The 55,694-nt window shown below is 72.3% G+C and carries 56 protein-coding genes and 1 tRNA gene (2 of these 57 running past the window's edge); 29 read left to right on the forward strand and 28 right to left on the reverse strand.

What is annotated here, in order from left to right; translation table 11 throughout:
• The 10 genes from ACIG47_RS19320 to ACIG47_RS19365 all read right to left on the reverse strand — a co-directional run.
• Nucleotides 1–810, reverse strand: the 5' portion of a protein-coding gene (locus ACIG47_RS19320; protein WP_397432689.1) for an MSMEG_0565 family glycosyltransferase. It extends 369 nt beyond the left edge of the window; only the first 810 of its 1,179 coding nucleotides appear in the window; its start codon is at nucleotides 808–810; the stop codon falls past the left edge of the window.
• A 21-nt stretch (nucleotides 811–831) separates the two neighbouring features.
• Entirely contained in the window at nucleotides 832–1,716 is an 885-nt protein-coding gene (locus ACIG47_RS19325; protein WP_397432691.1) for a carbon-nitrogen hydrolase family protein, read from the reverse strand.
• A gap of 22 nt (nucleotides 1,717–1,738) precedes the next feature.
• Nucleotides 1,739–3,040 carry an MSMEG_0569 family flavin-dependent oxidoreductase gene (locus ACIG47_RS19330; protein WP_397432693.1) on the reverse strand — a complete coding sequence of 434 codons (1,302 nt, stop codon included), beginning with the start codon at nucleotides 3,038–3,040 and terminating at the stop codon, nucleotides 1,739–1,741.
• Nucleotides 3,037–3,339: an MSMEG_0570 family nitrogen starvation response protein gene (locus tag ACIG47_RS19335; protein ID WP_397432694.1), complete on the reverse strand. Its 303-nt coding sequence runs from the start codon at nucleotides 3,337–3,339 to the stop codon at nucleotides 3,037–3,039. The genes ACIG47_RS19330 and ACIG47_RS19335 overlap by 4 nt, the downstream gene beginning before the upstream one ends.
• Entirely contained in the window at nucleotides 3,332–4,234 is a 903-nt protein-coding gene (locus tag ACIG47_RS19340) for a carbon-nitrogen hydrolase family protein (protein ID WP_397432696.1), read from the reverse strand. The genes ACIG47_RS19335 and ACIG47_RS19340 overlap by 8 nt, the downstream gene beginning before the upstream one ends.
• A 22-nt stretch (nucleotides 4,235–4,256) precedes the next feature.
• Nucleotides 4,257–4,778: an MSMEG_0572/Sll0783 family nitrogen starvation response protein gene (locus ACIG47_RS19345; protein ID WP_182616432.1), complete on the reverse strand. Its 522-nt coding sequence runs from the start codon at nucleotides 4,776–4,778 to the stop codon at nucleotides 4,257–4,259.
• Between the two features lie 71 nt (nucleotides 4,779–4,849).
• Complete coding sequence (locus tag ACIG47_RS19350) at nucleotides 4,850–6,268, reverse strand: MSMEG_0567/sll0787 family protein (RefSeq protein WP_397432698.1); 1,419 nt, start codon at nucleotides 6,266–6,268, stop codon at nucleotides 4,850–4,852.
• A 1-nt stretch (nucleotide 6,269) separates the two neighbouring features.
• The gene (locus tag ACIG47_RS19355; protein ID WP_397432699.1) at nucleotides 6,270–7,337 is read right to left on the reverse strand and encodes an MSMEG_0568 family radical SAM protein; all 1,068 of its coding nucleotides are present in this window, start codon (nucleotides 7,335–7,337) and stop codon (nucleotides 6,270–6,272) included.
• A gap of 83 nt (nucleotides 7,338–7,420) precedes the next feature.
• Complete coding sequence (locus tag ACIG47_RS19360) at nucleotides 7,421–7,663, reverse strand: FtsX-like permease family protein (protein WP_397432701.1); 243 nt, start codon at nucleotides 7,661–7,663, stop codon at nucleotides 7,421–7,423.
• Nucleotides 7,664–7,930: 267 nt separating this feature from the next.
• Nucleotides 7,931–8,542, reverse strand: a complete 612-nt coding sequence (locus tag ACIG47_RS19365; protein WP_397432703.1) for a TetR family transcriptional regulator — start codon at nucleotides 8,540–8,542, stop codon at nucleotides 7,931–7,933.
• Nucleotides 8,543–8,629: 87 nt separating this feature from the next.
• Between ACIG47_RS19365 and ACIG47_RS19370 the strand changes: the two genes are divergently transcribed.
• The 4 genes from ACIG47_RS19370 (at nucleotide 8,630) to ACIG47_RS19385 (ending at nucleotide 13,463) form a co-directional block, all read left to right on the forward strand.
• On the forward strand, nucleotides 8,630–9,463 hold the full coding sequence (locus tag ACIG47_RS19370) for an SDR family NAD(P)-dependent oxidoreductase (protein ID WP_397432705.1): 834 nt from the start codon (nucleotides 8,630–8,632) through the stop codon (nucleotides 9,461–9,463).
• 834 nt (nucleotides 9,464–10,297) lie between these two features.
• Nucleotides 10,298–10,573, forward strand: a complete 276-nt coding sequence (locus tag ACIG47_RS19375; protein WP_397432707.1) for a hypothetical protein — start codon at nucleotides 10,298–10,300, stop codon at nucleotides 10,571–10,573.
• Nucleotides 10,574–10,860: 287 nt separating this feature from the next.
• Entirely contained in the window at nucleotides 10,861–12,582 is a 1,722-nt protein-coding gene (locus tag ACIG47_RS19380; protein WP_397432710.1) for a hypothetical protein, read from the forward strand.
• A gap of 155 nt (nucleotides 12,583–12,737) precedes the next feature.
• Complete coding sequence (locus tag ACIG47_RS19385) at nucleotides 12,738–13,463, forward strand: tetratricopeptide repeat protein (protein ID WP_397432711.1); 726 nt, start codon at nucleotides 12,738–12,740, stop codon at nucleotides 13,461–13,463.
• A gap of 207 nt (nucleotides 13,464–13,670) precedes the next feature.
• On the opposite strand, the gene ACIG47_RS19390 is transcribed toward ACIG47_RS19385, so the two are convergent.
• On the reverse strand, nucleotides 13,671–14,003 hold the full coding sequence (locus tag ACIG47_RS19390; protein WP_397432713.1) for a hypothetical protein: 333 nt from the start codon (nucleotides 14,001–14,003) through the stop codon (nucleotides 13,671–13,673).
• Between the two features lie 583 nt (nucleotides 14,004–14,586).
• Between ACIG47_RS19390 and ACIG47_RS19395 the strand changes: the two genes are divergently transcribed.
• The 3 genes from ACIG47_RS19395 to ACIG47_RS19405 all read left to right on the forward strand — a co-directional run bounded on the left by ACIG47_RS19395 (nucleotide 14,587) and on the right by ACIG47_RS19405 (nucleotide 16,686).
• Entirely contained in the window at nucleotides 14,587–14,850 is a 264-nt protein-coding gene (locus ACIG47_RS19395) for a hypothetical protein (RefSeq protein WP_397432714.1), read from the forward strand.
• Entirely contained in the window at nucleotides 14,847–15,617 is a 771-nt protein-coding gene (locus ACIG47_RS19400) for a hypothetical protein (protein WP_397432715.1), read from the forward strand. Before ACIG47_RS19395 ends, ACIG47_RS19400 begins: the two co-directional genes overlap by 4 nt.
• A 70-nt stretch (nucleotides 15,618–15,687) precedes the next feature.
• Complete coding sequence (locus ACIG47_RS19405; RefSeq protein WP_397432717.1) at nucleotides 15,688–16,686, forward strand: hypothetical protein; 999 nt, start codon at nucleotides 15,688–15,690, stop codon at nucleotides 16,684–16,686.
• 52 nt (nucleotides 16,687–16,738) lie between these two features.
• Here ACIG47_RS19405 and ACIG47_RS19410 read toward each other — a convergent pair whose 3' ends face one another.
• On the reverse strand, nucleotides 16,739–17,485 hold the full coding sequence (locus ACIG47_RS19410; protein WP_397432719.1) for a hypothetical protein: 747 nt from the start codon (nucleotides 17,483–17,485) through the stop codon (nucleotides 16,739–16,741).
• Nucleotides 17,486–17,698: 213 nt separating this feature from the next.
• Between ACIG47_RS19410 and ACIG47_RS19415 the strand changes: the two genes are divergently transcribed.
• The 7 genes from ACIG47_RS19415 (at nucleotide 17,699) to ACIG47_RS19445 (ending at nucleotide 24,440) form a co-directional block, all read left to right on the forward strand.
• Entirely contained in the window at nucleotides 17,699–18,136 is a 438-nt protein-coding gene (locus ACIG47_RS19415) for a single-stranded DNA-binding protein (protein ID WP_397432720.1), read from the forward strand.
• On the forward strand, nucleotides 18,133–19,194 hold the full coding sequence (locus ACIG47_RS19420) for a hypothetical protein (protein ID WP_397432722.1): 1,062 nt from the start codon (nucleotides 18,133–18,135) through the stop codon (nucleotides 19,192–19,194). The genes ACIG47_RS19415 and ACIG47_RS19420 overlap by 4 nt, the downstream gene beginning before the upstream one ends.
• Nucleotides 19,191–20,159 (forward strand): hypothetical protein, encoded by a 969-nt coding sequence (locus ACIG47_RS19425; protein WP_397432724.1) that lies wholly within the window; start codon nucleotides 19,191–19,193, stop codon nucleotides 20,157–20,159. The genes ACIG47_RS19420 and ACIG47_RS19425 overlap by 4 nt, the downstream gene beginning before the upstream one ends.
• A gap of 87 nt (nucleotides 20,160–20,246) precedes the next feature.
• Entirely contained in the window at nucleotides 20,247–21,242 is a 996-nt protein-coding gene (locus ACIG47_RS19430; protein WP_397432725.1) for a hypothetical protein, read from the forward strand.
• Between the two features lie 96 nt (nucleotides 21,243–21,338).
• Nucleotides 21,339–21,842, forward strand: coding sequence for a hypothetical protein (locus ACIG47_RS19435; RefSeq protein WP_397432727.1), 504 nt, complete (start codon nucleotides 21,339–21,341; stop codon nucleotides 21,840–21,842).
• 116 nt (nucleotides 21,843–21,958) lie between these two features.
• Nucleotides 21,959–22,996, forward strand: coding sequence for a hypothetical protein (locus ACIG47_RS19440; RefSeq protein ID WP_397432728.1), 1,038 nt, complete (start codon nucleotides 21,959–21,961; stop codon nucleotides 22,994–22,996).
• Between the two features lie 385 nt (nucleotides 22,997–23,381).
• A complete protein-coding gene (locus ACIG47_RS19445; protein WP_397432729.1) occupies nucleotides 23,382–24,440 on the forward strand; it encodes a hypothetical protein in 1,059 nt (352 codons plus the stop codon).
• A 371-nt stretch (nucleotides 24,441–24,811) separates the two neighbouring features.
• On the opposite strand, the gene xerC is transcribed toward ACIG47_RS19445, so the two are convergent.
• The 3 genes from xerC to ACIG47_RS19460 form a co-directional block, all read right to left on the reverse strand.
• Complete coding sequence (xerC, locus tag ACIG47_RS19450; protein WP_397432730.1) at nucleotides 24,812–26,038, reverse strand: tyrosine recombinase XerC; 1,227 nt, start codon at nucleotides 26,036–26,038, stop codon at nucleotides 24,812–24,814.
• Nucleotides 26,039–26,044: 6 nt separating this feature from the next.
• The gene (locus ACIG47_RS19455; protein ID WP_397432732.1) at nucleotides 26,045–26,323 is read right to left on the reverse strand and encodes a helix-turn-helix transcriptional regulator; all 279 of its coding nucleotides are present in this window, start codon (nucleotides 26,321–26,323) and stop codon (nucleotides 26,045–26,047) included.
• A 183-nt stretch (nucleotides 26,324–26,506) separates the two neighbouring features.
• A tRNA-Pro gene (locus ACIG47_RS19460) sits at nucleotides 26,507–26,580 on the reverse strand.
• 257 nt (nucleotides 26,581–26,837) lie between these two features.
• Between ACIG47_RS19460 and ACIG47_RS19465 the strand changes: the two genes are divergently transcribed.
• Nucleotides 26,838–27,944, forward strand: a complete 1,107-nt coding sequence (locus tag ACIG47_RS19465) for an SDR family NAD(P)-dependent oxidoreductase (protein WP_397432734.1) — start codon at nucleotides 26,838–26,840, stop codon at nucleotides 27,942–27,944.
• A gap of 128 nt (nucleotides 27,945–28,072) precedes the next feature.
• Complete coding sequence (locus ACIG47_RS19470; protein WP_397432735.1) at nucleotides 28,073–29,017, forward strand: SDR family oxidoreductase; 945 nt, start codon at nucleotides 28,073–28,075, stop codon at nucleotides 29,015–29,017.
• Between the two features lie 8 nt (nucleotides 29,018–29,025).
• On the opposite strand, the gene ACIG47_RS19475 is transcribed toward ACIG47_RS19470, so the two are convergent.
• On the reverse strand, nucleotides 29,026–29,619 hold the full coding sequence (locus ACIG47_RS19475) for a helix-turn-helix domain-containing protein (RefSeq protein ID WP_397432736.1): 594 nt from the start codon (nucleotides 29,617–29,619) through the stop codon (nucleotides 29,026–29,028).
• A 218-nt stretch (nucleotides 29,620–29,837) separates the two neighbouring features.
• Between ACIG47_RS19475 and ACIG47_RS19480 the strand changes: the two genes are divergently transcribed.
• Together ACIG47_RS19480 and ACIG47_RS19485 are read left to right on the forward strand one after the other, a co-directional pair.
• Nucleotides 29,838–31,445 (forward strand): NCS1 family nucleobase:cation symporter-1, encoded by a 1,608-nt coding sequence (locus tag ACIG47_RS19480; protein WP_397432738.1) that lies wholly within the window; start codon nucleotides 29,838–29,840, stop codon nucleotides 31,443–31,445.
• Between the two features lie 2 nt (nucleotides 31,446–31,447).
• Nucleotides 31,448–32,173 (forward strand): aspartate/glutamate racemase family protein, encoded by a 726-nt coding sequence (locus ACIG47_RS19485; protein ID WP_397432739.1) that lies wholly within the window; start codon nucleotides 31,448–31,450, stop codon nucleotides 32,171–32,173.
• On the opposite strand, the gene ACIG47_RS19490 is transcribed toward ACIG47_RS19485, so the two are convergent.
• A complete protein-coding gene (locus ACIG47_RS19490) occupies nucleotides 32,170–32,586 on the reverse strand; it encodes a DUF952 domain-containing protein (protein ID WP_397432740.1) in 417 nt (138 codons plus the stop codon). The genes ACIG47_RS19485 and ACIG47_RS19490 overlap by 4 nt on opposite strands.
• A gap of 60 nt (nucleotides 32,587–32,646) precedes the next feature.
• Here ACIG47_RS19490 and ACIG47_RS19495 point away from each other — a divergent pair, with 60 nt between their 5' ends.
• The 4 genes from ACIG47_RS19495 to ACIG47_RS19510 all read left to right on the forward strand — a co-directional run bounded on the left by ACIG47_RS19495 (nucleotide 32,647) and on the right by ACIG47_RS19510 (nucleotide 36,368).
• A complete protein-coding gene (locus tag ACIG47_RS19495) occupies nucleotides 32,647–33,345 on the forward strand; it encodes a TetR/AcrR family transcriptional regulator (protein ID WP_397432741.1) in 699 nt (232 codons plus the stop codon).
• A 102-nt stretch (nucleotides 33,346–33,447) separates the two neighbouring features.
• Complete coding sequence (locus tag ACIG47_RS19500; protein WP_397432742.1) at nucleotides 33,448–34,419, forward strand: zinc-binding dehydrogenase; 972 nt, start codon at nucleotides 33,448–33,450, stop codon at nucleotides 34,417–34,419.
• A gap of 60 nt (nucleotides 34,420–34,479) precedes the next feature.
• On the forward strand, nucleotides 34,480–35,163 hold the full coding sequence (locus ACIG47_RS19505; protein WP_397432743.1) for a GntR family transcriptional regulator: 684 nt from the start codon (nucleotides 34,480–34,482) through the stop codon (nucleotides 35,161–35,163).
• Entirely contained in the window at nucleotides 35,160–36,368 is a 1,209-nt protein-coding gene (locus ACIG47_RS19510) for an MFS transporter (protein ID WP_397432744.1), read from the forward strand. The genes ACIG47_RS19505 and ACIG47_RS19510 overlap by 4 nt, the downstream gene beginning before the upstream one ends.
• A gap of 12 nt (nucleotides 36,369–36,380) precedes the next feature.
• Here the strand turns inward: ACIG47_RS19510 and ACIG47_RS19515 are convergent, their stop codons facing one another.
• Genes ACIG47_RS19515 through ACIG47_RS19525 form a run of 3 tightly spaced genes read right to left on the reverse strand, consistent with a single transcriptional unit; the run spans nucleotide 36,381 to nucleotide 39,447 of the window.
• A complete protein-coding gene (locus tag ACIG47_RS19515) occupies nucleotides 36,381–36,635 on the reverse strand; it encodes a hypothetical protein (protein ID WP_397432745.1) in 255 nt (84 codons plus the stop codon).
• Between the two features lie 46 nt (nucleotides 36,636–36,681).
• Entirely contained in the window at nucleotides 36,682–38,028 is a 1,347-nt protein-coding gene (locus ACIG47_RS19520) for a TRAP transporter large permease subunit (protein WP_397432746.1), read from the reverse strand.
• A gap of 54 nt (nucleotides 38,029–38,082) precedes the next feature.
• On the reverse strand, nucleotides 38,083–39,447 hold the full coding sequence (locus tag ACIG47_RS19525) for an NAD(P)-binding domain-containing protein (RefSeq protein ID WP_397432748.1): 1,365 nt from the start codon (nucleotides 39,445–39,447) through the stop codon (nucleotides 38,083–38,085).
• Nucleotides 39,448–39,593: 146 nt separating this feature from the next.
• Between ACIG47_RS19525 and ACIG47_RS19530 the strand changes: the two genes are divergently transcribed.
• On the forward strand, nucleotides 39,594–40,364 hold the full coding sequence (locus ACIG47_RS19530; protein WP_397432749.1) for an IclR family transcriptional regulator: 771 nt from the start codon (nucleotides 39,594–39,596) through the stop codon (nucleotides 40,362–40,364).
• Between the two features lie 33 nt (nucleotides 40,365–40,397).
• Here the strand turns inward: ACIG47_RS19530 and ACIG47_RS19535 are convergent, their stop codons facing one another.
• From ACIG47_RS19535 to ACIG47_RS19545, 3 genes are all read right to left on the reverse strand, one after another.
• Complete coding sequence (locus ACIG47_RS19535) at nucleotides 40,398–41,336, reverse strand: aldo/keto reductase (protein ID WP_397432750.1); 939 nt, start codon at nucleotides 41,334–41,336, stop codon at nucleotides 40,398–40,400.
• 116 nt (nucleotides 41,337–41,452) lie between these two features.
• On the reverse strand, nucleotides 41,453–43,633 hold the full coding sequence (locus ACIG47_RS19540) for an ArnT family glycosyltransferase (protein ID WP_397432752.1): 2,181 nt from the start codon (nucleotides 43,631–43,633) through the stop codon (nucleotides 41,453–41,455).
• Nucleotides 43,630–45,030, reverse strand: a complete 1,401-nt coding sequence (locus tag ACIG47_RS19545; RefSeq protein WP_397432753.1) for a glycosyltransferase — start codon at nucleotides 45,028–45,030, stop codon at nucleotides 43,630–43,632. The genes ACIG47_RS19540 and ACIG47_RS19545 overlap by 4 nt, the downstream gene beginning before the upstream one ends.
• A gap of 157 nt (nucleotides 45,031–45,187) precedes the next feature.
• Here ACIG47_RS19545 and ACIG47_RS19550 point away from each other — a divergent pair, with 157 nt between their 5' ends.
• Genes ACIG47_RS19550 through ACIG47_RS19560 form a run of 3 tightly spaced genes read left to right on the forward strand, consistent with a single transcriptional unit; the run spans nucleotide 45,188 to nucleotide 48,006 of the window.
• Nucleotides 45,188–45,958 carry a response regulator transcription factor gene (locus ACIG47_RS19550; protein WP_397432754.1) on the forward strand — a complete coding sequence of 257 codons (771 nt, stop codon included), beginning with the start codon at nucleotides 45,188–45,190 and terminating at the stop codon, nucleotides 45,956–45,958.
• A complete protein-coding gene (locus ACIG47_RS19555) occupies nucleotides 45,951–47,504 on the forward strand; it encodes a sensor histidine kinase (protein WP_397432755.1) in 1,554 nt (517 codons plus the stop codon). The genes ACIG47_RS19550 and ACIG47_RS19555 overlap by 8 nt, the downstream gene beginning before the upstream one ends.
• Nucleotides 47,505–47,553: 49 nt before the next feature.
• Nucleotides 47,554–48,006 carry a hypothetical protein gene (locus tag ACIG47_RS19560; RefSeq protein ID WP_397432756.1) on the forward strand — a complete coding sequence of 151 codons (453 nt, stop codon included), beginning with the start codon at nucleotides 47,554–47,556 and terminating at the stop codon, nucleotides 48,004–48,006.
• 5 nt (nucleotides 48,007–48,011) lie between these two features.
• Here the strand turns inward: ACIG47_RS19560 and ACIG47_RS19565 are convergent, their stop codons facing one another.
• Complete coding sequence (locus tag ACIG47_RS19565; RefSeq protein ID WP_397432758.1) at nucleotides 48,012–48,479, reverse strand: MarR family winged helix-turn-helix transcriptional regulator; 468 nt, start codon at nucleotides 48,477–48,479, stop codon at nucleotides 48,012–48,014.
• A gap of 89 nt (nucleotides 48,480–48,568) precedes the next feature.
• On the opposite strand from ACIG47_RS19565, the gene ACIG47_RS19570 reads away from it, so the two are divergent.
• Entirely contained in the window at nucleotides 48,569–49,498 is a 930-nt protein-coding gene (locus ACIG47_RS19570) for an SDR family NAD(P)-dependent oxidoreductase (protein ID WP_397432760.1), read from the forward strand.
• Nucleotides 49,499–49,502: 4 nt separating this feature from the next.
• Here the strand turns inward: ACIG47_RS19570 and ACIG47_RS19575 are convergent, their stop codons facing one another.
• Both ACIG47_RS19575 and ACIG47_RS19580 read right to left on the reverse strand, forming a co-directional pair.
• A complete protein-coding gene (locus ACIG47_RS19575; protein ID WP_397432761.1) occupies nucleotides 49,503–50,249 on the reverse strand; it encodes an SDR family NAD(P)-dependent oxidoreductase in 747 nt (248 codons plus the stop codon).
• Between the two features lie 92 nt (nucleotides 50,250–50,341).
• On the reverse strand, nucleotides 50,342–51,109 hold the full coding sequence (locus ACIG47_RS19580; RefSeq protein WP_397432762.1) for an SDR family oxidoreductase: 768 nt from the start codon (nucleotides 51,107–51,109) through the stop codon (nucleotides 50,342–50,344).
• Between the two features lie 88 nt (nucleotides 51,110–51,197).
• Here ACIG47_RS19580 and ACIG47_RS19585 point away from each other — a divergent pair, with 88 nt between their 5' ends.
• Complete coding sequence (locus tag ACIG47_RS19585) at nucleotides 51,198–51,749, forward strand: TetR/AcrR family transcriptional regulator (protein WP_397432764.1); 552 nt, start codon at nucleotides 51,198–51,200, stop codon at nucleotides 51,747–51,749.
• A gap of 123 nt (nucleotides 51,750–51,872) precedes the next feature.
• Here the strand turns inward: ACIG47_RS19585 and ACIG47_RS19590 are convergent, their stop codons facing one another.
• Nucleotides 51,873–52,547: a Pr6Pr family membrane protein gene (locus ACIG47_RS19590; protein WP_397432766.1), complete on the reverse strand. Its 675-nt coding sequence runs from the start codon at nucleotides 52,545–52,547 to the stop codon at nucleotides 51,873–51,875.
• A 37-nt stretch (nucleotides 52,548–52,584) separates the two neighbouring features.
• The gene (locus ACIG47_RS19595) at nucleotides 52,585–53,148 is read right to left on the reverse strand and encodes a dihydrofolate reductase family protein (RefSeq protein ID WP_397432767.1); all 564 of its coding nucleotides are present in this window, start codon (nucleotides 53,146–53,148) and stop codon (nucleotides 52,585–52,587) included.
• Nucleotides 53,149–53,373: 225 nt separating this feature from the next.
• Here ACIG47_RS19595 and ACIG47_RS19600 point away from each other — a divergent pair, with 225 nt between their 5' ends.
• Nucleotides 53,374–55,694 carry the 5' portion of a sugar-binding domain-containing protein gene (locus ACIG47_RS19600; RefSeq protein WP_397432768.1) on the forward strand. The gene runs 544 nt beyond the window's last position, so 2,321 of the gene's 2,865 nt are visible here — the first part of the coding sequence; its start codon is at nucleotides 53,374–53,376; the stop codon falls past the right edge of the window.

Here is a 55,694-nt window from a genome sequence, read left to right on the forward strand (position 1 = left end):
GACCTCGTCGTCGGCGAGGGTGCCGAGGACGACGGGTTCGATGCCGAGCTCGGCGCAGCGCTCGTCGAACCGGGCGCGGTAGGGGCGGTAGTCGAAGAGGGTCTCCCCGCCACCGAGCACGAGGCCGAGGTCGGGGTGGTCGTCGCGCAGGAGCGCGAAGGCTTCCAGCAGGTCGATGCTGCCCTTGCGGGGCTCGATGCCGCCAAGGGCGAGCACGTAGCGGCCGAGCTCGGCGCGCCACCGCTCGCGGGCCGAGGCCCCGTCGGGGCCGGCGGCGCGGGCGAACCGGGCGGCGTCGACGCCGTTGGGGATGACGGTGGGTTCGAGCCCGTAGCCGTCGCGCACCTCGTCGGCGACGGCGCGGGAGACGCACAGCCGGGCGTCGGGGCGCACGATCGCCTGCTGGTGGCACTCGACCAGGCGGGGCGTGGTGAAGTCGTCGAGGTGGTGCACGGTCCGCACGAGAGGGGGCGCGCCGGCCCCGGGTGCAGCAGGGGCGAACAGCGCGTTCGCGGAGATGCAGTCCTGGGCGTGGACGACGTCGTACCCCGTGGGGTCGAACGCGGCCGCCATGGCCTGGATGGAGCGTTCGATGCGGTCGCCGACGCTCTCGTCGTCGCGCGCCGCGAACGGCACGACCCGTACCTCGACGGACGGGTCGACGGGCCGGAAGAAGGCGTCGTCGCCGCCGCGGCCCAGCGTCCACACCGTCACCTGGTGCCCGCGGGCGGCGAGCGCCTCTGCGAGGGCGAGGGTGTGCACCACACCGCCGCGGGGCCGGGTCGAGTACGTGGTCTGGGCGATGCGCATCGTGCTCCGTTCGGGCGGGGTTCAGCGGGACGTGCGGTTCGGGTCCGGCTCCGGGGCGGGTCGGGCGGTGAGGGTGTAGGCGCTCTCGACGCGGTCGCGCAGGTGGTCCATGGTGCGGCGGGCGCGGGCGACGTCGGCCTCGACGTCGGCGGTGGCGACGGCGAGGCCGCCCTTGGCCCAGGTCTTGGCGATGATCTCGCCGGCGGGGTCGACGACCTTGGCCTGGCCGAGGAAGCGGAGCCCGCCGAGCACGCCGGTCTGGTTGGCGGAGACCAGGTAGAGCTGGTTCTCGGCGGCGCGGGCGCAGTCGTAGAGGTCGAACAGGTGGGCCTGGCGGTCGTTGCGCAGCCGGTCGGAGCGGTCGGTGACGCTGGCGGGCCAGGCGCTGAGGCACGCGATGACCTGGGCGCCGTCGAGCGCGAGCGAGCGGGCCGACTCGGGGAAGGTCTTGTCGAAGTCGATGAGCATGCCGATGCGGCCCACGGGGGTGTCGAAGGCGTCGAAGCCGGTACCGGGCCGGTAGGCCTCGGACTCGCCAAGCGGGAGGTGCACCTTGCGGTGCACGCCCAGCACGCCGTCGCCGTGCACGCAGACGGCGGTGTTGTAGCGCACCTCGGCGCCGTCGGCCCGGGCGCGCTCGGCGATGCCGAAGCACACCACCATGTCGCCGGCCATCTGCCGGACCGCGGCGACCTCGGGCCCGTCGAGGTCGACCGCGGGCGGCAGCGGCTCGTCGGTCGGGTGGTACATGTCGTGCAGGTAGCCGCCGATGGTGGCGTCGGGCAGCACGAGCAGGTCGACGCCGCGTTCGCGGGCCTGGTCGATGATGCCGGGGAGCTTGGCGAGGGTGCGGTCGATGTCGCGGCCGAAGTGCGCCGCGACCGCGCCCATGGTCGTCGTAGGCATGTGCGACAGCGTAGGTCGTCCGTCATCCCGCGGCGGGCAGGTCGAGGGCCTGCTCGGCGGGGCCGGCCCAGGTGCTGCCGGCGCGCCAGGCGGCGATCTCGGCGGCGACGTGCGCCGTGTCCTGCGCGATGCCCAGGAACCGGCCCGAACCCCAGGTGTGCAGCCACGGCAGGCCCACGAAGGACAGGCCGGGCACGGGGCTCAGGCCGCGGACGTGCCGGGGGTGCCCCTCGTGGTCGAGCACCTCGGGCGCGAGGTCGCCGAGCCACGACCAGTCCGCCCGGAAGCCCACGGACCACACGACGGCGGCGATCCCGGCGAGGTCGAGGCGCTCGGGTTCCACCTCGGGCCGCCACACGGGCGTGTACCGGGCCTCGACGGGAGCGTCGATCTGCTCGCTGCTGATCCAGCGGTCGATGTCGTCCTTGATGGACTCGGCGACGGCGTCCGCGTGGTCGAGGTCTCGTCCGAGGGTCGGCTCGAACCGTAGCGTGCCCTTCTCGACGGTGGTCGCCCGGCCGTACAGGCGCATGCCGCGTCGCGCGAAGGCGCGCAGATCGATGTCCCGCCCGCCGTCGCGGCCGGTGACGTAGTGGTTGGTCGACTCCCGCTTCGCCAGCCCGCGGGCGGCTACCGGCAAGTCGTACACGCCCATCTCCGCGAGCCACGTCATGCAGTCCCTGCCCCGGTAGGTCCGTGCGACCCGGGGTGCCCGGCCGACCGAGAGGTGGACCTGCCGGCCGGCGAGGAAGAGGTCCTCGGCGATCTGGGTGCCGGACTGTCCGGTGCCGACCACCAGCACCGGTCCCGGTGGGAGCTGGTCCGGGCTGCGGTACTCGTGGGAGTGGATCTGTGCGATGTGCTCGGGCAGGTCCTGGGCCCAGGTCGGCAGCACCGGCCGGTGGTATCCCCCGACGGCGGCGACGACGGCTCCGGCGGACACGAGGCCCGCCGTCGTCTGGACGACGAACCCGCCGCCGGGCCGGGGCGCGATCCGGGTGGCCGCCACGCCCTCGGCGACGGGGGCGTCGAAGGTGTCGGCGTACCCACGTACCCAGGAGTAGACCTCGTCGCGGCCCATGAAGCCGTTCGGATCGGGCCCGTCGTACGGGTACGCGGGCAGCCGGCAGTGCCAGTTGGGAGTGACCAGCGTGAACGCGTCCCACCGGCCGTCACGCCACTCGTGCGCGACGGTGTCACGCTCCAGGACCACGTGGTCGACGTCCTGTCCCACCAGGTGACGGCTCATCGAGAGGCCGGCCTGCCCGCCGCCGACGACGAGCACGTCGTGGTGGGCGCCGTCCCGCACGGTTGCGGGCCTCATGCGGCGCCTCCCGGCAGCGGCGGCTCCATCCGCAGCACCTCGACCTCGGCGGCGGCGTCGAATGCGGACGCCACCTGCCGGATCTCGGCCTCCTGCTGCACGGCGGACGCACATCCCATGCCGTAGCGGGCGCGCACCCGGTCGCTGGCCTTCTGGAGCGCCCGGCTGGAGCGCTCCACGAAGTCGGCCACGGGGTACCGGGTCCCGGCCTGCAGGTGGTCGTGCATCACGAGGCTCGGCGAGTAGCAGCTCGCCGTGGTCCCGTCGGGCCAGCGCACGTCGAACGTCATCTCAGGCATGGGTCGCCTCCGTCCAGCGGGTGGCCTCGGGCGCGTCCTTCGCAGTGATCGCGCCGTACACGTCCGGGCGGCGGTCGCGCAGGTGGAACATGCCGCCGCGCATGGCGCGGAACGTGCCCTCCACGTCGATCTCGGTGACCGCCAGCCCCGCGCCCAGCAGGGTCGTAGCCAGCACGTTCCCGCCCGGGTCGACCACCTTGGCGTTGCCGACGTAGCGCAGCGACCCGAACGTGCCGGACTGGTTGGACGCGATCCAGAACACCTGGTTGTCCAGCGCGCGGGCGGCGTCGAACAGGTTGAACCGGTACGTCCACCGGTCCTGCTGCAGGTCCTCGGCGGTGGCGGTGCGGGCCGCGGGCCACGCCGAGAGGCTGACCACGATCTCCGCGCCGTCCAGGGCCAGCGCCCGAGCGGCCTCCGGGAACGCCTTGTCGTAGCAGATCTGCAGCCCGATGCGGCCCACGGGCGTGTCGAACGCCCGGTAGGTGTCGCCCGCCGCGTACGACATGTTCTCCCCCAGCGGCTGGTGCACCTTGCGGTAGGAGCCGTACACGCGCTCCCCGTCGAGGCAGACCGCGGCGTTGTACCGGGTCTCGCCGTCGGCGTCGAGCTCGCAGAACCCGATGCAGACGACGGTCTGCCCCGCGAGCGCCTGGACGCGCCGGATCTCCGGCCCGTCCAGGCTGATCGCGGGCGGCAGCGAGCGGGCCGTGGTGCGCACGGTGTCGCCGTGGTTGCCGAGCGACGAGAGGTACCCGCCGATCGAGGCCTCGGGGAAGACGACGAGCTGGGCGCCCTGGGCGCGTGCCTCGCCGAGCAACTGCTCGATCAGGGCGTAGTTCTGCTCCAGGTCCCGTGTGAAGTTGGCCGACACGGCGGCCACGGTGATGCTCACTGCGCTGCTCCTCCGGTCGGTCTCAGAGGTTGTACGTCGAGTTGATGATGGCGCCCTTGCGCGCGTAGTGGATCACCGCGTCCTGGACGTCGAGCGGGTGCGCGGGGATCACGCCCTCGATGAGGTCCTCCTCGCGGGCGCCGTGCAGGGACAGGCCGAAGCGGCAGCAGAAGACGGTGCCGCCCTCGCCGATGAACGTCTTCAGGGCGTCGTTGATGTTCTGCTCGCCCGGGAAGGCGCTGTCGCCCGTGGTCGGGAAGCCGCGGGTGTCCAGGGCGTTGATCGCGCCGGGGCCGTAGAAGTAGATGGCCGACTCGAAGCCCTTCCGCAGCGCGCGGGTGGCCTGGAGGATCGCGACGAAGCTGACCGACGACTCGTGCGCGATGCCGTGCACGAGCGTGAAGTAGGCCTGGCCGGGCTCCGCCTGGTAGTCGGGGAAGATCTTGGTGGAGCCGTACAGGCTGCTGCCCTTGGGCAGCGACGGGTGCGGGATCTCCGCCAGCGAGGCGTCGATGTTGGCCTGGATCTGCTCGTCGTACGACATGGGTGCTCCTTCGGTCGGGACGGGTCCCGGGTGGTGGTGCGGATGGTGGGTGGTGCGGTACAGGGGTGCCGTCAGGCGCGGCCCAGGCCCGTGGCGGGGCCGGGGACGGCGTCGGTGGTCTCGCCGTCGGGCCAGCGCAGGCGGACGCCGGGCTCGGCGGTCAGCTCGCCGCACTCGGCGGTGGTGGCCAGCGGCGAGGTCATGCGCCCGGTGCCGGGCGGGTCGGTGGTGAGCATCGCGAAGCCGGGGAAGCAGGTGAGCCAGTCCCCCGCCGCGGCGCCGTCCGGCGCGGGCACGGCGGCGACGTCGATCGTGGCTCCCGTCCCGGAGGCCTCGGCGAGCATGGCGGTGGTGCCGACGACGCCGGCCATGCTCACGTCCTTGGCGGCGTGCGGGCGGGCCGCGCCCACGGTGCCGGCCAGGTGCCGCAGCTCGGCCCCGGTGCGCGACGACGTGGAGTCCCACTGCCGGCCCTCGAACCCCCGGCGCCAGCCGCCCGACAGGTCGGCGGTCAGCGACAGGGCGTGCCCGGGGCGTCCCCCGCCGCCCGGCACGGGGCGGTCGGTGCGGCCGAGCGCCGTCACCGACAGCGAGGCCGGGACGCCGAGCTGGGTGTGCCCGCCCAGCACCGGCACGCCCCAGGCCTGGGAGCCGCTGTGCAGGCCGTTGAGCACGCGGCGGGCGAAGGACGGCGTCGGCGCGCCGAGCGCGTCCACCAGGCCCGTGGGCCGCGCGCCCATGGCCGTGAGGTCGTTGACGTTGACCAGCACCGCGCACCACCCGGCCCACTCGGGGTCGCGCTCGATCATCGCGGGCAGGATCGCGTCGCACGCGGCGACGACGTCGGTGCCCGGCACGGGGGCACCGTCGTCGCCCACGAACCCGGCGCCGCCCAGCGCGGCGGGGCCGGTGTGCTCGCGCAGCGGCTCGACCAGGGCGGCGAGCGCGGACTTGGTGGCGGCGACGAGGTCCGCCGTGCGGGTGACGGGCCAGCGCATGAGCACGTGCGGATGGCCCTGCACCTCGGCGGTGCCCCAGGCCTGCCAGCCGAGCCGGTCGAACAGCGGGCGGTTGCGGACCTGGACGGTGGCCTCGAAGCGCAGCACGCCGAGCTCGGCCGCCCGGGCGCAGGCTGCCCGGACCAGGGCGGCGCCGATCCCGGCGGCCCCGCGTGCCCCGCGGGCGACGACCAGACGGCTGCCGGTCCACCAGCCGATGTCCCGGCCCGCGGCGTCCAGCGCCTCGACGGCGGGCGCGAGCCGCACCCCGCCGAGCACGCGGTCGGTGGCGTCCACCGCGACCAGCACCTCGGTGCGGTCGTCCTCGTCGGTGCGGTCCAGGTCGTGGCCGTCGAACAGGCCCTGCTCCGCGACGAACACGTCGCGGCGCAGTGCGCGGTACGCGGTCACGTGCCGCGGCTCGGCCGGGCGCACCGTCCAGGGCGCGGCCGACGGCAGAGCCGCACCGGTCAGGGTGGGGACGTCGAGCATGTCAGCCCCCGACCTGCGAGAGGGCACTGCACGCCCCACAGGCGGCGCAGCCGGCCTTCTGGTCGGCGCCGCGCATCCCGGCGGCGCCCAGCAGGGCACCGACGCGGCGCGTGATGTCGGCGACCAGGGCGCGGTGCGGCGCGGGCACGTGGTCGACGTCGGTGGCGAGCGTGCCGGCCAGGGGCCGGAACGGGACCACGAACGGGTAGACGCCCATCTCGATGAGCTCCCCGGCCGCCTCGACCATCTCGTCCGGGTCCTCGCCGAGGCCGACGAGCAGGTAGGTGGAGACCTGGTTACGGCCGAACACGCGCACGGCCTCGCGCCAGGCGGCGCGGTACTCGTCCAGCGAGACGGTCGCCTTGCCGGGCATCCAGCGGCGGCGCACGTCGTCGTCCATGGACTCGACGTGGATGCCGATGGACCGCGCGCCCGCCTCGTACAGGTCGGTGATCGCCCGCAGGTCGGCCGGCGGCTCGCACTGCACCTGGACCTGGAGCCCCGGCACCGCCTTCTTGACGGCGCGCACGCAGCGGGCCAGGTGCTTGGCGCCCCGGTCCCAGCCGTTGGAGGTGCCGGTGGTCATCACCATCTGCGAGACGCCGTCCAGCTCGTGGGCGGCGCGGGCCACCTCGGCGAGCATGGCCGGCGTCTTGACGGCGATGGTGGTGCCCGACCGCAGCGAGGACTCGATGGAGCAGAACCGGCACCGCTCGCTCTCGTCGTAGCGCACGCACGTCTGCACCACCGTGGTGGCCAGCACGTCCTTGCCGTGCAGCTTGGCGATCTTGTCGTAGGGGGTCCCGTCCGAGGTGACCAGGTCATAGAATCGCGGGCGGGTAACGGGTTCCACGTCCATCCCGAGGTCCGCGCCGTCCAGGGTCAGGCGACCCTGCATGACGACGTACGGGCTGTCGGGGTTGAGCGGGATCGCGGCACCCGCACCGCCGATGACGAAGTGTCCGTCGTCGCTCGGCCCCGCACCGCCGGCACGGCGGACCGGAGCGTCGCTGCGCACCCCGAGGAGCGCGAGGCTCACTCGGGTGGAGAGCTGATCGGTGGGCGACATGGCAACCAGTAGAGGTGCCAGTTTTTACCGTTTGGTTTCATTCAGACTACGAACGTGTGACTTGATGTAAATAGTCAGAGCACTCACGGAGCCGGGCTGCCGAACGCGCCGCCCAGCGCACGGAGCAGGCTGATCTCGCGCCGCCGTTCCAGCACCGAGATGATCATGGTGTTGGCCACGCCGATACCGCCCACCAGAAGCGCGGTCGAGCCGAGCCCGGACAAAAGGTCCGCGAACGCCAGGTTCGCCGAGAGAACCTGCAGCTCAACGCGGTGCGAGCGGTGTGGCGCACTGCGCGATCGGGCCGCGCCCATCCACGCCAGCATGGGCCCGGCTACGGGGTCCACGATGCTGGCCCAGGACCCCTTGAGCGCACCAACTACCGCTCGACCTGGGTTTGCGCCAGGGGTTGACCCGGATGTCGCGTCGAGTTGCGGCGAAGGGCTTCAGGTCGGGGAGTCTGCACTGGGCCTGCTCCCCGACGGGCACTGGCTACTGGCCCAGGACAGCCGGAAAGGAGAACGACGGAACACTTTTCCCCCGGGGAACACGCCACGTCCGGAGAATCGTCTAGATCTCGCGAGACCGCCGCCTCAGACAGCTGGCGAGATGGTCGCCACCGCGCGATCGACAGCCTCGCCCAAGGTGCCTTCCGCTCCTGAAGCGAGCCAGGAGAACTGCGCGGCGACCAGGCATCCGAACATCGCTGCCGTCAGCGCCCGCGGCGCAGGATCGCCAACCTCATAGGGCTCGCCGCGCCCCTGTGCACGTTCCATCACGACATCAACGACTGCATCTTGGACGCGCTGGAGCTTCTGCACGTATCCGGCGAGCAGAGGCTCACTCTCGAACACGAGTCGCTGGATCGGCTCGACAAACTCTCGCTCACTGGCAGTGGCCGAGACGGAAACGAGCGCGTCAACCACGTGACGCAAGGACGTCCACAGCGACTCATCCGCAGGACGCGCGCGCAAGACGGCGAGTGCATCGTCCACGACCAGGCCGAGCTTGCCGAGGATGATCTCCTCCTTGCTCGCAAAGTAGCGGAACACACTGCGCTGCGACATCCCCACAGCGGCGGCAATGTCGTCGATCGTGGTCGCCTCGAAGCCGCGCTCGACGAAGAGACGCTTCGCAGCATCGGTGATCTCTGCCTTCACCATCTGCCGCGTGCGCTCTCTCAGCCCGAGCGGTTTCTCTTCCATGCCACCCGATGATACAGCGCCCGCCATACTCGACAGCGACTGTCATCTATGACATAGACTGTCGGCAACTACTGTGAATGGAGAGTCATGGAAGAGCGCAAGACCATCGTCATCACGGGAGCGAGTGACGGCCTCGGGGCAGCAGCAGCCCGCCAGCTCCACCGCGCCGGTCACGAGGTCGTGGTTGTCGGACGCTCGCCGCACAAGACCGAGGCCGTCGCCAGGGAGATCGGCGCGGACGCCCATGTCGCCGACTTCACTCGCCTCGGGGAGGTCCGGAGATTGGCTGCCGACCTGAACCGCGCCTACCCCCGGATCGACGTCCTCGCCAACAATGCCGGTGGTGTGTTCGGCGACCCTGCGAAGACCGTGGACGGGTTCGAGAAGACGTTCCAGATCAACCACCTGGCCCCGTTCCTGCTCACCCAACTGCTGATGGACCAGCTGATCGACTCTCGGGCCAGCGTCATCCAGACCACAACCCTGCATGGCGGTATGGCGCGCGAGGTCGACATCGACGACCTCAACCTGGACAACAACTACGACCCGCTTCGTGCGTACGGCACGGCCAAACTCGAGAACGTCCTGTTCACCAAGGAGCTGCACCGACGCTTCCATGACCAAGGCGTCTCTGCCGCTGCGTTCTACCCGGGCAACGTGGCTACGAACTTCGGCTCCGAGACCACCAGCCGCCTCATGAAGTTCCTGGCCACCAACCGCCTGCTCCGGGCCATGGTGTGGAGCACACCCGACCGGGGCGCCGACCAGTTGGCCTGGCTCGCAGGGGGACGCCCGGGCTCCGACTGGAAGTCAGGCGAGTTCTACGTGAAGCGGCGCCCAGGAAGGCGCCTCAACAAGCTTGCCTACGACACCGACCTCGCCCGCCGGCTCTGGGAACGCTCCGAGGAACTGGTCGCCTGACCTCGGCGTCTCTCCACGCTGCGGGGCGCGACAAACCGCCCCCTTCCCCGGAGTCGAGCCCTCATGTGCATTATGCGGCGTGGCGTCGGCGCGCAGCGCTCAGACGTTGAACTGTGCATACCGGCCCTGACCTCGGGTTTTATCACCCACCGCGGGCGGCTGGGACTTCCCTGGGACTTGGGACCGGGTTAGGGCTTCGAAGTCGCCGACCGAGGATGGTCGACACGGCGGACGCCCTGGTGGGAATCCTCGCCTGTACGCACGACGGCTGTCGTGCGCTCGTTCACGATACCGGTGGTGCCGGGGCGGCACCGATTGGCCCGAGATTGCAACGTGCGATCGACCGAGGTCCCCTACGGCTGCCGCTGCCTCTACTCGCCAGGCTTTCGCCGTCCGGAGGCATGCGGCTCTTCAAACTTTCTGCGGAACATCTTCTGTGGCGGAGGAGTTCGCTTCGCGACCCACGCAGCACATTCTTGTGTTGTCGTCTTCTGCCCCTCAAACCTGTCGGAACCGCTAGTTTCTGCGGTTCCTGCGGGAGCAGGTCAACTGTGGCACGACGTCGACACAGTAGGCAACCGTGGGCACTGGTGGGCACTACAACAGTGACTTTCGCGTGACAGGGCGGGCAATCGTGACACGGATCGTGACACCTTCCCGTCCCCAGAATGCCTGGAACCACCAGATCGCGAGCCAACCCACACAGCCCGGTTGACCTCGTACCTGGTCGACATGAGCGTGGAGCACGCATATCGATCGCTGAATCCCCCAACGACTGCGATCCGGTCGCCCAGGGACACTCTGGCCACTCTTGACCGGGACCCGGACGGTCGCATGCTGGTCGGCAACCACGACCGCATCGCCGCCCTGGACACCCCCGTGCTGCCCAGCGACCTGGCCCGCCAGATCATGATCCGGCTCGCGGGCGGCCTGTTCGTCAACGAGCAGGACCCGCTCACCGGCAGCATCCTTGTGGCTGACGACGCCGGCGCCGTCGTCGCCCACCGGACGGGACTGGCACCGGCCGCCACGAGCGTGCTGCCGGCCGAGGACCGCTGGTACCTCGGTGCGCTCCTGGGTCAGCCCGTGCACTGGATGCCCGCACGATGAGCCTCAACCGATGCGCCGGGCGGCAGCTCCGCCCGCAGCCCACCGGGCCATCGGCAGCGCGGCCGGGCCCAGATGCCCACGCCCCCGGCGGGCGATCCAGAGGATCGGGGCGTTGATCAGATTAGTCCGCACCTCGCCACTACCCACGCCGTGTACGAGCCGGCGTCACGACAGCGGGTGCCCTACGTGCCGCACGCATACCACTATATGCACGATCATTTAATTCACCTTAGGGCACCCTCGTCATATTCATTGCACTAAATGTCCCCTTGGCGTAGATATATCGTATGGATGGGTTGCGTCTGCGCCCCGGGTGGTGGTTGGTGGCGGCCGGGTTCGCGGCACTAGCGGCGGGGGTCTTCGCGATCGCGGAAGGCAGCGTGCCGTTGTTGCTCCTGGGTGTGCTCACCGGGAGCATCTCGGCCGCCGCTCCGTTCGTGACGCGGTGGTGGCATGCCCGTCAGGCTCGGCAGACCGCGCGCCGGGCGGTGGTCGAGTCGTCCGCGCTGTTGCGGCGTGAGGGTGGCCCGGCGAGCCTGCTCGCCCCGGATCGTCAGGTCGTCCCGTTCCAGGGCCGGACCGGTGAGCTGGAAGCGCTGGTGCGCTGGTGCCTCCAGGACGGTTCCCCCGTGCGCCTGGTCACCGGGCCCGGTGGTGTCGGCAAGAGCCGACTGGCGGCCGAGCTCAAGGAGCTGATGACCCGGCAGGGCTGGGACTGTGTCGCTGTCGGCGAGGAGCAGGAGTCGACGATCCTGGCGCGGGTGCGCGACTCGACCACGGCACCGGTCCTGCTGATCGTCGACTATGCCGACACCCGTCACGAGCTCGACGACCTGGTGCGGCAGGTCGCCGCGGACCCGTCCGGTGTACGGGTGCTGCTCATCGCGCGCAGCGCGGGCGAGTGGTGGCAACGCCTGGCGGTCGGTGAACCGCACGTCCGGGAAATGCTCCAGGACGCGTACGACGGGATCGACTTGCCCGTGCAGGTCGACTCGGCCGTCACCGATCAGCAGATCGTCCGCGAGGCTGCGGCAGCGTTCGCCGGCCAGCTCGGCATCCCTGCCCCGCAGGTCCAGCTCGGCGGCAGCCAGCACGGGCAAGGCCGTGTCCTGGACCTGCACGCGGCCGGCCTGGTCGCGGTCCTGCGCGCGCAACGTTCACAGGCCAACACCACCGGCCAGGGGCCGTTGGCGGTGGACGTCTCCGATGTCCTGACCGATCTACTCCGGCACGAGCAGCGACACTGGGTCGGCACCGCCGACCACGTCGGGCTCCTGGAAGGACCGGAAGGCCTCACGATCGAGGTGCTGCGCCATGTCGTGGCCGCCGTCTACCTCGCCCCTCCATCCGACGAAGCCGAAGCCCGCCAGCTCCTGGCCCGGGTCGACCCCGGGGCCGCCACCGTCAAGGTGCTGCGCTGGTTGCGTGACCTGTACCCGGCCCGCGACACCGAGCACTGGGTCGGCACCCTGCAGCCAGACCGCATGGCCGAGCTCCACCTGGTCACCGAACTCAGCGCGTCACCCACCCTGACCACGCACCTGCTGGAGGACCTCGACGGACGCAACGCACGCCACGCCATCGCCGTCCTAGCCCGGTCGGTAGCCGACCACTTCTCCGACCCGACCGTCCGTGCCCGTGCCCTGCACCTCCTGAACCACGCGATCGGCGCGCTGCCCGACGACCTGGAGCTGTTGCGGTCGGTCTCCGCGGTCATCCCCTACCCCTCCGAGGTCCTGACCCAGTCCGACCTGACCCTCCTGTACCGGATCCTGCACCTGATCGACCCCGCCGACACCGCCGCCCGCTCCTGGGTCCTGCACGACATCGGGATGCGCCTGTACCGCCTCGGACGCCTCACCCAAGCCATCGGCCCCTCTCCGAGGCCGTCGACGCACGCCGCGCACTCGCGGAAGCAGATCCCACCCGGCACGAAGCCCAGCTCGCAGCCTCCCTGCGCTACGCCGGCGTCGTCCTGTCCGAGCTCGGCCGAGCACACGACGCCCTGACCCCCACGCTCGAGGCCGTCGAGATCGAGGAACGCCTGGCCCGCAGCGACCGCACCACTCACCTGCCCCACCTCGCCCGGACCCTCTGCGACCTCGGCACCAGGTACCACGAAGCCGGCCTCCCCCAGCAAGCCATCGCCCCGCTGCAAGAGTCGGTGGACCTGAACCAGGGCCTGGCGCGCAGCGAACCCGAGCGCGCCACACCGCACCTGGCCCGGTCGCTGATGAATCTCGCCATCGCGCAGAACATGCTCGGCCAGCCCGCCCAGGCACTACCCGCGATCCAACACGCCGTGCAGATACGCCGTGCCCTGGCCCGCGAGAACCCCGACGCCGAGCTCGTCTTCCTCGCCCGAGCCCTGGCCGAGCTGTCCTCCTGCCTGGTCAACAACGACCAACCCCACGACGGCATCGCACCCGCGCAGGAATCGGTCGAGATCCGTCGCCGGCTCGCCGAGACCAACCCCGAACGGCACACCGCCGACCTAGCCAAGTCCCTCCGCCAGGCCGCCACCGCGCACCGGGACGCCGGCCACACCACCCAGGCCGACCACGCCTACCGCGAGGCCATCACCATCGAACGCGACCTGGTTAGCCAGCACCCCGACCACAACACCTTCACCGCACTGGCCGATTCCCTGGCAGGCCTGGCCGCCATGCAACTGGCATCCGGGCATCCCGCCGACGCGCTCGCCCCGGCCCACGAAGCGGCACGACTCATCGACTGGCGCACCAGCGACACCCGACCCGAGAACCTCCTGCCCGCAGCACGATCGCTCGCTACTGTGCTGCACACCATCTCCGACGTCCTGGAGGCGAACGGGCACCGAGCCGAAGCCCGAGCACGCAGGAGCGAGGCCGCAGCGCTGCTGCAGGGCTGAACCACGACCGCGCGGAGGCACCCGGACGGCAGTACCAGGAATGTCGGGGCCGTGCTGCCTCGTGATGGCCACCGCAACGAGAGCATCGGGCACAGGTTCGTGAGGGGTGCGATCTCAATGCCGTACGGCACGCGGCACACTGGCCCGGACGTCAGTCGTCCCGGCCGGCGAACGTGAACTTGCTGAACTTGAGCCAGCGCTCAGAATCTACAGTTCTGGGGCGCTCCGCTTCGATTCCGCTCTCAATGAGAACGGGATCAGCAGAAGAAGGACGATGCCACCAAGAATGGCACCTTGGATCCCGCCCGCGAGACCGATGATGAGCGGATCAATCCCTTCTGGATAATATCCCGCCTCAACGATGAAGAACTGTACGAGAACGGTGAAGATCGTCGCCCAGGGAAACGCCGTTGCGTAGTAGATCGCAAGTCGATCCAAAGGCGCGTCGATTGTCCCACCGGTCACGATGAGTTCAAATGCGACGCCGAGAGCAGCCCCTATTCCAAGGATGATGGCGATCCGTCGGCGTGTTAGTTTCACAGGAGCCTCCTGAGGTTGAGCGCGAGTGGCCGCCATGTGCTGTAGGCGACTCTGTAGTACGCGTACGTGCCGCAAGCCGGGCAGGTCGCTTTGATCTGCAACCTCAGCCGGCCACTGACCTTGTAGAAAATGAAGGTGATGATCCCAACCCCATCGAAATGACCGGGGAGGGTTCTGAAAACCCATCCGTTGGTTCTAAGGCTTGTCACTTGCACCGGGGCAGGTATCGAACCAAATGCTCGGAGATTCATTCGCTTTCCGACACTGAGCACCCTTGGAGCACCTGGGATCGGGAAGTAAGAGTTGAACCGATAGCGGAAGCTGTTGAAGATTCTAGTTGCCGTTCGGCGCGTCGAACCTATCTCCCACTGTAGTTTGTACAGGCCGAGCTGGCGATGGCCGCCCAGAAAGCGGAATGCTCCCGTGATGTCGACTTCGTTGACCGGGTCCTGGGGGTATGTGTAGGCGGTGGTGTTGCCCCCGGCGATCGGGTCGACCGAAGTAAACGCGCCTGTGACGGGGTTGTAGAGCCGAAGGATGACGGGTCACGGTCGGCCGGGCCCGCCGGTGCCGGTGGTGCGCGATGAGCGAGTGGGCCCAGCGGCATGAGGAGGAGCTGGTCAGGGACGACCAGCTCGCGATCACCGCGCACCTGGAGGCCGACGCCACCCCGGGACACCAGTACCTGGCCCGGCAGATCTGGCACACCGCTCAGGCCCTCGGGGTACCTCCCGGTGGCCACGTCCTGGCCACCGGGCTGGACGCCGCTGCCCTGGTCGGCACCACGGCACCTGCGGGGCATGCCCAGGCCAGGAGCATGTGGGACGCGCCGTCCTCGTGGCGATGACCCCACCACGGTGGCCCTACCCCGCGTTCACCGTGGACCCCGCCCCTGAACCGGCCGGCGCCCGGCCTCGTGGGCTGTTCGCCGTGCAGGTCCTCTCCCAGGTCGGTCTGGACGTGCGGGCGCGCAGCATGACCGCGTGGAACTACCAGCAGCGGCGGTTCCACGAACAGCTCGCCAGCGCGCTGACGGGTGCGGCACCGGGCGGCCTGGTGGTCGCGCTGGCCAACCACACGATCCTGGACACCACCGGCCGCGCCCCGTGGGAGCAGGCCGGTCAGGTCGCCGACTTCCTCGGCGCGGCGCGTCTGCCCTCCCACGCGCTGCGCACCGACGCCCGCTGCGACGCCCCGTTCGACCTGCTCATCTTCCGCCGGCACACCCACCCCGCCATCGACCGGGCACCTGCGCATGGTCTCGACCTGGTGGTGCCGGAAACGGTCTGGATGCAGGACGGCAACCTCCCGGTCAACGCCTACTACGGGCCACACCGCGCTCACGTGCTCGGCCACCCCATCGTGCGCACCGACCGGTGGGACATGGAACACCTCACCGTCCTGGACACCGACCAGACCTGGCGCACCCGCCTGCCCCAGGTCCTGGACCAGATCACCCACGACCACACCCCGGCCGTCCCACCCGGCCCACCCACACGGCGACCCCCAGAGCTCACCAACCTGCCCGAACCTCGCACCGGACGCCTGTCGGTCGGGCAAGGCGGTGACCGCGACCACCGCCCGCCACAGGCCACCGACCCCGTACCACTGTGACCCCGGCTCCCCAAGGCCCGATGCGAACAGGGCGAAGTGACCGAGACCGTCCAACGACAGGAGCAGCCCGATGAGACACACCACGACCTCCACACAAGCGTCCACCCCGGGGCCTGCCCAGAGTTCCGCGTGGACGCCGGCCGCGCTGCGCCGTGCCATGGGCGCGGGCGACCCGGCCGCCCTGGCCGATGCCTGGCAGGTGGGCCGATACCTGTGGCCAGCACTTCGGGCACTGGGCTACGACGGCGGGTACCTCGGCAGGCGCGGGGCCAACAGCGACGCCCTGGCCGGCCGCCCACCACACCTGCGCACCCTCGGCACACCGCCCGGGTATCTCTCGTTCGTCGCGATGCTCCCGCCCGCGCCTGGTCACGACCGGATCCGGCTGCACCGCCAGGGCGCGGACCTGCCCCGGCTGCCCGAGCATCGCGGGCAGCTCGACGTCGTGCTGCAAGACGTCCCGTTCAAGCAGTCACCCGCTACCGCGCAGCAGGCGCAGGCCCTGGCCGAGTACGGCACCAAGGCCCTGACCGAGGGGGTCGTCCTGTCAGCCCGGGGTGGGATCAGCGTCTCCCTCGTGCACACCCAGGTCCTGGACAGCCCCGATCCCACCGGCCGCAAACGCCTGGCTCGTCAGGCCGACCTGGTAGGTGCCCTACGCCTACCGCCACGCCCCGGACCCGACGGGGCAGGTGTGCCGTTCGACGTGGTCCTGCTACGCCGCCGCTCCTCCGGCGCCCGAGGCACGGGGCACCCGTTCACCGACATCTGCGCGGTCCCGCTCGGCGACCAGCTGGTGACGGTCAACGAGTACTTCACCACCCACCCCGACCACGTCCTGAGCCGGGTCCTGCCCGGCCCCGGCGGCTCCGCCCTGCTGGTCCCGGAAGCCGACCGGGCCCGCCTGGGCCGACGGATCCAGGAAGCCTTCACCCGGATCGGAGGTACCGCGACCCAGCGGAGACTGACCGCACCCGGATTCCTGAGCCCACCCACACCAGATCTCCCGAGTACCCAGGACGCACGGCGCCCGGCGGATGCCCGCCCGCACGACGACGTGCACCTCTGACACCCTCCGGCCCCGCCGTCCGCGGATCACGGTGCATGGCGGCTGCCGGGCGTTACCCGGCCGACGCCCGCACCCCAGAGACCCCGACCCGCCCCGTGCCGACCCGCGCTGTGCCGTCCCGCCCTGTGCCGGCCCGGACCGTGGCTGCATGGACGGTGATGGTGTTGCCGCGGTCGAGGTCGACGGTGAACCGGCGCCCGGGCCCGTCCGCGGCCGAGCTGCGCACGACCGACCACCGCATCTCGCGCAGGTACCCGGCACCCCTGTCCAGACCGCCGGCGCTGGTGTGCTCGACCTGCAGGTGCAGGGCCGCACCCTGCCAGCCCTTGGTGCTGAGGATGGTGCTGCCGTGCTGGCGCGCCCGGGCCAGCAGCCGACGCTGCTCGGCCCCGGTCACCCGGGCACCCGGGCCGACCACGACGACGTCCATGCCGTCCAGCAGAGCCGCCAGGATCTGGGCGGGCTGGCCGCCGGCGTCCGGGACCAGGAACGTGCGCTCCAGGTCGACCCCGGCCTCGGCCAGCGCGACCATGCCCAGGGCCGGCCAGCCCACCACCGCCAGCCACCCGTCCTGCTGCGCCGCACCCAGCAGCCGGCCCAGCAGCCCGGCCGAGTCGCTGACCACCGCCGCGGCCCCGGCCGGCAGGACGCCCCCGGGCAGCAGCCCGGTCACTGGTTCCGGGTGCGACGGCACCGGCGCGAGCACCTCGGACCGGTGACGCACCCCGACGCGCCGTTCCGCCGAGCGCAGGGCATGGCGCGCCGCCTCCAGCGCCGACACCCCACCCGAATCGAACATGCGTTCGATGATACGCGCGGGGGTTTGTGGCGCGCAGGCACACCGCTCATCCGGTGCTCGACGCCTGGACGAGCTCGACGGCGAACGGCGCTCCGCGCCGGACAGCGCTTGGTGGCGGGCGGTGCTCGGTAGTGGGCGGTGCTCGGTGTGCACCTGACCACTGACCCAAGGACACCCCCAGGGTGCCCTACATCGCGAGGCAGGGAGCCAATCGTGACGATCCCCATCCGGCAGAGCCTGGAGGGCGTGTTCCTGACCGGGCTACGACCCGGCACCACCCGCAACGGCATCCCAGTTCTGCGTGCCCGCGTGCGCGCCCAGCAGTGGCGGCGCGAGGGCGAGACGTTCACGCCCGGTGAGCCGGTCACGTGCGACCTGGTCGTGTTCCAGGAGTCGACCCAGCGGACACGGACACGGTTCCGGCCTGGTGACGCGTTCATCGCCTCCGGTCACGTCAACACCTTCGACCTGACCCGCGACGGCCAGACGGTGCAGGGCGAGGAGTTCGTGGCTCGGCGCCTGGGGCACGACGCGGCCCGCACCCGGTACAAGGTCTCCCGCACCCGACGCCCGCTGCGCCCAACAGCCCCTTCCGCACCAGCCGGCTCGGGAACGCCCGCGGTGCGGGCCAGCTCGGGGCAGGCGTCATGACCAGCCCCGAACACACCCCTGAGCCCGACGCCGCCAGCACGGGGGCCAGCCCCGGCGGCTCATCCCGGCACGACGACCGCGGTCTGGACGGTCTCGGAACCGGTGGCGAGGAACGCTCCCCCGGGCCGGCCGGACGACCGGAGCGAACCTGGGACGCGCAGGAGCTCCACGCGGTGCAGGCCGAGCTGGGCGGCACCGCACAGGAGTCGCTGCTTCGGCTGCTGGGCTGGCGTCCCGGCGACCCGCTGCCGGACGCTCCCGGCCTGGACGACACCCTGGGCGAGGTCAGCGGCGGAGCAAGCCAGCCTGGGGACGATGCAGCTGCCGGTGGCCTGGTCGGGGCGAACCTCGGGGTGAGCCCGCCCACCGACCTGCTGCTCCCGGCCGAGCCCGAACCGGTGGTCCCGATCAACTGGAACACCCTGGACGCGGACCGGGCCGAGCAGGAGTGGTGGCAGCTGGACGCATTCGTGTACTGGCTGCGCGACGACTTCGGCCTGACCCCGCAGGAACTGCCCCCGATGTGGCACCGGCACCCCGAGCTGGTCTGGGAGCTGTCCGCGCTGCGCACCTCCTGGCTCGCGGGTCACGCCGAGGACGCCCACCCGGGGTCCCCGCTGATGTGGCTGCGGGACCTGTCCGACACCCGCCGCCGGCTACGGGACTGGGTCCAACGGTGCGGCACCACCCTGACCGAGGACCGCCCCACCCGGCGCACGACCTGGCCCGGCGAGAACCCCGCCCCCAGCCCCACCCCAGCCCCGGTGACCGACCGTGCCGCCGACTTCGCCGACTTTGTCGCCGACGATCTCGCCCGGCGCCGCCGGGTCGAGGAACAGGCGCAGGCCGAGGTCGAGCAGGTCCGCGCCGAGCGGGTCAACCGGCTGCGCCAGGCCTGGCTCCTACCCACACCCGACCCCGAGGAGCCCGCTCCGGACGTGCCGTCCACCGGCCCGACCACGGGTGAGCCCGCACCAGGTCAGCCCCCAACAGGTGAGCCCGTGGTGGACGAGCCGGTCGCCGAGGGGCCCGGCACGGATGAGAGGGACAGGTCATGACCGTCAACGCGCAGGCCTCCCGAGTGAAGGCAGACATCTCCGCGCTGGACATCCACGCCCACACGGACGCCGCCGACGCGCACGCCCAGCTCGCACCGATGCTCGGTAACCTGCTGCGAGGCCTGGGCGCCCCGGTCCGGGCGCGGGCGCTGGCATTCGGCGTGTACCCGCAGGCACTGCTCACGGGCGACCCGAACCGGCACCAGGCCCGCGACGAAGAAGGGCTGCCGGTCCAGGACCGGTGGCAAGGCCCTCTGCCCGGGGGCCGGCCGGAAGGCGACCGTGACGCGGTCCCGTTCGCACGGTTCCCACTGGACCTGGGCATGACGCGCCCGTTTGACGTCGCGCTGGTGTCGATGCCGTACAGCGACGTCCACCTGCGCAGCCGCGATGGCCGCATCGCGCGGCTGAACAACTTCCATGCCTTGGCCACCGAAGCGCTGGACGCGCTCGCCGCCGGTGGGCACGCCGTGTTCCTGGCCAACCACACGGTGCTGGACTTTCCTGACCCGTCCCACTGGGCACGCCTGGCCCGCACGGCCGACTTCCTCGGCGCGGTCCGCCTGCCCTCTCATGTCCTGCGCACCACGCCGGCCTGCGACGCACCCGTCGATGTCCTGGTCCTACGCCGCCGCAACACCCCGCTGCCCGCCCGGAACCTGCAATTCCCCCGCGTGGACTGGTCACCGGCGAACGGGATGCACGAGAGCACCCACTTCACCACCTACCCCGACCGCGTCCTGGGCGCCCGGGAGGTGTCAACCGACCGCTGGGGGATGCAACAGCTGACCGTCCACGACCCCAAGGGCACCTGGCCAGGCCGCCTCGCCGCCGTGTTCGGCCAGATCGCCGCCCTGCACCGCCCCACCAGCACCGCCACCGACCATGCGACCGGACACCGGCCGGCCACACCCCGGCACGGACCCAGCCACCCACACCCCGAGCCACCCGACCTGTCTCTGTGACCGCCATCTGGACCGCTCATCGACCGTTCCACCCATCAGCAACCCACCCACCAGCAACCCAGCACCGACGATGAGGAAGGCCCTGTCATGGAGTCCGACGAATCCCGCATCGAGCTCGTCCAGACCGACCAGGCCACGGCCCTGGAGATGCTCGCCCAGCAGAACTACGACAGCACGTCAGCAGCCGTCGCGTACCAGAACATCGCGGCCCAGTTGTGGCCGCACCTGCGGGCCCTGGAGTACACGACCGGGACGTTGCTCGCCGTCGGAGCAGACGCCGACCTTCTGGCCGGCGCATCGCCCGACGGGCCCCGGCCTGCCGACACCATCGACGGTTATGAAGACGGCCTCTTCCTGACCGCTCGCATGCCCTCCGCCGGCCTGTTGCCGCGCCACGGGCTGCGGCTACGGCCCATGGGCACGCGTGAGGCCGGTACCGCCGACCTCGCCCTGGCCGACCTTCCTCTGGCCGACACACGGGCCCTGACCCGCTCCACCAGGAACCGCCTCGCTGCGGAGCACAGCGCGATCATCGGCGACGTCCTGGCCTGGCTACGGCCCGGTGGGCTCCTGGTCACCACCGCCCACCACCAGCTCCTCGAAGGAGTTGCCACCCAGCCGCGCCGTTCGATCGCCGGCCACGCCGACCTGGTCGGGGCCGTGCGCCTGCCTGCCGCTGCGCTGCGCCGGGCACCTCTGCTGGACAGCCCCGTGGACCTGCTGCTGCTGCGCCGCCGCGAACCCGGCCAGCCGCCCGCCGGCCTGGACTTCATCGACCGCAGCCTGGTGCACGTCCACGACGCCCCGGACATGCTCATCAACGACTGCTACGCCACCGCGCCGTGGGCCGTGCTGGGCAACATCGTGCCCGACCCGATCGACTCCGAGACCACGACGGTCGCCCCCATCGGCGGCGACTTCGGGCGGCTCCTGTCCCAGGCACTGGCCACGCACACCGACATCGCCATCGACGACCGCCTCTACGCCCAGCAACGCACCCCGGCGGCCGGCACACCCCAGCGGGCACCACAGCAGGACGCGCCGCCCGTGCCCGGCACCGGCTACGCCGGGCCCACCTTGTAGCGCCCGGCCACCAGCCCAGGACCCAGCAGTGATGCCCAGCAGAGGCACCAGCCGTACCGCCGACTGGCGCGCACCTGACCGGACAGGAGGTAGGTCATGCCCGCGATGAACTTCGACCAAGCCCTGCGCGCCGAACGCTGGCATGCGCTCACCCTCGGCATTCCCGGCATGAGCCCGGGAGCGAACGCATCCCGGCTTCGCACCGCACGCCGGGTCTGGGCCGAGTACGTGACCTACAGCCAGAAGGTCTACGACTCACAGCGCTGGACCTACGACCCTGACCCGCGCCCCTCGTTCTGCCTGTACCCGCTCATCGAGGCCGGCGGCAATGGACCCGAGTTCACCGGCACGGCGCTGGACGACATGGGCCGTGAGCACCGAGAAGAGATCGTGTCCGACGAGGACGACACCGGCTGGGAAGGCTTCGGCCCAGACATCGACGACTACCGGGCCGCAGCACGAGAGACCGCCCACATCCGCGCCCAGCTCCAGATCCGCGGCCTCGTCCCGCCCCGGCCCCGCAGCCAAGCCGTGACCTTCAGGTTCTTACCTCCTCGCGACGAGCCGCCCACCAGCACCGGGATCGAGCCCCCGTTCTGACATCCCGGTCCCCCGAACACAACCGCCGCGCCCGAGCCCCGTGGCGACGGCCACGACCCTGCAGGACCACGAGAACCCCCAGCAAGAACACCAGCCACGAGGAGGAGACCATGCACATGACCGGTGCGACAGACGACGACGGCAACCCGATCAACAGCATTCCGGTGCTGGTCGGGACCACGGAGTCGATCCTGGACACGATGGCCCGTCAGATCCACAGCGTCGCGAGCGGGTACGCCGCGCACGAAGCGATCGCGACCAACCTGTGGGGCCATCTCAACGCCCTGGGATACACGCGCGGCAGGTTCCTGGTCGCGGGGGCGGACGCCGAGCTGCTCGCCGGAGCCCCGCCCGACCAGCCCCGGGTCACCGACGGCATCACCATCGACGACGTCGACAACCTGCCCGACCGGGTCGTGCTGGTCGGCGACCTGCCCACGACCGACCAGTGGCCCCACCGCGACCTCAACCTTCGACCCGCGACCCGATCCGACATGGACGGCGCGGACCTGGCGATCACGAACCTGCCGCTGTGCGACGCACGGACCCTGTCCCACGACAGCCAGATCGACATCACCGCGCTGCACCACTCCCTGATCCACCAAGCCCTGTCCTGGCTGCGGCCCGGCGGGCTGCTGGTCGCGCTGACCCACCGGGAGCTCCTGGACGGACCCGACGCGCAGCCGCGCCGCTCGATCGCCCGCCAAGCGGACCTGATCGCCGCTGCACGGCTCCCGGCCTCGGCGCTGCGCGCCGCACCGTTGCAGGACAGTCCCGTCGACCTGGTCCTGCTGCGCCGCCGCGAGCCCGGCCACCAGCCCGACGGGATCAACTTCATCGACCTCGTCCCCGTGCACGTGCCCGGAGCGCCCGACCTGCTGATCAACGACTGCTACGCCACCGAACGCTGGGCCATGCTCGGCAACCTCGTGCCCGACCCGATCGACCCCGACCTGACCACCGTCGCGCCGATCACAGGCGACTTCACCGACGACCTGGACATGGTCCTTGCCGGGCACGTGCGCGAGGCCATCGACTTCCAGCTCGACGCCCACCAACGCCCCACACCCATCGACACGCCCCGCCCGCCCGATGCTCGATCACGCGACCGGTCGCCCTCCGCCGGAAGCAAGCCGGAGCCGCCCGCCCTGTAGCAGGGCACACGCCCCCTCGGAGCCTGCGACCTGACACAGGGCGCTGCAGCCTGCGCGATCACTGCCCGCGACGCCGCCCCACAGCGAGCATCTCGGGTCCGGTCACCACACAAGCACGAGACGCAACAACACTGCCGGCAACGGCGATGTCGTCCACCTGGTCGCCGACGACCAGGTGGATCCACCTCCCCCGGGCGCTGGTCTTGTCTGCGCGCTCAGCTGGCGTGGCAGCAACGCCCGGCACGCCACCGGTACCCGGGACACACACCGAGTGCTACGTCGCACCAGCCTCGGCCACAACAGCCGCCAGGAGCCAGCAACCGTGCGGTGGGCCCGCTCCGCACACCTTTCACGTCCAATACCGCTAAGCGAGAGAAGCAAGAACATGGCCACCGACCCCCACTCAGCGCTCGGGCGCTACCTCGCCAAGCTGCCCTACGTCCTCGGCCACCAGCTCAGCGACGACCAGGTCGTGGCCGGTTTGTTCGACCCCCACGGCACGGCCATCGCTCACGCCACAGAGCGCTGGGACCCGATCGGCGGCCCAGGTCGCTTCACCGGACGCTTCGCACACGCGCTGCAGGACGTCGGCCCCATCGACCATGCCGTCGTGGTCGGTTACGGCCCCGACGGCGGCGCCTGGGCCTGCGACCTGGCCACCGAGCTACGCGAGGTGTTCGACGCCCGTTCCACCGTGCTGCACGTTCAGGACGGCTCATGGCGAGTACTCGACAACCTCACCGAGACCTGGGGCCCCAGCACCGCTCTGCCTGCCCAGCCACCGGACATCGCCCTGCTCGGGACTCCCGAGCCAGCAGCCAGCCGCGACGACCTCGTCGCCTCGGTCAAACCTCTCCCGGGTCCGATCTTCGCCGATCTCGACCACGCCAAGGCCACCCACCTGGCCTCGCTCTCGCCGGCCACCTGCGCCGACCTCGCTCGGTCAGCGCTGGACCAGCTCGCCCGCGGGCGCGTCGACAACGTCCCCCACCAGCAGTCCCTGGCCCACCTGGTCAACACGAGCATCATCGTGCGCGACGCCGTCCTGGCCCACGCGATCCAGGGCACCCAGCACCGTCAGCGCGTCGACGCACTGGTCCGCACCTTCCGCGCGGCCCCGTCCTCCCTACGTCCCGTGCTGGCCACCACCGCCGCCGCGGCCGCATTCCTGACTGGCTGGCACCCACCCCAGGTCGAAGGGCTGCTGCGGCACACTGACCCGACAGACAGGCTCACCCACCTCGTCCAGCTAGGCCACGACCGCGGCGCCAACCCGGCACCAGCCCGGCGCACCATCCTCGAGAGCGCCGACAACCAGCTCCAGGAAGCCGAGGCAGCCTGGACCACGAACCAGACCGCGAAGCGCACGACGCAACCCACAGACGCGCGAACAAGCACCCAACATCCAGCAGAGCCGCCATCCACCGACACCATAGGTATCTGACCGCCGGAACGCAGCGCTCGGTAGCCAGCTGGCCACACCGACCCGAGACCTGCGCAATACCGACCGAGCTGCCTTTCGCATGAGTCGTCGACCAAATGGCGAGCAGCAGTCGACCAGCGCGGTTCCCCGCCATCCGCCGTGGCGGCGCCTCCGACGCTTGATGCGCCCGGTCCCCACCGGGGAGTGACGTTCGGGCTATACGCCAGCCCGCTTACCGCCGACCGAACCGGGCACCGAACCCTCGTTCTGCCCGGCCATCCCCGCCGGATCCCGCTGATCTGCCCGTGGCAGGGGCTGTGACGAGGCGACAGGCCTGCGGCATCGAGCCGCAGGCCTGTCGGTAACGTGGCGCCCCTAGAGCGGGCTTGGTCTTACCGCGCGCCGGCCAACCCTCCTTCGTGCCCGGCTACCTGGCTCTGAGACTTCCCCGGTGCGAGAGATTCCAGGATCTCTGCAGTGCGGACATCCACGTTCTCGTCCGGCTCGATGTAGTGCCGCTTCGTGATCTCCGTGGATGTGTGCCCAAGGAGCTGTGCCGCCATCTCGGTCCCACCGGACCTATCCACGGTTGTAGCCGCCGTCCGACGGAACGAGTGCGGCGTGACGCCGGTGATGCCGACTTCCTTCAGGATGTCCCGTAGCCGACGTCGTACGTTGTTCGTCGTCAGCGGTGTCTTGTTCCGAGAACGGAACAACAGCGTCTCCGGCGGCTCGCCGGCCGAAGATGCCAGCTGGCCGCGCAGCGCCTCGGCCGTGTAGGTCGGCACCGCAATACGCCGCACCGAGGTCGAGGTCTTCGGCCTGGGTTGCCGGTAGGTCGGCTTGCCCTTGGGCGAGATGATCGTGCCGGAGTTGCGGACGGTGGCCGGGCTGGTGGTGAGGTCGACATCGCAGCGGCGCAGCGCAAGAACCTCACCGATCCGCAGCGAGGACCCCAGCATCACCTCGATGATCACTTCGAGCTGTCCGTCCGGCGGCGGTCCAGGAACCTTCTGGTCTCCTCGCCGCCACGCACGCACAGCGGCCCGGATGGCGTCGACCTGGGCATGGGCCAGAGCCTTGGCCTCCGTCTTCGGCCGGCGAAGTCGCTTGGTCCCAACCACCGGGTTGCGGTCGATCGCCTCGTACCGCAACGCCAGCCCCAGAGCCAGGTTCAGCACCACCTTGGCGTGCTTGGCCCTGGCGTAAGACAGCTTCTGCTGCTCCTTGAGGAACCGGTCGACCTTCATGATGGATATCTCGCGCAGCGTCATGTCCCGGAAAGCCGGTAGCACGAGCGTGCGCATGTCACGCTCGTACAGCTCCCGGGTCGAGGGCGCCAGATCGTCCAGCTCGATGTCCTCCAGCCACACCTCGACCAGGCGCGTGAACGGGCTGTCCGCCGTCAGCTCCACACTTCCCGACGACCGCCTGATCCGCCGGGCCAGCTTGGCCTTGAGCGCGATCTCGGCCTGCTTCGGTGTCTCTCCGGAGGCCTGCACGAGGCGGGGGCGGCCGTCCAGGTCCCGGAACCAGGTTCGGGCCCTGTCCGCGCCGGAGTCGGTGCGGTCGAGGTTGATGGCACCCCACGTGCCGATCGGTGTACGAGGCTTAGCCACGGACGGTCACCACCCCTCGGCTTGCGTGCCCGCCGAGTCGGACTGCTCGGGCGGCCACGCAGGCTGCCCGGCACGACCGGGTGCGGCCTCGCGCTGCTGGTCGAGCCAGGCGCGCACGTCGGAGTGGAAGAACTTCACGTGCTTGCCGATACGGACGCCGCGCGGTCCCTTGCCGTCGGTGCGCCAGTCGTAGATCGTCCGGACCGGGATGCCGAGGTACTCGGCCAGCTCGTCCAGGCTCAGCAGCGGGTCCAGCCCACCCGCGGGGGATGTGTGCGTCTCCATGACGCTCAGGTGCGCGCTGCGCTCCGCACCGTCCCGAGACGACCCGCGCGCTCTGCGCGGCCCGCATCCCGGATGCCAAGATTCGGCCGCCCAGGCGGCCTATTTGATGAGTATTTGATGACCGGTTCAAATCTCAGAAACCCTTCAGGCCTGGAAACCCTTGAGTTTCCAGGCCTGAATCGGTCGGGCTGACAGGATTTGAACCTGCGACCCCTTGACCCCCAGTCAAGTGCGCTACCAAGCTGCGCCACAGCCCGCGGTGTTCTTGAGCATGCTCAAGGCTACCGGTTCGGCCCCTTGGGGCCGACGGAAATACTACCCCACCTCAGGGCCTGCGCCCGACCAGACGACGTTCGGCGCGCCTCGACCACGTCCGGGCCGCTCGCCTCGTCGGCACCGACGCCGCCGCAGCATCTCGCCAGCCTGTGATCGGCGGGTCCTGGATACACGAGGACGGTCTGCCGACGATCGACGACAGACCGCGCCGCGGTGCACGCCGAACGAGGAGCAGGACATGTCACACCCACCGACCGACCCGCCCGACCAGCCATCTCGGAGCGGACGAGACGACCGCACGGGCCACCGGCGCGGACCATCGCGCCGCGCCGTGCTGCAGATGGCGGCCGTCGGCGTCGCGGCCGGCGCGCTCTCCTTCGGCGCGGGACGGCTCACCGCCCCGGGTGCGGAGCTTCCCGACTGGACCACCGCGGACATGCCGTCGCAGGCCGGCCGGCGCGTGGTGGTCACCGGCGCGAACGGCTACCCCCGCGACGGCCGCAGCGGGCTCGGCTACCACGAGGCCCTGGCGCTGGCGGTCGCGGGTGCGGACGTGACCATCGCCTCCCGCCATGCCGAGCGGGGCGAGGAGGCGGTGCGCCGGATCCGCGCCGCGGCGCCAGGGGCGACCGTGCGGTTCGAACGGCTCGACCTCACCGACCTGTCATCGGTCAGCGCGTTCGTCGCCCGGGTCGAGGACGCGGGTGACCGGCTCGACCTGCTGATCAACAACGCGGGCGTCCAGGGCCGGATCGAACGCGAGGAGACCGCCGACGGTCTCGAGCGGGTGTTCGCCACCAACGCCCGCGGCCCGTTCGCCCTGTCGGCGCAGCTCCTCCCGATCCTCCGCAACGGCTCCGAACCCCGGATCGTCTGGACGTCGAGCTCGCGCGTCGGCTCGATCGACCTCGACGACCTCCAGAAGGAGCGTCACTACGAGTACGGGGCCGCGTACGACGACACCAAGCTCGGTGCCCTCCTGATGGCATCCGAGTGCGAGCGGCGCAGCAAGGCGGGCGGCTGGGGCATCACGAGCATCGCGGTGCATCCCGGGGTGTGCCGCACGAACCTCGTCCTGGACGGTCCGGGGGCCGACAGCCCGGAGGGCCGGCGTTTCCAGTACCTGCCGTTCCTGTGGCAGGACCCGGCCATCGGCGCCCTCCCCGCCCTGTACGCAGCCACCTCGCCCCAGGCGACCGGCGGCGGCTACTACGGCCCGAAGCAGCTGCGCGGGCTGAGCGGGCTGCCGGGATTCGCCGTCGTCCCCGAGCAGGCCCAGGATCGTGACATGGCATCGCGTTACTGGGACACGGTGGAACAGCTCGCCGAGGTGTCCTTCGGCTGAGCCTCGCCCGCACGAGGCGGCCCGCCCCGCAAGCCGGGACGAGCCGCCAGAGGGGGATCCACGGGCCCTGCATAACGCGCCTGCGATCCCGCACAGTCAGAGGTACGCACGATCTCAAGGAGAACCACATGCCACGCACACCGATCGACATCACGATCCCCGACCTGTCCGGCAAACGGGCCGTGGTCACCGGCGCGAGCGACGGGATGGGCCTGGTCATGGCCCGGCGTCTCGCCGCCGCCGGAGCGGAGGTCGTCATCCCCGTCCGCAACCCGGCCAAGGGGGACGCCGCGATCGCCACCATCCAGCAAGCCGTGCCGGGCGCACGGGTCTCCACACGTACCCTCGACCTCTCCTCGCTGGAGAGCGTGGCCGCTCTCGGCGACACCCTGCGCGCCGAGGGCGACCCGATCCACCTCCTGATCAACAACGCGGGCGTCATGACCCCGCCCGACCACCAGCGGACGGCCGACGGGTTCGAGCTCCAGTTCGGCACCAACCACCTGGGGCACTTCGCCCTGGTCGCGCAGCTGATGCCGCTCCTGCGCGCCGGTGGCGCGCGGATCACCTCGCAGGTCAGCGTCGCCGCCCGCAGCGGCTCCATCCACTGGGACGACCTGAACTGGGACGTCGAGTACGACGGGATGCACGCCTACCGGCAGTCCAAGATCGCGTTCGGCCTCTTCGGCCTGGAGCTGGAGCGCCGCAGCAGGGCCCAGGGCTGGGGCATCACCAGCAACCTCTCCCACCCCGGCGTCGCCCCGACCAACCTGCTCGCCGCGCGGCCCGAGCTGGGCCGCGCACAGGAGACCCCCGGCCGGCGGATGATCCGCTGGCTCTCCGCCCGCGGTGTCCTGGCCGGCACGGTCGAGAGCGCGGCGCTGCCCGCGCTCATGGCGGCCACCGACCCGCAGGCCAAGCCGGGCGCCCTGTACAGCCCCCGCGGGCTCGGCAACACCAGCGGCGCACCGGCCGAGCAGCGGATGTACCGCCCGCTGCGCAGCCTCACCGAGGCGGCACGCGTCTGGGAGGTCTCCGAGCGGCTGACCAGGACGACCATCCCGGCCGCCTGACCCCGCGACTAGGGATGCACGATCAGCCAGGTCGCCACCGCCGGCCGCACCCCGGCGTTCCGGATCCGGTGCGGCACCGAGCAGGGGTAGCTGATCGAGTCACCGGCTGCCAGCACGACCACGTCGTCAGCCAGCTCGACCGTGAGCTCGCCCGAGACGACGTTGCCGATCTCGTACCCCTCGTGCCGGAACAGCTCGGAGTCGCCGAGCGTCGCCGTCGCGCCGGGCGGGTACACGGACTCGAAGAAGTCGAGCCCGGGCATGGGACGGGGCGAGAGCCTGCGGAAGGTGACCCCGCCGTCGAGCGTCACGGGTGACGCCTCCCAGGCCCGGGTGACGGCGATCCCGGCCTGCTCCAGCTCCCCCGCCCCGCCGCGCGGTCCGGCGGCGGCCTCCGGCGGCTCGAAGACGTCGGACAACGGCACGCCGAGCGCGTCGGTGATGGCCAGCAGCCGGACCACCGACGGGCGCATCACGTCCCGCTCGATCTGGGACACGGCGCTGGCCGAGATGCCGAGCGTCGCGGCGAGGCTGCGCGCCGACACACCTCGGGCTTCACGCAGGGAGCGCAGCCGGGCACCCAGCGACGGTTCGGAGGACACCGCCGCATCGTACGAGCGCGCGGGCCCGGCCCGCGCCCGCGGCAGCGCGACACACCGGCGACACGCCTGGCGTCACGTGCCCGACACATCCCGAAACACCTGTGAAGCCATCACTGAACATGAGCCTTACGACCTGGTTACGCCCGGGAAACCGGCGCACTCGCGTTAACCCATAACTTCATGGGGACCTCGCAGACCGCTCCCTCGGAAGGCCGCTCATGACCGAGAACACGGAGGTGACGGCCTCCACGGCGGCCGCACCCGACCACCCCGACCACTCCCCCGCCGGTGAGCACGACCTCGTGGAGGCCGCCGGGCACCCGGTGGGCTCCGGCGACGTCAAGCCCGGGTACGACCCGCGCCTCGCCAACGAGGACCTCGCCCCGCTGCGCGAGCAGAAGTGGTCGGCGTACAACATCTTCGCGTTCTGGATGTCCGACGTGCACAGCGTGGGCGGCTACGTCACGGCCGGCAGCCTCTTCGCCCTCGGCATCGCGAGCTGGCAGGTGCTCCTGGCCCTCGTGGTCGGCATCGTCATCGTGCAGGTGTTCACCAACCTGGTCGCCCGGCCCAGCCAGAGCACCGGCGTGCCCTACCCCGTGATCAACCGGGCCGTGTTCGGCGTCAAGGGCGCGAACATCCCCGCGATCATCCGCGGGCTCATCGCGGTGGCCTGGTACGGCGTGCAGACGTTCCTCGCCGCCGAGTCGCTGAACATCGTGTTCCTCAAGTTCATCCCCGCCGCCGCGGCCCTCGTCGAGCCGACCTTCCTGGGGCTCAGCGCGCTGGGCTGGATCTCGTACGCGGTCCTCTGGTTCGCGCAGGCCGCTCTGTTCTGGAACGGGATGGAGACCATCCGCAGGTTCATCGACTGGGCGGGACCGGCCGTCTACGTCGTGATGATCGTGCTGGCCGTCTACCTGGTCTCGGAGGCCGGCTGGTCGAACATCAGCCTGAGCCTCGTGCAGGGCGAACCGCTCACCGGCTGGGCCTCTGTGGGCGTGTTCTGCACGGCCGTCGCCATCGTCGTGTCGTACTTCTCCGGCCCCATGCTCAACTTCGGCGACTTCGCCCGCTACGGCCGCTCGTTCAAGGCCGTCAAGCGCGGCAACCTGCTGGGCCTGCCGGTGAACTTCCTGTTCTTCTCGATCCTCACGGTGATCACGGCGTCCGCCACGGTCCCCGTGTTCGGCGAGCTCGTCACCGACCCGATCCACACCGTGGAGCGCATCGACACCCCGTTCGCGATCCTGCTCGGCGGCCTCACGTTCGTGACGGCCACGGTCGGCATCAACATCGTCGCCAACTTCATCTCCCCCGCGTTCGACTTCTCCAACGTGGCCCCGCAGAAGGTGAGCTGGCGCATGGGCGGCATGATCGCCGCCGTCGGCTCCGTGCTCCTGCTGCCCTGGAACTGGTACGACGACGCCGACGCGATCCACTACACGCTCGGTGTGCTGGGCGCCCTGATCGGTCCCCTGTTCGGCATCCTGATCGCCGGCTACTACGTGGCGGCGCGGCAGCGGGTGCTCGTCGACGACATGTTCACCATGTCCCCCGAGGGCGCCTACTGGTACACCAACGGCTACAACCGCAACGGGGTCCTGGCCGTCGTGCTGGCGGGTGTGCCGACGGTCCTGCTGGGCGTGGTGCCCAAGCTGATCGCCGACCTCGGGTACTTCGACATCTCCTGGATCGGCAACTTCACCTGGTTCATCGGGTGCGCCCTCGGGTTCGCCGCCTTCTGGTGGCTGGAGCGGCTCAGCCCGCAGGTCCCGTCGTTCGACGGCGGCACCGCGGGCGTGGCCGACGGCGCCACGGCCTGACCGTGCGGATCCGGCTGATCAACCCCAACACCTCCCGGGCGATGACCGGCAAGATCGCGGCCACTGCCCGGGAGGTGGCGGGCCCCGACGTCGCCGTCGTCGCCGGCTGCCCCGAGCCGGGCTCCGGCCCGGCCGCCGTCGAGAGCCACACCGACGAGGCATGGGCGGCGCTGGTGGTCGCGCGGGACGTCGCGGCCTGCGAGGCGGGCGAACGCCCCGCGGACGGGTACGTGGTCGCCTGCTTCGGCGACCCCGGTCTCGACGCCGCCCGCGAGCAGGCCACCGGGCCGGTGGTCGGCATCGCCGAGGCCGCGATGCACGTCGCCACCCTGTCCGGCCGCACGTTCGCGGTGGTCACCACCCTCTCGCGCACCCTGGGCCGCGCGCAGGACCTGGTCCGGCGCTACGGCTACCAGGACGCGTGCGTCGCCCTGCACGCCGCCGACGTGCCGGTGCTGGACCTCGAGGACGCCGGATCGGCCGCCTGCGAGCGCATCGCCCGCCTCTGCGAGCGCGCGGTGCTCGACGGCGCCGACACCGTGGTGCTCGGCTGCGCCGGCATGACCGACCTGTGCGCCGACCTGACCCGGCGCACCGGGGTGCCGGTCGTCGACGGGGTGGCCGCCGCCGTGGGCCTCGTGTCCGGGATGGTGCGGATGGGCGTGGGCACGAGCAAGCGCGACGAGTACCGCCTGCCGCCGCGGGCCGACGCGCTCCGCCCGTCCTAGGCGACGCCGGGCGGCGGCGTGCTGCGTACGTGCCACCCGCCGAGGTCGGGGGCGACCCATCCGTCCGCGCCTCGTCGCACGGGCAGCACGGCGGGAACGGTGACGCGGTCCATCGGCAGCGCACCCTCGATGCGCGGCGCGGCCGTGCCGTCCGGACCGGCGCCCGCCTCCCACCGCACCGTGATCCCCTGAGCAGCCAGAGCCGCCTCGTCGATCACAGCGAGGACGAGTGGCTCGGACGCGTCGCCGTAGACGTCGCGCAGCACGGCCGGCAGGCCCTGCGCGGTGGTGGAGTGGAGGAATCCGGTGTCGTCGAACAGCGTGCTGCGCGTGGCCACGTCGTACTCACCGAACCGCTCGCACGCCTCCCAGTCGTCGCTGAAGGCCACGTGAAGAAGTCGTTCCTCGGCCATCCGTCGTCCTCCCTGTCCATCGGCCAGCAAGCAATGAAACGGCAACGTATCATTACTGACGTGAGGAGAGAGCCCGAGGAGACGGACGCCACAGGTCCCGCTGCGACCCACCCGTCCGGCAGGACAGCACGGAGCGGCCCCGCCGGGGCGGCACGGCGCGGCCCCGGCCGCCCCCGCCGCGAGGACGTCGACGCCCGGCGCACGGAGATCCTGGAGGCCGCCGTCCGCCTGTTCGCCGAACGCGGGTTCACGGGCACCACCATCGAGGCGGTCGCGCTCGCGGTGGGCGCCACCAAGCGGACCGTCTACCGCCACTTCACGGACAAGACCGGGCTGTTCTTCGCCGCCGTGGACCGGCTGCACGTGCACGAGCGGCCCGCCGTCCACGGCACCGCGGACCTGGAGCAGCTCGCCACGCGGATGGTGCACATCCTGCACGGGGACGACGCCGTCACCCTCCACCGCCTGGTCATCGCCGAGTCGCGCCAGCATCCGCAGCTCGCGGCCACGTTCTACGAGCAGGGACCGGCCCGGTCGATCGAGGTGCTCGCCGCGAGCCTCGACCGCCGGCGGACGACCGCCGGTGGCCCGGACGACAGCGCTCCGGACGCGCCCGGCGCGGCCGAGGCGATCTACACCCTCCTGCTCGGCGAGCCGCACCGCAGGCGCCTGCTCGGGCTCGCGCCCGCGCCCTCGTACGAGGAGGCGCGCGCCCACGCCCGGCACGCCATCGACACCGTGCTGCGTCGGCAGGCGTGACGCACCGGTGCGACAGCGCTCCTTGACCTCAACCTAGGTAAAGGTTCTAGCGTCGCACCTGGACGCCGGCCGCACGGGCCGGGCCAGGACGAAGGAGCGCCGGTGCGAGCCATCCAGGTACAGGAGTTCGGCGGGCCCGAGGTGCTGGTGCTGCGGCAGGTCCCCGACCCGGTGGCCGGCCCGGGGCAGGTGGTGGTCCGGCTGGCCGCCGCCGACGTCATCTTCCTCGACACGCTCCTGCGCGGCGGGTGGGGCGGCGAGATCTTCCCGCTGGAGCTGCCCTACGTGCCCGGCACGGGCGGCGCGGGAACCGTGACGTCCGTCGGGGACGGCGTCGACCCCGCCTGGGTGGGCCGCGACGTCGTCGCGCACGGGCCGGGGTACGCGGAGCTGCTCGCGAGCGACCTGGACGACGTCGTCCCCGTGCCGCAGGGAGTGGGCCTGGCCGAGGCGGCGGCCCTGATGACGGACGGGGTCACCGCGCTGCGGCTGGTCCGGCACGCACCCGCGGCCGGCGGACGTGCCCCGTGGGTCCTGGTGGCCGCAGCAGCCGGCGGCGCCGGGTCCCTGCTGGTCCAGCTGTTGCACGACGCCGGGCTGCGCGTCATCGGCGCCGCCCGCGGTGAGCGCAAGCTCGACCTGGCGCGTGAGCTCGGAGCCGAGGTGGCGGTCGACTACACGCAGGCGGGCTGGGTGGAGAGGGTGCGGGCGGCGACGGGCGGGACCGGCGTCGACCTGGCCCTGGACGGCGCAGGTGCCGCGCTCGGGCCCGCCGTCTTCGACACGGTGGCCGACGGTGGCCGGTTCGTCACCTACGGCACGTCGGGCGGGCAGTTCACCACGGTCGATCCGCACCTGGCCGGGTCCCGACGGGTCGAGGTGATCAACGAGCTCGCGGCCGGGACGCCCGACCCGGCCCTCGTCCGCGCCCTGCTGGTGCGGGTGCTGGACCTGGCGGCTCAGGGCCGGATCAGACCGGCGGTCGGTGCGACGTACGCGCTGGCCGACGCGTCCGCCGCGCACGTCGCGCTCGCGGAGCGCGCGACGGTGGGCAAGTCCTTGCTGCTGATCTGAGCGGGACCGGATCCCAGGCGTCGGCGCACGCACTGCCGCGCATGATGTATACATAGATGCATGCATCTCGATCCGGCCGCGCACCTCAACCTGCCCTGGACCACCCCGGCCCGGTCGATCGCCGAGCGGCTGGCCGGCGAGCTCGCCCACCGGATCGTCAGCGGCGAGACCGCTCCCGGCACCTGGCTCACCGAGGTGGACGTCGCGGCCGGGCACGGCGTGAGCCGCACGCCGGTGCGCGAGGCGCTGCTCACGCTCCAGGTCTGGGGCCTGGTGGCCCTCGCACCGAAGAAGGGCGCGATGGTCACGGTGCCCACCGCCACCGAACGGGACGAGCTGCTGTCGGTCCGCTCGATGCTGGAGGCCGACGTCGTACGGCGGCTCGACGCCGCCGAGGCCGGATCCCGGGAAGAGCTGGCGACGCACCTGCGGGCGATCCTGGACCGGCAGCGGGCCACGGTCGCCCGGCCGGCGGAGTTCGCCGTGCTGGACTACGCGTTCCACGCCGCGATCATCCATCACGAGCACAGCGGCGTGGTGGCCGAGATCTCGCGGCTGCTCGGCCCCCGGCTGATCCGCCTGACGCACCTCGCGGTCGCCTCGGCGGCCGGCCGGCTCGACGAGTTCGCCGACGAGCACACCGCACTCCTGGGGGCGATCGAGGCCCGGGACCCCGCGGGGTTCGCCCGGCTGATCGAGCAGCACCTCGCCCGTGGCCACAGCGGGTACGAGGTGGCCCGGTGAGCCCGCGACCCGCGGGGCGGCCCTGGCTGCTGACGGCACCCGCCGTGTTCGTCGTGGCCTGGGGCGGCAACCACTTCACGCCGCTGCTGCACCTGTACGAGACGCTGGGCGGTTATGCGCCGTGGCAGGCGAACCTGCTCCTCGGCATGTACGTGTTCGGCCTGATCCCGGGCCTGCTGGTCGCCGCGGCGGTGTCCGACCGGCACGGCCGCAAGCCGGTCGCCGTCGCCGGGCTCGTCAGCGCCATCGCCGCGAGCATGCTGCTCGCGGCGAGCCTCGACTCGTTCGTGCTCCTCTGCGCGGGCCGGCTGCTCGCGGGCATCGGCGTCGGCATCGGCATGTCCGTGGGGTCGAGCTGGATCAAGGAGCTCTCCGCGCCGCCGTGGGACCCGTACGCCGGTTCCCCGGCGGGCGCCTGGCGCTCCTCGCTCACCCTCACGCTGGGGTTCGCGCTCGGCGCCGGCGTCACGGGAGCGATCGCCCAGTGGGCACCCTGGCCGGCACAGTCGCCCTACGTGGTGCACGTGGCGCTCTGCGTCGCCGCGCTCGGGCCGCTGCTCCGGGCACCCGAGAGCCTGCCGGCAGGACAGCGGGCGGCCCGGCCCTGGTGGCGCGACCTGCAGTTACCGTCCGCCGCGCAGCGCGCGTTCCGGGTGCTGGTCCTGCCGGCCGCGCCGTGGGTGTTCGCCGCCGCGGGCGTCGCGTACGCGATCATGCCCGCGGTCGTCGAGCACCGCCTGGGGCCCTGGGCGACCCTCTACGCCACGGGCCTCACCGTGGTCACCCTGGGCACCGGGGCGGTCACCCAGACCACCGTCGGGTTCCTCAACCGGGTGACCCACGGGCACGCGCTCGTCGTCGGCCTGGCGGGCATGACCGCCGGCATGGTGCTGGCCGCCGTCGCGGCGGCGGCCGGCGCGCCCGTCCTCGCGTTCGCGGTGGCGGTGCTCCTCGGCGGCTCGTACGGGGTGTGCGTCGTGTCCGGGCTGCTCATCGCCCAGTCGCTGGCCACCCCGCGGGACCTGGCCGGCATGACGGGCGTCTACTACGCCCTGGCCTACACCGGGTTCCTGCTGCCCACGGTGCTGGCCGCCCTCGCACCCGGGATCGCCTACGCGCCGGCGCTCGCGGTGGTCGCGGCCGTGTGCGCGGGCAGCCTGGCCGTCGTCTGGACCGCGCTGGCGCGGCACCGGCGCTGGGAGTGACGCCCCGCGACGTCAGTCGTCACCGGCGCCGGGCGTCAGGTAGCTCCCGACGAAACCCACCAGGCCGAAGACGACGCCGGCGGTGATCGCGGGGACGAGCAGCGCCTGCGACGCGCCGGACACCCAGTCCGGGCGCAGCAGGACCACGCCCAGCAGCTGGACGGCGACCAGGGCGGCCGCGAGCGCCAGGAAGACGAGCAGGGTGACGACGAAGGCGCTGCGGCACAAGGCCTGGGCGCGGGTGGCGGGGACTGCCGTGGAGGTCATGGGTGCCCTTTCGTGAGCCGGTTTCTCGTGCGGGACGGGTGGGGCATCAGGTGCCGAACACGGGCAGGACACCCCAGGCGATGAGGCAGCCGATCAGCATGATGGGCACCATGTAGTAGACGATCAGGGGCAGGAACGTCTGCTCGGGCTTGGCCCCGGTGAGCCCCGCGGCGACGAAGATCGAGCCGGACGCCGGCGGCGAGGCGCCCTCGGTGGAGGCGAAGACGAGGATCGCGGTGACGGCCAGGACCGGGTCGATCCCCACGGCGACGAGCGCGAGCAGCGACACCTGGCCGACGGCGGTGAGCGTGGCGGTCGAGGACAGCGGCCCGGCCACGACGGCGATGAGCACGCCGACGATCAGCACGGACACGTACGGGTTGAGGTGCAGCTGGCCGAGGAGGCGGTCGATGTCGCGTTCGAGCCCGAGCTCGCTGAGCACCTGGCTGGCGGCGACGGCGAAGAACAGCAGCGCGCCGATGCTGGAGAACCGGGGCATGGACTCCGCGAGCCACGAGAACCACTGGCCACCGCTCCGGGGCAGGGACCGGCGCCCGAGGACCAGGGCGATCGCGGTGATGAGCACCGGGATCCAGGTCAGGAGCGAGACGTCCTCGAGTGCGGCGCCGAGCCGGGCGTCGTCCTCCAGGAAGGTCGCGAGGGGGCCGATGGTGACGACGATGGGGATCAGCGCGCCGAACATGATGAGCATCGCGCTGCCGCCGTCGTGCAGGGCCTGGCGCAGGGGCTTGATCTGGTCGCCGGGCACGCGCTGGATCCCGTCGCGCCGCACGAAGTACATGACGAGCAGCGCCCGCCAGACCACCTGGTACAGGCCGGCGGCCAGCAGGGCGAGGTAGATCTGGCCGGTGGTGACCAGCGACCCGGCGAACCCGATCATGATGACCATGGACGAGCTCGGCGGCATCGCGGCGCCGAGACCGCCGTTGCCGGCCAGCACGGTGGCGCTGCGTGCCGGCGTCCACCCGGTGCGGACCATCCAGGGGCCGGTGAACGCACCGGTGGTGGCGGTGTTGCCGGAGTTGGACCCGGACAGCGCCCCCATGGCCGCGGACCCGACGGTGTCCACGAGGGCCGGGCCCCCGCGGAACCTGCCGAAGACGGAGTTGAGGATCTCCAGCAGGCGCTGGATGAGTCCGGTGCGGTCCACGACGTAGGCCATGAAGACGAACGCGAGGGCGGCGTACAGGACCTCCTCGTCGAGGGCGGCGCGCAGGCCGTGCAGCAGGGCCTGGGGTGCGCCGGCGCCGGCGAACAGGGCGGTGGCGAGCAGTCCGAGCAGCATGGCCTCGCCCATGTTGCGTCTGAGGACCACGTTGCCGAGGACGATGACGGCGATGAACACGCCGAGTGCGATGAGCCCGATGGGCATGATTCTCCCTCTACAGCGTCGGAGCGGGAAGGACGGCTGGGTGGTGACTGCGGGTCAGGCGGGACGTTCGCCGAGGATCGTCCGGTAGCGGGTGGCCTCGTCCGCGAGGACGGCGCGCGCCCCGGCGAGGGTACGTGCCGCCTCGGCCAGCGGGACGACGATGACACCGTCGGCGTCGGCGACCACGACGTCGCCGGGGTGGACCACCGCTCCGCCGACCGAGACCGCCGTGCCGATGCGGTACGGGCCGGACTTGTAGGGGCCGGCCGGCGAGGAGCCGACGGCCCAGACCGGGAACCGGGCCTCCTGCAGCGCGGGGACGTCGCGGACGGCGCCGTCGATGATCATCCCGGCGATGCCGCGGTTGATCGCCCGGTGGGCGATCAGCTCGCCGATCAGGGCGCGGGCGGGGTGCCCGCCGCCGTCGACCACGAGCACGTCACCGGGACGCGCGACGGTCAGGGCCTGGTGGATGCCCTGGTTGTCGCCGGGGCGGCACAGGACGGTCAGCGCCCGGCCGGCGACGTGCGCGCCGGGCCACATGGTCCGTACGCGCGGGTCCACGACGCCGAGCCGGTCCCGGGCGTCGCCGATCGCGGCGGTGGGCACGCCGGAGTAGCCGGCGAGCAGGTCCTCCAGCCGGTCGGGTGCCTCGCCGGCGAACTGGCCGAGGTACCGGTGACGCTCCGCGGCCGCCGTCGTGACCACGGGGTTGACCCCCAGGGAGGACAGCAGCCCGGCCGCGGCCGCGGACTCGTGGGAGCGGCGCACGGCGTGCTTGCGCGTGCCGAGGTCGAGCCGGTCGGCGGCGGCGCGGCCGCCGGCGAGCTCTGCGGTGATCTGGTCCCGCACCCACGCCTCCTCGCCGGCGGCGACGCCGGCGTCGATCGCCTCGGTGATCACGGCGCCGAGGCCCTTCATGAAGACGGACCGCAGGATCTTGCGCCGCGTGGCGTCGCCCGGGTCGCCGCCCATCGCCTCGACGGGGGCGCCGAGCTCGCGGAAGGACGACGCGACGCCCGTGGTGGCCGGACCGGACACGAGCAGGGAGGTCCGCGGCCCGTTCTGGGGCACGGAGCCGATGACGGCGACGTCGGCGAAGCGCCCGCTCGCCCCGCCCAGCGCCGCCGCCACCTCGTGCTTGAGCTCGGGGGACGCGGCGTTCAGGTCGGCGTACAGCGCCTCGGGCGCCAGCGCCGGCGCCGCCTCGCGGGCCACGTCGACGGCGTGCGCGGCGGTGACCAGGCTGATCACCAGGTCGGCGCCGGCCACGGCGTCGGCCACGGAACCCGCTCGGCGGACGCCGGGCGGGGTGGCGGTGTCGCCGGGGTCGAACCCGGCGACCTCGGCGCCGGCGGTGGTGAACCCCTGCGCGTAGATGGTTCCTGCTTCGCCCAGGCCAAGTACTGCGAGCCTCATTGATCGCTCCTAGTTCTCATAGTGTGATAGCCACACTTGCTGTGCGAGATTTCTACGCAAGCGCTCGGAGCGACGTCAATCAGTGACCACCATGCGAGCGGTGCTCTCACACAGTGATAGCTTGTCCCGGCGACGAAGGAGGCGGCGTGAGCGAGACGAGCAACAGCCCGATGCGGTCGGTGCACCGGGCGTTCTCCGTGCTGAAGACCCTCGAGCTGGCCCAGCAGCCGCTGCGGCTGACCGACCTGGCGCAGCGCGCGGGATTCCATCTGGCCACGACGCAGCGCCTGGTCAACGTGCTGGTCGAGCAGGGTTACGCCAGCCGGAACAGCCACGGCTACACGGCCGGCCCCGCGGCACTGTCCACCGCGCACGCGTTCGCCACGACCAGTCCCCTGCGGCTCGTGGCCCGTCCCGTGCTCGAACAGCTCGCCGCCGCCACCGGCCTGACGGCCTCGCTGTACGTACGCATCCAGGACACCCGCGTGCTCATCGACCGCCACGAGGGCGGCAGGCGACCCGAGTACTCCCTGCCCATCGGCGAGCGGCTCCCCCTGTACCCCGGCGCGGCCGGCAAGGCCTTCCTCGCCGCCGACGACCTGACCACCGCCGTCGGGACGGCGACGGGTGGTGCGCCCTCGGTCCGCCTGGCCGACGGCACGGTCCTCGACGCCGACGAGGTCCGCGCCGACCTCACGGCGGCGCACGAGCAGGGATTTGCGGTCTCGGTGAACGAACGGCAGCTCGGCACGACCGCCGTCGCCGCGCTCATCACCGACGTGACCGACCGGCCGCTGGGCTCGCTCGGCCTCAGCGGCGCGACCAGCGCCATGACGGACGTGCACACGTCGCCGCTGCCCGGCGAGGTCTGCCGTGCCGCCCGGACCATCGGTGCGCGCGTACCGGCGGGCGGCTGACGTCACCGGTCCGGAGGCCGCGGACGCCTGGCGTCAGGCGTAGGCGCTGTCGTCCACCGGCGACGGCGCCGGCCCGAGCGCGTCGACCGCGTCCCACAGCTCGTCCGGGACCTGGGTCGCGACGAGCCGGTCGAGCTGCGCCCGGCGCCCCGGCGACGCGACGCCGACCACCGTCGAGTCGACCAGCGGCGAGCGCAGCGAGTAGTGCAGCGCCACGGCCGGCAGGGACACCCCGTGAGCCGCGCACGTCTCCTGCAGCCGTCGCGTCCAGGCCAGCAGGTCGGCACCCGCGGGCCGGTAGTCGTACACGGCGCCGTCGTGCGGGCCCTTGGCGAGCAGGCCCGAGCCGAACGGCGCCGCGTTGAACACGGTCATCCCTCGCTCCTTGGCCTCCGCGAAGACGGGGGCTGCCGACTGGTCGACGAGCGTGAACCGGTTGTGGATCAGCACGGCGTCGAACACGCCGGTCCGCACGTACCTGGCCATCAGGGGTACCGGAGCCGCGGCGACGCCGATCGCCCCCACCCGCCCCGCCTCGCGCAGCTCGACGAGCCCCTCCACCGCGCCACCGGGGCCGACCGCCTCCTCGAACGTCACCGAGTACGGGTCGTGCAGGTGCAGCAGCGGCAGGTGGTCGACGCCCAGCCGCGCCGTGGTCTCGTCGAACGAGCGCAGCACGCGGTCACGGTCGAACACCCGCGTCCCGGGCTCGTGGTCGACCTTCGACACGACACGGGCGGCCGCCTCCGGTCCGAGGCGCGCCAGGGCCAGCCCGAGCACGGCCTCCGACCGGCCCCCGGCGTAGTTGTTGGACGTGTCCAGGAAGGTGTGGTCGCCGGCGAACAGGTCGAGCGCGACCTCGACCGCCGCCTCCTCGTCCGCGGACCCCGGCGCGGTGCGCGCACCGAGTCCCGACGTACCGAGCGTGACCGGGCCGGCGCCGATCGTGGCGGTGCGCATCTCCTGGGTCATCGGCCTCTCCTCGACGATCGTGGGCGCCGCGAGCGCCCGGTCGGTGGTCGCGCCTCGCGACGCGACCACCGACCGTACCCCGAGGACGCCGCCGCGGGGTCGAACCCGACCGAAGGTCAGACGTCCGCCGTCCCCGTCCCCGTCGACGGCGCGGCCGCCGCACCGGTCAGGTCGTACAGGGTGACGCCGTCGACGGTCGTCGCCGTGAAGTTCTCCTCGACCCACGCGGCGATCTCGCTCGACGACGACGATCCGCCGTTCTGCCCGCCGAAACCGCCCCCGCCCACGAACCAGTGGATCTCCCCGGCGGCGACGTACGCCTGGAACTGCTCCAGGGTGGGCGACGGGTCGGACCCGTTGAAGCCACCGACCGCCATCACCGGCTGCTCGGTCTCGAGCTGGTACGACGCCGCGTTCTGCGAGCCCACGGCCGCCGCGGCCCAGGTGTACCGGTCGGCGTCCTGGAGCAGGAGGGCGGCGACCTCCTCGGACACCTCAGCGCCGTTCAGCAGGCCACCCATGCCACCGGCCATGCCGCCCGTGCCGTCGGCCCCGGTCGGCGGCTGACCCATCAGCCCACCGGTCGGCGGCTGACCCGTCTGCCCGCCGGTCGGTGACTGACCCGTCTGCCCGCCGGTCGGTGGCTGACTCGTCTGCCCGCCGGTCGGTGGCTGACCCATCTGGCCCCCGCCGGCCTGACCGCCGGCACCAGCCATCCCGCCCCCAGGCGTCCCTCCCCCGGGCATCCCGCCGCCCATGCCCCCGAACCCGCCCGACACGGACGGCCCCGCGGTCACGATCGACCCGGCGTGCGGCGTGGCGACCGTCTGCAGCGTGTACGCCGCCGGTCCGGCGAGGTCGGCCACCAGCGCGAGCGCCGCCCCGGCCCGCGCCACCGCGGCCCGCCCCGGGCGCACGGCCGCCGCGACCAGCGCCAGCGTGCCGAGGGCGCCCACGGCCAGGACGGTCCAGCGCAGCCACGGCAGCCAGTCGGCGCTGCGCCCGAGGAGCACCACCGCCCACGTCGTCGTCGTGCCGCTCGCCGCCGCGAGGAGCCAGAGCGCCCACGGGGCGTGCCGCTCGCCCCACAGGGTCCAGCCGCCCATCCCGACCAGGGCCGCGACCGGAGCGGCCAGCGCCACGGTGTAGTAGGCGTGGAAGATGCCGGCCATGAACGAGAACGTCAGGGCGGTGACCAGCAGCAACGACAGCCAGCCCAGCACGGCGGCACGCCGGACGTCGGTGCGGGGCGCCCGGCGGCGAGCCCACAGCGCACCCGCCGCGAGGATCAGGGCGGCGGGCACGAGCCACGTGATCTGGCCGCCGTTCTCGGCGTCGAACAGGCGGGTGAGACCGGTGGAGCCGCCGAACCCACCGCCCATGCCGCCGCCCCCGCCGACGGAGCCCTCCTCGTCGCCGGTGATGCGCCCCAGGCCGTTGTAGCCGAACGTGAGCTCCAGGAACGAGTTGGTCTGCGAGCCGCCGACGTACGGCCGCATCGAGGCAGGCACGAGCTCGACGAGTGCCACCCACCAGCCGCCGGCCACCACCATGGCCGCGATGCCGAGCAGGCTGTCCCGGATCCGCCGGCCGAGGCCCACCGGCGCCGCCCCGAGGAACATCAGCGCGAGGCTGGGCAGCACGAGGAAGGCCTGGAGCTGCTTGGTGAGGAACGCGAGCCCCACCAGGGCGCCGGCGAGCACCATCCACCGCGTGGTGCGGGGTCCCTCGACCGCGCGCAGCACGGCCGCCACGGCGCCGGTGAGCAGGAGCAGCAGGAGCGCGTCGGGGTTGTTGAAGCGGAACATCAGGGCCGCGACCGGGGTCAGGGCGAGGACGGCGCCCGCGAGCAGGGCGGCCCGGGCGGAGAACGCGCGGCGCACCGTCGCGTACAGGACGCCGACGGTGGCCACGCCCATCAGCGCCTGCGGCACCAGGATCGACCACGACGAGAGTCCGAACAGCCGCACCGACAACGCCATGACCCACAGTGAGGCGGGTGGCTTGTCCACGGTGATGGCCCCGGCGGCGTCGGACGCCCCGTAGAGGAAGGCCGTCCACGACTCGGAACCGGCCTGCACGGCCGCGGAGTAGAACGAGTTGGCCCAGCCGGAGGCCGACAGCCCCCACAGGTAGAGCAGCGCCGTGACGAGCAGCAGACCGAGCAGCGCGGGGCGCTCCCAGCGCGCCCGGGTCGCGTGGTCCGGCGCCTCGGGGGCGGCGTCCGCGGTCGGGCGGACGAGGACGGGGACGCCGGGGCCGGCGAGCGCCGGGGCGACGTGTGCTGGGGTGGTCATGAGGGGTTCCCTTCGGAGGCGGGGGCGGGCGCGCCGGTCCGGGCGGGTCCCGCGGTGGTCGGTGCCGGTGCGGACGCGCGGTCGGCCGGTAGGGCGGACGGAGCCGGCCCGGTGCCGGCCGGGACAGCCGCGGCGCGTGGGCGGAAGACCCACACGCGCAGCAGCACGAACCGCAGGAGGGTCGCGACGAGGTTCGCCGCGACGAGCACGGCCAGCTCGACGGCACGGCCGGTGTCGGGCGAGACGGTGTGGAGCAGCCACAGGGACCCGGCGGTCAGCGTCCAGGCCAGGCCGAAGACGACCAGCCCTTGCCCGTGGTGGGTGCCGAGCCGGTCCGGACCGCGCACCCCGAACGTGACGCGGCGGTTGGCCGCCGTGTTGGCGACGGCCGTCAGCACCAGGGCGGTGAAGTTGGCCGCCTGGGGCCCGGTGACGCCCGCGAGCAGCAGGTAGAGCAGCACGTAGGCGACGGTGCTGGCGACCCCGACGAGGCCGAACCGGACGAGCTGGTGCAGCAGCAGGGCGCGGCGGGGTTCGAGCGCGGCCGCGGCGTCCGGCCCGGCGCCCGGTGCCCAGACGGCGCCGGGCAGGTGGGCGCGCACCTCGGCGAGCGGCAACCGCCCCGAGACCAGGTCGCGGGCCAGGCGCGCGATGCCCCGGAGGTCCGCCAGCGCGGTGGCGACGATGTCGACCCGGCTGTCCGGGTCGTCCACCCAGTCGACGGGCACCTCGTGGATGCGCAGGCCCGCCCGCTCGGCCAGCACCAGCAGCTCGGTGTCGAAGAACCACTGCGTGTCGGCGACCAGCGGCAGCAGCGCACGGGCGGCGTCGGCCCGGATGGCCTTGAAACCGCACTGCGCGTCGGTGAACCGGGCGGCGAGCGTGCCGCGCAGCAGCATGTTGTACCCGCGGGAGATGATCTCGCGCCGCGGCCCGCGCACGGTGCGCGAGCCGCGAGCCAGCCGGGTGCCGATCGCGAGGTGCGAGTGGCCGGAGACCAGGGGTGCGACCAGGGGCAGCAGGGCCGACAGGTCGGTCGACAGGTCGACGTCCATGTAGGCGAGCACCTGCGCGTCGGAGGCGAGCCAGGCGGTGTGCAGCGCACGGCCGCGGCCCTTGGCGTCCAGGTGGAGCACGTGGACGCCGTCGAGCTCCGCCAGGAGGCGCTGCGCGACGGCGAGGGTGCCGTCGGTCGAGGCGTTGTCGACCACGGTGATCCGCGCCGGGTAGGGGAAGCGGGTGGTCAGGTAGGCGTGGGCGGCACGCACCGCACGCTCGAGCCCGCGTTCCTCGTTGTAGACGGGGATCACGAGGTCGAGCACGGGTGCGCCGGGCGGCAGGTCGGTGACGTCGGGAGCCGGCCGGGGACCGGCGTCGGAGGAGAGCGATGAGTTCATGCCGACGATCGTTCGCGGCCGACCCCCGGGTGAAACTGTGGCCGGCCTATGCATCTCATGTGCGTGCCGGAGTCGCGTCCGGAGTCATGCCCGGAGTCATAGGCAACGCACAGGCGCGGCACAGGATGGTCACCGGTTGCGGGGACATCGTGGGTCGATGACCACGACCAGCCCGGCCGCCGGCCACCCCCACCAGCCCCGCCTCAGCCGGCCCGACGGCTCACCCGTCCGGGTGCTCGTGGTGGACGACGAGCCCAACCTCACCGAGCTGCTCACGTCCGCGCTGCGCCTGGAGGGCATGGACGTCTCGGCGGCCCACGACGGCATCTCGGCGGTTCGCACGGCACGCGCGACCGGCCCGGACGCCGTCGTGCTGGACATCATGCTCCCGGACACGGACGGGTTCACCGTGCTGCGGCGGCTGCGTGCCCTGGACGACCGGATGCCGGTGCTGTTCCTCACGGCGCGGGACGCGGTCGAGGACCGCGTCGCCGGGCTCACCGCGGGCGGCGACGACTACGTCACCAAACCCTTCAGCCTCGAGGAGGTGGTCGCCCGGCTGCGCGGCCTGCTGCGCCGGCGCGGCGCGACCACCGACGCCCAGAGCGCCGTCATCGTCGTCGGCGACCTGGAGCTCGACGAGGACGCGTACGAGGTGCGGCGCGCAGGCGCGGAGATCCAGCTCACGGCCACCGAGTTCGAGCTGCTGCGCTACCTGATGCGCAACCCGCGCCGGGTCCTGTCCAAGGCGCAGATCCTCGACCACGTGTGGCACTACGACTTCGGCGGGCAGGCGAACATCGTCGAGCTGTACGTGTCCTACCTGCGCCGCAAGATCGACCGGGGGCGCGAGCCCATGATCCACACGCTGCGCGGGGTCGGGTACACGCTCCGGCCGGCCAACGGCGCGCAGGCGGCTCGTGGCTGACGCCCCGCGGCCACGACGAGCCGTCACCCTGCGACGACGGCTGGTGCTCGTGCTCGCGACCGTCGTGCTGGCCGTGACCGTCGCCCTCGCGGTGGCCTCGACGGCGAGCCTGCGCTCGCAGCTCGTGGACCGGCTCGACGGCGACCTGGACCAGGCGAGCCAGGCGCTCTCCCGTGGGCCCGCGCGGCCGCCGTCCGGCGACGAGACACCCGTGTCCCCACGCCCGGACGACGGCACGCCGCCCGCGTTCCCGCCCGGCCTGAGCCCCGGGAGCGTGGTCGTGCGCTACCTCGACGGCGAGCCCGTGCTCGCCGACCACGTCACCGCCTCCCTGGACCGGGAGGACCTCGACGACGGACAGGTGGCCGAGCTCCTCGCAGTGCCCGCCGACGGGCGCGCGCACGACGTGCAGCTCGGTGGCCTCGGTTCGTTCCGTGCGGTGCACCGCACCACCGACGACGGGCAGCCGGTCGTCGTCGCCGCGAGCACGAGCACCGTGGACGCGACCGTGCGGAGCTACGTCCTGGTCGAGACCGCCCTGGGTGTGACGGCGGTGCTGGCCGCCGTCGTCGTCGGCGCGTGGCTCGTGCGTCGCTCCCTGCGCCCCCTCGACGGCGTCGCGGACGCCGCGCGTCAGGTCTCCGAGCTCGAGCTGTCCCGGGGCGCGATCGGCACCATCCCCCGTGTACCCGAGAACCTCACCGACGAGCGGACCGAGGTCGGGCAGGTCGGCGCCGCCCTGAACCGCATGCTCCAGAACGTGGAGACCTCGCTCCAGGCCCGGCACGACTCCGAGACGCAGGTGCGCGGTTTCGTCGCGGACGCGAGCCACGAGCTGCGCACGCCCCTGACCTCGATCCGCGGCTACGCCGAGCTCGTGCACCGGTCCGCCGAGGAGCTCCCGCCCACCGCGGCCCGCTCGCTGGACCGCATCGAGTCCGAGGCGGTGCGCATGACGGCCCTCGTCGAGGACCTGCTGCTGCTGGCGCGGCTCGACGCCGGACGCCGGCTCGACCGTGCGGCGGTGGACCTCGCGGCCCTTGCCGTCGGCGCCGTCATGGACGCGCACGTGGCGGGCCCGGACCACACCTGGACGCTGCACCTGCCGGACGGCCCGGCCGACGCGGCGGGCGACCTGCTCGTGACCGGCGACGAGGCCCGGCTCCAGCAGGTCCTCGCGAACCTGCTCGCCAACGCGCGCACGCACACCCCGGCCGGCACCCACGTGGACGTGCGGCTCGGGCGCACCGGCGACGCCGTCCGGCTCACCGTCACCGACGACGGCCCCGGCATCCCGGCGGAGCTGCGCGGCACGCTCTTCCGCCGCTTCACGCGCGGCGACACCGCGCGCAACCGTGCGGGCGGGTCGACCGGCCTCGGGCTCGCCATCGCCGAGTCGATCGTCACCGCCCACGGCGGGAGCATCGACGTGCGCTCCGCGACGACGGGCGAACCCGGACCGGCCGGGACCACGTTCACCGTGCGCCTGCCGCACCATCCCGGTCGTTGCAGGTTCCTGCAGGACGGCGGAGCCCCGGTCGGTTAGCGTCGAGGCGGCGCCGGGAACAGGTCCCGGCACGGACAGGGGGCTGGCGATGATGCGACGGATCATGGGGATGGCGCTGGGGCTCGTGCTGACGGCGACGGTGGGGCTGGTCACGGCCGCTCCGGCGTCGGCGTGGACCTACGAGTCGAAGAACTGCGTGGGCGACCTCGTCGACCGGTGCGTGTCACTGCGCAGGAACTCCGACGGCACGGTGTACGCCCGGGGGTCGGGCAGGGACGACGCGGACCGCCCCGGCGACTACAGCGTCCGGATGCTGCAGGTCTACTACTCCTACGTGCGCGACGGGAACCCGCCGGCCGGCACGACGGTCTCGACCGACGGTGACAGCGGCTGGAACGAAACCTACGAGTGGATCGCGACCCGGGCGCTCCCGGTGCCGTGCGGCACGAGCGTGGGCGCGAGCGCCAAGGTCGAGTGGATGGACGAGCGGACCAAGGTGCGCACCACCGGATGGGTGCACACCTCGGCCGTCATCTGCTGACGTGATCACTCCGCGGGCCAGGGCCGGCGTGTGCTCTCGCCCGCGGAGTTGAACGCCCGCAGCATGGCGGTGAAGGCGTCCAGCTCCTCGTCGCTCCACTGAGCGATGCGATCGCGAAGGCTGCTCCCCCGGAGGTCGAGAGCTCGCCGCACCCGTTCGCGCCCCGCCGGCGTGAGATCCACGACGACGGCTCGCCGGTCAGCCTGGTCCGGCGTGCTGTCCACCAGCCCCCGCTCACGCATCGTCTTCAAGAGGCTGCTGGCGGCGCTCCGGTCCATGCCGACCGCCTCCGCCACGACGCTCGGCTTGGCGCTCCCGTAGGCGTAGATCCAGCGGGCCAGGTGAAAGGCGGCCGGCTGCAGGTCGGGGTGGAAGGCGGCCGCGCTGCGCTCGGTGAGCACCCGGGACGCGCTCAGCAGCGCATTGAGCTGATCGCCCAGCGCACGCTCGCGGCGCTCGCGAGGATCGGACACCCGATCCAAGGTAGTGGACATATTCCCACCTCTCTTCTTATGATGGAAATATCTCCACTATATCCCGCACCGCGTCGCGAGGTCACCGCATGCCCACCGTCGTCATCACCGGAGCGACCAGCGGCCTCGGCCGCATCGCCGCCGTCGAGCTCGCCCGACGGGGCGCCCGACTCGTCCTGACCGCCCGGAACCCCTCGCGCGCCCGGGACACCGTCGCCGAGGTCCGTGCGACCACGCCGACGGCACGCGTCGAGGTGATTCCCGTCGATCTCTCCGCCATGGGAGACGTCGCTCGCGCGGGTGCGGCCATCACCGCCGCGCACCCGTCGATCGACGCGCTGGTCAACAATGCCGGCCTGCACGCCTTCCGCCAGCGCGTCACGGACGACGGGCTTCCCGAGATGATGGCGGTGAACTACCTCGCGCCCTGGCTCCTGACCCACACCCTCCTGCCGTCGCTGACCCGCACACCCGGTTCGAGGGTCATCAGCGTCGCTTCCGAGGCGTCACGACGACACGGAACGCTGACCCTGCCCCACGACCTCACCGACACCACACCGTTCACCGCGCGGGAGTCGTCGCTGGTCTACGGCAGGAGCAAGCTCCTGGACATCATGTTCAGCCTGGAGCTCGCCCGGCGGCTGAGCGACACACCCACGAGCGCGAACTGCCTGGACCCAGGCTTCAACGTCACAGGCCTGGGGCGCGAGCTGCGAGGCGCCGCCGCACTTGAGAGGACGCTCCGGGCGCTGCGCATCGGTGATCCGAGACGCGGAGCGGGACTCATCGTCCGCCTCGCCACCGATCCCGCCTTCGCCGGGGTCTCCGGCGGCTACTACACGGTCCGGCGCGCCCGCGCACTGACCCCGGTCGCACCCGCGGACGACCAGGACGCACGCGCACGCCTCTGGGACCAGACGGAGGAGCTCCTGCGACCGCACCTCCGGCCCACGACTGCAACACCGGCGAACCAGCCGCCTCCAGCGCGGACGCCGCCGGGGCGACGGCCCAGCGCCTGATGCCTCACGCGCCGTACCCACCGTCGATCCGCAGCACCGCACCGGTGACGTAGGACGCCTGCGGGCTGGCGAGGAAGACGACCCCCGCGGCGATCTCCTCCGGCCGGCCGTACCGCCCCAGGGCGGTCGTCGGCAGGAAGATCGCCGCTCCGGGACCGTCGGCCGGGTTCCCCTCGGTGTCGATGAAACCGGGCTGGATCACGTTCACGGTGATGCCGCGGTGCGCCAGATCACGTGCCGCACCGCGGCTGAAGCCCTCCAGGGCCGACTTCGTGCCCGCGTAGTACGCCATGCCGGGGAAGCCGGCACGAGCTGCCGCACCCGTGCTGATGCTGACGATGCGTCCGCCGTCGGGCAGCAGCGGGAGCGCAGCCTCGACAGCCGCCACGACGCTGGTGTAGTTGACGACGAGCTGCCGGTCGATGGCGGCCTGGTCGACCGGCTCACTGCCGACCACGCCTCCACCACTCGCGGCCGCGTTGTTGACCAGGACGTCCAGCCTGCCGAACCGCTCGGCCACGCGGCGGACCAGGCCGGCCGCCTGTGCCGCGTCCGCCTGGTCGGCCCGGAACGCGGCCGCACGCACGCCCTTCGCGGTCAGTTCGGCGACGACGGCCTCGGCCCGCTCCGCCGAGGAGAAGTAGCTGATCGCGACGTCGGCCCCCTCGTCCGCCAGCGCCAGCGCCGACGCCGCCCCGATCCCCCGCGACCCACCGGTCACGATCGCCACCTTGCCGTCGAGCTTACCCATGTGCTTCCTGCCTCCAGATAGTTCTTGACCGATTGGTCCACCATAAAGATGGTGGACCAATCGGTCAAGAATGCGCTCGGCGGCCGCCACCGTCAGCCCTGGCGCGTAGGCCGCACCACGATCTCGCCGATCTCGACGTCGTGCGGCTGCTCGACGGCGAACGCGATCGCCCGCGCGACCGCCGCGGGGTCGATGCCGAGCTCGGCCATGGTGCGACGCACCTCGTCGCGCACCTCCGGGAGCATGTCCATGGAGTCGACGAGCTCCGTGCGCACATAGCCCGGCGAGACGGCAGTGGTCCGCAGCACCCCGTCGGTGGACTCCTGGCGCAGCCCTTCGAGCAGGGTGCGCACCGCGTTCTTGGTGGCGGCGTAGAGCGCCTGGGTCGGCACGATCTTCAGGCCCGACGTCGAGACCGTGGTCACCAGGTGCCCCGCACCCTGGCGCCGGAAGACCGGCAGGGCGGCCGCGATCCCGTTCAGCACGCCGTTCAGGTTGACGTCGATCATGGCCTGCCATCCGTCGACGTCGAGGTCGGCCACCGGGCTGAGCCTGCTGATGCCGGCGTTGCCGACCAGCACGTCCAGCCGCCCGAACTCCTCGACGGCCTGCCCCACCAACCCCTCCAGGTCAGCACGCCGGGTCACGTCGACCGCACGCGAGACGGCCTGGCCGCCGCCGGCGCGGATCCGGCCCACGACATCGTTCAGCCGGTCGGTGCGCCGGGCTCCGAGCACCACGCTCGCGCCACGCTCGGCCAGCAGGAGCGCGGCGGCCTCACCGATGCCGCTGCTGGCGCCCGTGATCGCGACGACCTTGCCCGCGATTCCCGCCCCGCCCGGGGCTGTGCTCTGCTTCATGTCCTGCTCCTCGACGCTATCGTGGACACGTGTCCGTTTCCACGACCGTAACGGACACGTGTCCGTTTGTCGAGCAGCCGGAGAGCCCATGACCAGGACCGTCCGCAAGGACGCGGTGGAGAACCGCGCCCGCATCATCGAGGTCGCGCGGCGCGAGGTCGCCGCCTCCGGCACCACGGACCTGCGACTCAACGCGATCGCCAAGGAGGCCGGCGTCGGGCAGGGCACCCTCTACCGGCACTTCCCCACGCGCGAGGCGCTGCTGGTCGAGGTCTACCGGCAGGAGGTCGACGACCTGGTCGGGCTCGCCCCGCAGCTCCTGGAGGAGGCCGAACCCGTCGACGCCCTCGCGCGCTGGTTCGACCACGTCGCCGAGTACGCGCGGGTCAAGCGCGGCGTCCTGGCCGCCGTGGAGGCCTCGGTCTGGCGCGACCTGACGCACCACAGCCTCGGGCCCATCGGCGACGCGATCACCCTGCTGCTGGACGCGGGCAAGGCTGCCGGCCAGATCCGCGAGGACGTGGACGCCGGCGACGTGATCGTGCTGATCGGCTACCTCTCCCGGCTGGACCAGGACGAGTGGGACCGGCGTGCGCACCGGCCCCTGCACATCGTGCTCGACGGGCTCCGGCGGCGCTGACGCCACCCGGGCTTGCCCCTCCAGCGACGTGAGAAGGCGTCGTCCCCGCCGCCGACGCCGCACCCGCGGGTCATCGGTCCGCACCCTGCGCGACCTGGGTACGGGCCTGGAGAAGCGAGGGCGCTAGCCGCGGGGCGCGGCGCCGAGCGCGGGCACGTGGCGGTCGACCAGGAGCACCAGCCCGGTCAGCACGAGCGCGCAGGCCAGCACGGCGCCCGCGCCGGTCAGGGCGCCGCCGGCGCCCACCTGTCCGACGTCGAGGAACGGGTACGGGTACCAGCCGGTCACCGCACCCCGCACGAAGGTGTACCCGAGCCAGGCCAGGGGCCAGACGAACGCGAGCAGCACCGATCTCAGGCCCCACTGGGCCCGCGGTCCCCACAGCAGCCAGCCGAGGACGAAGAGCACCGGGCTCACGTGGTGGAACAGCGTGGTGGCGATCACCGCCTCGTCGCGCAGGACGATGCCGGGCGCGAGGACGAAGCTGAACACGATCCCGGTGACGGCGATGCTGAGCAGCGCGTCCAGCCGCACCACCCGCCAGACCAGACCGTCGCGCACCCGGCCGGCCGCCGTCGCCACGGCGACGACCAGCACCAGCACGTTGCTGGCCACCGTGAAGTAGCTGAACAGCCTGACGAACCGCACGCCGAGCGGGATGTCCGAGCCCGACTCACCGGAGTTGGCGTCCGCGCCGCCGGTGAACAGCAGGTAGAACTGCAGCCCGAACCCCACGGCCACCGTCACGGCGACCAGCAGGTACCAGAGGCGCATGACGGTGTGGTCCCTGGTTCGCACCGGACCACGCTAAGCGACCCCTACCCGGGCCGCCCGCTCAGCGACGCACCTCGTACCGGGTCGCCAGCACGCCGCCCGGGAACGTCCGCGTCTCCGTCAGCCTCAGGTCGGTCCGGCCGTCCAGCGGGGTGAAGAACCGCTGGCCGCCGCCCAGCAGGACCGGGTGGACGGCCAGCACGTACTCGTCGACCAGCCCGGCCCGTACGGCCGCGCCGGCGAGCGTCGCGCCGCCGATGGTCATCGGCCCGCCGTCCTCCGCCTTGAGCCGGGCGATCTCGGCGACCGCGTCACCGGACACCAGGCGGGCGTTCCAGCCGACCTCGGTGAGCGTCGAGGAGAACACCACCTTGGGTGTGTCCCGCCAGTTCTGCGCGAACCTGGACTCGGCCGGGGTCGCCCCCGGGTGCTGGTCGCCGGTCGGCCAGTGGGAGCTCATCGTCTCCCACAGCCTGCGCCCGTAGAGCGTCAGGCTGCTCGCCTCCTCCTGCTCGAGCCACCAGCCGAACAGCTCGTCGCTCGGGACGCTCCAGCCGATGTCGTCCCCGGGTGCGGCGACGTAGCCGTCCAGCGAGAGGTTCATGCCGTAGATCAGCGTGCGCATGTGCGTACCTCGTTCCTGGGTGGGGTCCCTGAGTGGGGTTCCTGGGTGGGTTCCCGGAGTGGTGGACCGCGACGGCGCGGCAGACTCATCGGCGCTCAGGTCAGCGCCGCGATCCGCGCCGGCTCCTCCCCCGATGCCCAGGCCCACCCCGGACCGTGGATCCGTCCAGGCAAGTGCGTGGGTTCGTCCCTTCAGCGGAGCCCGGGGCCGACCTAGTGTCGAGCCATGCTCACCGTTGAGTCCGCCACGCCACGCCCCGACGACCGCCCCGACGAACGGTGGTCCCTCGACCTGGCCGGCCGCTGGGCCTACGCCCTGGACCCCGAGGGCGTCGGGCACCTCGACCAGTGGTTCCGGCACGGTCTGCCCGGCACCCCCGCGACGGCCGAGCTGCCCGGCTCGCTGCAGCACCAGGGCATCGGCGACCCGGTCGGCGTGGACACCCCGTGGACCGGGAGCATCGTGGACCGCTCCTACTTCACCGACGACCGCTACGCCCCCTACCGCGAGCCGGGCGCCGTCTCCGTGCCGTTCTGGCTGCAGCCGCGGGTGTACTACCGCGGCGCGGCGTGGTTCCAGCGGGAGGTGCTGGTCCCGGAGCACTGGGCGGCCCGTGACGTCGTGCTGCACCTGGAGCGGGTGCACTGGGAGTCGACCGTGTGGCTGGACGACCACGAGGTCGGCACGGCGCGCAGCCTCACCACACCGCACCGCTTCGACCTGGGCCGGCTCGCACCGGGCCGGCACCGGCTGACCGTCCGCGTCGACAACCGGACCGTCGTCGACGTCGGGCCGAACGCCCACAGCGTCTCGGACCACACCCAGGGCAACTGGAACGGGATCATCGGCGAGCTGTCGCTCACCGCGGTGCCGGCGGTCACGGTCCGGCGGGTCCGCGTGGTGCCGGACGTCGCCGCCCGGTCCGCGCTCGTGAAGGTCGACATCGCGGCCGGCACGGCCGGTGCGGGCACGGGGACCGTGCGGGTCTCGGCGCGGCGGTTCAACGTGGCCGGCACGCACGAGGCCGGTCCGGTGACCGCCGCCTTCGAGGCGGAGCACAGCCGGGACCTGGGCGAGCGCGGGCTGACCGCCGGCGGCGCCCACGTGGACGTGCTCCTGCCGCTGGGGGCCGGCGCGGTCACGTGGGACGAGTTCGAGCCGGCGCTGTACGAGCTCACCGTCGAGCTGGTCGCCGACGTGCACGGGCAGGAGCACCGGGACGTGGCGCGCACCGTGTTCGGGCTGCGGGAGGTCGGCGTGGACAGCACGCAGGTGACGGTCAACGGCCGCCGGACCTTCGTGCGCGGCACCCTCGAGTCGTGCGTCTTCCCCCTGACGGGGTACCCGCCCACCGACGTCGCATCCTGGCGCCGGGTCATCGCCGTCTGCCGGGCGCACGGCCTGAACCTGCTCCGGTTCCACTCCTGGTGCCCGCCGGAGGCGGCGTTCACGGCGGCGGACGAGGCGGGCTTCTACCTCCAGGTCGAGGGCCCGGTGTGGGCCAACCAGGGGGCCGCGCTCGGGGAGGGCGGGCCGGTCGACGCCTTCCTGTTCGACGAGACCCGGCGCATCCTCGACGCCTACGGCAACCACCCGTCGTTCGTCATGATGGCGCACGGGAACGAGCCCGGCGGCCGGGACGCGGAGCTCCTGGCCACCTGGGTCACCACCTGGCGTACCTACGACCCCCGCCGCCTGTACACGAGCGGGGCGGGCTGGCCCGCCCTGGCCGAGAACGACTACGACAACATCCCCGACCCGCGCGCGCACCGCTGGGGCGAAGGCCTGGCCTCTCGCCTGAACGGACGCCCGCCCGAGACGGAGTCCGACTACGCCGAGTGGGTACGGTCGCGGCCCCGCCCGATCGTCAGCCACGAGATCGGCCAGTGGTGCGCCTACCCCGACCTCGGCGAGCGGGCGCGGTACACGGGCCTGATGGAGGCCCGCAACTTCGGCATCTTCGCCGACTTCCTGGACGAGGCAGGGATGGGCGACCAGGCGGAGGCGTTCCTGCACGCCTCGGGCAAGCTGCAGACCCTCTGCTACAAGGAGGACGTGGAGGCGGCCCTGCGCACGGCGGGGTTCGGCGGGTTCCACCTGCTCGGGCTCAGCGACTTCCCCGGCCAGGGCACGGCGCTCGTCGGTGTGCTCAACCCGTTCTGGGAGTCGAAGGGGTACGCGACCGCCGAGGAGTTCGCCCGTTTCTGCGGTCCCACCGTGCCCCTGGCGCGCCTGCCGCGGCGGGTGTGGTCCGCCGACGAGCAGATCCGGTTCGAGGTGCAGGTCGCGCACTTCGGCGCCGGGCCCCTGGAGGCCGACGTGCGCTGGAGCATCCTCGACGACGGCGGGGCGCAGCTCGCGGCCGGGACGATCGCCGAGCGGACGGCGATCCCGGTCGGCAACGACACCCGGTTCGCGCCGGTGCAGGTGCCCCCGCCCGCCTCCGGGGCGGCGCGGCTGACCCTCGTGGTCACCGTGGAGGACGCGTCCGGCGACCGGTTCGAGAACGACTGGGGCCTGTGGGTCTACCCGCCGGACCAGCACGT

Origin of the sequence: Promicromonospora sp. NPDC052451 (assembly GCF_044547525.1) — a bacterium.
Lineage (GTDB): Bacteria > Actinomycetota > Actinomycetes > Actinomycetales > Cellulomonadaceae > Promicromonospora.

Coding starts and splice junctions, on each gene's coding strand:
- ACIG47_RS19325 (WP_397432691.1), bottom strand. CDS start 1,716: ATGCCTACGACGACCATGGGCGCGGTCGCGGCGCACTTCGGCCGCGAC.
- ACIG47_RS19330 (WP_397432693.1), bottom strand. CDS start 3,040: ATGAGGCCCGCAACCGTGCGGGACGGCGCCCACCACGACGTGCTCGTC.
- ACIG47_RS19335 (WP_397432694.1), bottom strand. CDS start 3,339: ATGCCTGAGATGACGTTCGACGTGCGCTGGCCCGACGGGACCACGGCG.
- ACIG47_RS19345 (WP_182616432.1), bottom strand. CDS start 4,778: ATGTCGTACGACGAGCAGATCCAGGCCAACATCGACGCCTCGCTGGCG.
- ACIG47_RS19350 (WP_397432698.1), bottom strand. CDS start 6,268: ATGCTCGACGTCCCCACCCTGACCGGTGCGGCTCTGCCGTCGGCCGCG.
- ACIG47_RS19355 (WP_397432699.1), bottom strand. CDS start 7,337: ATGTCGCCCACCGATCAGCTCTCCACCCGAGTGAGCCTCGCGCTCCTC.
- ACIG47_RS19360 (WP_397432701.1), bottom strand. CDS start 7,663: ATGCTGGCGTGGATGGGCGCGGCCCGATCGCGCAGTGCGCCACACCGC.
- ACIG47_RS19365 (WP_397432703.1), bottom strand. CDS start 8,542: ATGGAAGAGAAACCGCTCGGGCTGAGAGAGCGCACGCGGCAGATGGTG.
- ACIG47_RS19370 (WP_397432705.1), top strand. CDS start 8,630: ATGGAAGAGCGCAAGACCATCGTCATCACGGGAGCGAGTGACGGCCTC.
- ACIG47_RS19375 (WP_397432707.1), top strand. CDS start 10,298: ATGCTGGTCGGCAACCACGACCGCATCGCCGCCCTGGACACCCCCGTG.
- ACIG47_RS19380 (WP_397432710.1), top strand. CDS start 10,861: ATGGATGGGTTGCGTCTGCGCCCCGGGTGGTGGTTGGTGGCGGCCGGG.
- ACIG47_RS19395 (WP_397432714.1), top strand. CDS start 14,587: ATGAGCGAGTGGGCCCAGCGGCATGAGGAGGAGCTGGTCAGGGACGAC.
- ACIG47_RS19400 (WP_397432715.1), top strand. CDS start 14,847: ATGACCCCACCACGGTGGCCCTACCCCGCGTTCACCGTGGACCCCGCC.
- ACIG47_RS19405 (WP_397432717.1), top strand. CDS start 15,688: ATGAGACACACCACGACCTCCACACAAGCGTCCACCCCGGGGCCTGCC.
- ACIG47_RS19410 (WP_397432719.1), bottom strand. CDS start 17,485: ATGTTCGATTCGGGTGGGGTGTCGGCGCTGGAGGCGGCGCGCCATGCC.
- ACIG47_RS19420 (WP_397432722.1), top strand. CDS start 18,133: ATGACCAGCCCCGAACACACCCCTGAGCCCGACGCCGCCAGCACGGGG.
- ACIG47_RS19425 (WP_397432724.1), top strand. CDS start 19,191: ATGACCGTCAACGCGCAGGCCTCCCGAGTGAAGGCAGACATCTCCGCG.
- ACIG47_RS19430 (WP_397432725.1), top strand. CDS start 20,247: ATGGAGTCCGACGAATCCCGCATCGAGCTCGTCCAGACCGACCAGGCC.
- ACIG47_RS19435 (WP_397432727.1), top strand. CDS start 21,339: ATGCCCGCGATGAACTTCGACCAAGCCCTGCGCGCCGAACGCTGGCAT.
- ACIG47_RS19440 (WP_397432728.1), top strand. CDS start 21,959: ATGACCGGTGCGACAGACGACGACGGCAACCCGATCAACAGCATTCCG.
- ACIG47_RS19445 (WP_397432729.1), top strand. CDS start 23,382: ATGGCCACCGACCCCCACTCAGCGCTCGGGCGCTACCTCGCCAAGCTG.
- ACIG47_RS19455 (WP_397432732.1), bottom strand. CDS start 26,323: ATGGAGACGCACACATCCCCCGCGGGTGGGCTGGACCCGCTGCTGAGC.
- ACIG47_RS19465 (WP_397432734.1), top strand. CDS start 26,838: ATGTCACACCCACCGACCGACCCGCCCGACCAGCCATCTCGGAGCGGA.
- ACIG47_RS19470 (WP_397432735.1), top strand. CDS start 28,073: ATGCCACGCACACCGATCGACATCACGATCCCCGACCTGTCCGGCAAA.
- ACIG47_RS19480 (WP_397432738.1), top strand. CDS start 29,838: ATGACCGAGAACACGGAGGTGACGGCCTCCACGGCGGCCGCACCCGAC.
- ACIG47_RS19490 (WP_397432740.1), bottom strand. CDS start 32,586: ATGGCCGAGGAACGACTTCTTCACGTGGCCTTCAGCGACGACTGGGAG.
- ACIG47_RS19505 (WP_397432743.1), top strand. CDS start 34,480: ATGCATCTCGATCCGGCCGCGCACCTCAACCTGCCCTGGACCACCCCG.
- ACIG47_RS19515 (WP_397432745.1), bottom strand. CDS start 36,635: ATGACCTCCACGGCAGTCCCCGCCACCCGCGCCCAGGCCTTGTGCCGC.
- ACIG47_RS19520 (WP_397432746.1), bottom strand. CDS start 38,028: ATGCCCATCGGGCTCATCGCACTCGGCGTGTTCATCGCCGTCATCGTC.
- ACIG47_RS19525 (WP_397432748.1), bottom strand. CDS start 39,447: ATGAGGCTCGCAGTACTTGGCCTGGGCGAAGCAGGAACCATCTACGCG.
- ACIG47_RS19535 (WP_397432750.1), bottom strand. CDS start 41,336: ATGACCCAGGAGATGCGCACCGCCACGATCGGCGCCGGCCCGGTCACG.
- ACIG47_RS19540 (WP_397432752.1), bottom strand. CDS start 43,633: ATGACCACCCCAGCACACGTCGCCCCGGCGCTCGCCGGCCCCGGCGTC.
- ACIG47_RS19545 (WP_397432753.1), bottom strand. CDS start 45,030: ATGAACTCATCGCTCTCCTCCGACGCCGGTCCCCGGCCGGCTCCCGAC.
- ACIG47_RS19550 (WP_397432754.1), top strand. CDS start 45,188: ATGACCACGACCAGCCCGGCCGCCGGCCACCCCCACCAGCCCCGCCTC.
- ACIG47_RS19560 (WP_397432756.1), top strand. CDS start 47,554: ATGATGCGACGGATCATGGGGATGGCGCTGGGGCTCGTGCTGACGGCG.
- ACIG47_RS19570 (WP_397432760.1), top strand. CDS start 48,569: ATGCCCACCGTCGTCATCACCGGAGCGACCAGCGGCCTCGGCCGCATC.
- ACIG47_RS19575 (WP_397432761.1), bottom strand. CDS start 50,249: ATGGGTAAGCTCGACGGCAAGGTGGCGATCGTGACCGGTGGGTCGCGG.
- ACIG47_RS19580 (WP_397432762.1), bottom strand. CDS start 51,109: ATGAAGCAGAGCACAGCCCCGGGCGGGGCGGGAATCGCGGGCAAGGTC.
- ACIG47_RS19585 (WP_397432764.1), top strand. CDS start 51,198: ATGACCAGGACCGTCCGCAAGGACGCGGTGGAGAACCGCGCCCGCATC.
- ACIG47_RS19595 (WP_397432767.1), bottom strand. CDS start 53,148: ATGCGCACGCTGATCTACGGCATGAACCTCTCGCTGGACGGCTACGTC.